This window comes from Streptomyces sp. NPDC060031 (assembly GCF_042736805.1).
Taxonomy (GTDB): Bacteria; Actinomycetota; Actinomycetes; order Streptomycetales; family Streptomycetaceae; genus Streptomyces.
Genome location: NZ_JBHWVM010000065.1, coordinates 1 through 44,820 on the forward strand (window position 1 = coordinate 1; position 44,820 = coordinate 44,820).

At 70.4% G+C, this 44,820-nt stretch carries 46 protein-coding genes, 2 tRNA genes and 1 pseudogene; 19 read left to right on the forward strand and 30 right to left on the reverse strand.

Annotated features, from left to right (window positions below; genetic code table 11):
* Positions 1-84: 84 nt before the first annotated feature.
* The gene (locus ACFWB8_RS25480; protein ID WP_385231583.1) at positions 85-825 is read left to right on the forward strand and encodes a Tellurium resistance; all 741 of its coding nucleotides are present in this window, start codon (positions 85-87) and stop codon (positions 823-825) included.
* Between the two features lie 51 nt (positions 826-876).
* Here the strand turns inward: ACFWB8_RS25480 and ACFWB8_RS25485 are convergent, their stop codons facing one another.
* On the reverse strand, positions 877-1,629 hold the full coding sequence (locus ACFWB8_RS25485) for a TerD family protein (RefSeq protein WP_385231586.1): 753 nt from the start codon (positions 1,627-1,629) through the stop codon (positions 877-879).
* A 194-nt stretch (positions 1,630-1,823) separates the two neighbouring features.
* Between ACFWB8_RS25485 and ACFWB8_RS25490 the strand changes: the two genes are divergently transcribed.
* The 4 genes from ACFWB8_RS25490 to ACFWB8_RS25505 are packed head-to-tail and all read left to right on the forward strand — an operon-like array spanning position 1,824 to position 6,983.
* Positions 1,824-2,990: an HpcH/HpaI aldolase/citrate lyase family protein gene (locus tag ACFWB8_RS25490; protein WP_385231456.1), complete on the forward strand. Its 1,167-nt coding sequence runs from the start codon at positions 1,824-1,826 to the stop codon at positions 2,988-2,990.
* An 8-nt stretch (positions 2,991-2,998) separates the two neighbouring features.
* Positions 2,999-5,506, forward strand: coding sequence for a phosphoribosyltransferase (locus tag ACFWB8_RS25495; protein ID WP_385231459.1), 2,508 nt, complete (start codon positions 2,999-3,001; stop codon positions 5,504-5,506).
* A complete protein-coding gene (locus ACFWB8_RS25500; RefSeq protein WP_385231462.1) occupies positions 5,503-6,324 on the forward strand; it encodes an HAD family hydrolase in 822 nt (273 codons plus the stop codon). Before ACFWB8_RS25495 ends, ACFWB8_RS25500 begins: the two co-directional genes overlap by 4 nt.
* Positions 6,321-6,983 carry an O-methyltransferase gene (locus ACFWB8_RS25505; RefSeq protein WP_385231465.1) on the forward strand — a complete coding sequence of 221 codons (663 nt, stop codon included), beginning with the start codon at positions 6,321-6,323 and terminating at the stop codon, positions 6,981-6,983. Before ACFWB8_RS25500 ends, ACFWB8_RS25505 begins: the two co-directional genes overlap by 4 nt.
* An 86-nt stretch (positions 6,984-7,069) precedes the next feature.
* Here ACFWB8_RS25505 and ACFWB8_RS25510 read toward each other — a convergent pair whose 3' ends face one another.
* The 3 genes from ACFWB8_RS25510 to ACFWB8_RS25520 form a co-directional block, all read right to left on the reverse strand.
* On the reverse strand, positions 7,070-7,291 hold the full coding sequence (locus tag ACFWB8_RS25510) for a zinc ribbon domain-containing protein (RefSeq protein WP_385231468.1): 222 nt from the start codon (positions 7,289-7,291) through the stop codon (positions 7,070-7,072).
* A gap of 33 nt (positions 7,292-7,324) precedes the next feature.
* A complete protein-coding gene (locus ACFWB8_RS25515; RefSeq protein WP_385231471.1) occupies positions 7,325-7,870 on the reverse strand; it encodes a DUF4383 domain-containing protein in 546 nt (181 codons plus the stop codon).
* Positions 7,871-8,192: 322 nt separating this feature from the next.
* Positions 8,193-9,437: a hypothetical protein gene (locus ACFWB8_RS25520; RefSeq protein WP_385231474.1), complete on the reverse strand. Its 1,245-nt coding sequence runs from the start codon at positions 9,435-9,437 to the stop codon at positions 8,193-8,195.
* Positions 9,438-9,542: 105 nt separating this feature from the next.
* Between ACFWB8_RS25520 and ACFWB8_RS25525 the strand changes: the two genes are divergently transcribed.
* Positions 9,543-9,617: transfer RNA gene (locus tag ACFWB8_RS25525), tRNA-Val, on the forward strand.
* A 59-nt stretch (positions 9,618-9,676) separates the two neighbouring features.
* Here the strand turns inward: ACFWB8_RS25525 and ACFWB8_RS25530 are convergent.
* The 6 genes from ACFWB8_RS25530 to ACFWB8_RS25555 all read right to left on the reverse strand — a co-directional run bounded on the left by ACFWB8_RS25530 (position 9,677) and on the right by ACFWB8_RS25555 (position 15,142).
* A complete protein-coding gene (locus ACFWB8_RS25530) occupies positions 9,677-10,822 on the reverse strand; it encodes a tyrosine-type recombinase/integrase (protein WP_385231477.1) in 1,146 nt (381 codons plus the stop codon).
* Complete coding sequence (locus tag ACFWB8_RS25535; protein WP_033225951.1) at positions 10,822-11,019, reverse strand: helix-turn-helix domain-containing protein; 198 nt, start codon at positions 11,017-11,019, stop codon at positions 10,822-10,824. The genes ACFWB8_RS25530 and ACFWB8_RS25535 overlap by 1 nt, the downstream gene beginning before the upstream one ends.
* A 466-nt stretch (positions 11,020-11,485) precedes the next feature.
* A complete protein-coding gene (locus tag ACFWB8_RS25540; RefSeq protein WP_385231481.1) occupies positions 11,486-12,961 on the reverse strand; it encodes an ATP-binding protein in 1,476 nt (491 codons plus the stop codon).
* Positions 12,962-12,963: 2 nt separating this feature from the next.
* Positions 12,964-13,806, reverse strand: a complete 843-nt coding sequence (locus ACFWB8_RS25545; protein WP_385231484.1) for a bifunctional DNA primase/polymerase — start codon at positions 13,804-13,806, stop codon at positions 12,964-12,966.
* Positions 13,803-14,468 (reverse strand): DNA cytosine methyltransferase, encoded by a 666-nt coding sequence (locus ACFWB8_RS25550; RefSeq protein WP_385231487.1) that lies wholly within the window; start codon positions 14,466-14,468, stop codon positions 13,803-13,805. The genes ACFWB8_RS25545 and ACFWB8_RS25550 overlap by 4 nt, the downstream gene beginning before the upstream one ends.
* Positions 14,465-15,142, reverse strand: a complete 678-nt coding sequence (locus ACFWB8_RS25555; RefSeq protein WP_385231489.1) for an SAM-dependent methyltransferase — start codon at positions 15,140-15,142, stop codon at positions 14,465-14,467. The genes ACFWB8_RS25550 and ACFWB8_RS25555 overlap by 4 nt, the downstream gene beginning before the upstream one ends.
* A gap of 101 nt (positions 15,143-15,243) precedes the next feature.
* Here ACFWB8_RS25555 and ACFWB8_RS25560 point away from each other — a divergent pair, with 101 nt between their 5' ends.
* A complete protein-coding gene (locus ACFWB8_RS25560; RefSeq protein WP_385231492.1) occupies positions 15,244-16,200 on the forward strand; it encodes an HNH endonuclease in 957 nt (318 codons plus the stop codon).
* A 17-nt stretch (positions 16,201-16,217) separates the two neighbouring features.
* On the opposite strand, the gene ACFWB8_RS25565 is transcribed toward ACFWB8_RS25560, so the two are convergent.
* The 8 genes from ACFWB8_RS25565 to ACFWB8_RS25600 all read right to left on the reverse strand — a co-directional run bounded on the left by ACFWB8_RS25565 (position 16,218) and on the right by ACFWB8_RS25600 (position 21,264).
* Entirely contained in the window at positions 16,218-16,406 is a 189-nt protein-coding gene (locus ACFWB8_RS25565) for a hypothetical protein (RefSeq protein ID WP_385231495.1), read from the reverse strand.
* Between the two features lie 159 nt (positions 16,407-16,565).
* Complete coding sequence (locus ACFWB8_RS25570; RefSeq protein ID WP_385231498.1) at positions 16,566-16,808, reverse strand: hypothetical protein; 243 nt, start codon at positions 16,806-16,808, stop codon at positions 16,566-16,568.
* Between the two features lie 150 nt (positions 16,809-16,958).
* Positions 16,959-19,025, reverse strand: coding sequence for a cell division protein FtsK (locus tag ACFWB8_RS25575; RefSeq protein ID WP_385231501.1), 2,067 nt, complete (start codon positions 19,023-19,025; stop codon positions 16,959-16,961).
* 91 nt (positions 19,026-19,116) lie between these two features.
* Positions 19,117-19,317, reverse strand: coding sequence for a DUF6257 family protein (locus tag ACFWB8_RS25580; RefSeq protein WP_385231504.1), 201 nt, complete (start codon positions 19,315-19,317; stop codon positions 19,117-19,119).
* 75 nt (positions 19,318-19,392) lie between these two features.
* Positions 19,393-19,791: a DUF6251 family protein gene (locus tag ACFWB8_RS25585; RefSeq protein ID WP_385231507.1), complete on the reverse strand. Its 399-nt coding sequence runs from the start codon at positions 19,789-19,791 to the stop codon at positions 19,393-19,395.
* Positions 19,792-19,793: 2 nt separating this feature from the next.
* A complete protein-coding gene (locus ACFWB8_RS25590) occupies positions 19,794-20,165 on the reverse strand; it encodes an RRQRL motif-containing zinc-binding protein (protein WP_385231510.1) in 372 nt (123 codons plus the stop codon).
* Complete coding sequence (locus ACFWB8_RS25595; protein WP_385231513.1) at positions 20,162-20,998, reverse strand: DUF2637 domain-containing protein; 837 nt, start codon at positions 20,996-20,998, stop codon at positions 20,162-20,164. The genes ACFWB8_RS25590 and ACFWB8_RS25595 overlap by 4 nt, the downstream gene beginning before the upstream one ends.
* Positions 20,995-21,264 (reverse strand): DUF6284 family protein, encoded by a 270-nt coding sequence (locus ACFWB8_RS25600; RefSeq protein WP_385231516.1) that lies wholly within the window; start codon positions 21,262-21,264, stop codon positions 20,995-20,997. The genes ACFWB8_RS25595 and ACFWB8_RS25600 overlap by 4 nt, the downstream gene beginning before the upstream one ends.
* Positions 21,265-21,715: 451 nt before the next feature.
* Here ACFWB8_RS25600 and ACFWB8_RS25605 point away from each other — a divergent pair, with 451 nt between their 5' ends.
* The 3 genes from ACFWB8_RS25605 to ACFWB8_RS25615 all read left to right on the forward strand — a co-directional run bounded on the left by ACFWB8_RS25605 (position 21,716) and on the right by ACFWB8_RS25615 (position 24,233).
* Positions 21,716-22,504: a GntR family transcriptional regulator gene (locus ACFWB8_RS25605; RefSeq protein ID WP_385231519.1), complete on the forward strand. Its 789-nt coding sequence runs from the start codon at positions 21,716-21,718 to the stop codon at positions 22,502-22,504.
* Positions 22,501-23,154, forward strand: a complete 654-nt coding sequence (locus ACFWB8_RS25610; RefSeq protein WP_385231522.1) for a YdcF family protein — start codon at positions 22,501-22,503, stop codon at positions 23,152-23,154. Before ACFWB8_RS25605 ends, ACFWB8_RS25610 begins: the two co-directional genes overlap by 4 nt.
* 299 nt (positions 23,155-23,453) lie before the next feature.
* On the forward strand, positions 23,454-24,233 hold the full coding sequence (locus ACFWB8_RS25615) for a hypothetical protein (protein ID WP_385231525.1): 780 nt from the start codon (positions 23,454-23,456) through the stop codon (positions 24,231-24,233).
* A 333-nt stretch (positions 24,234-24,566) separates the two neighbouring features.
* On the opposite strand, the gene ACFWB8_RS25620 is transcribed toward ACFWB8_RS25615, so the two are convergent.
* Positions 24,567-25,124 (reverse strand): HIRAN domain-containing protein, encoded by a 558-nt coding sequence (locus tag ACFWB8_RS25620; RefSeq protein WP_385231528.1) that lies wholly within the window; start codon positions 25,122-25,124, stop codon positions 24,567-24,569.
* Between the two features lie 279 nt (positions 25,125-25,403).
* Positions 25,404-25,574 (reverse strand): annotated as a pseudogene (locus ACFWB8_RS25625) (tyrosine-type recombinase/integrase); the annotation flags it as partial.
* A gap of 350 nt (positions 25,575-25,924) precedes the next feature.
* Here ACFWB8_RS25625 and ACFWB8_RS25630 point away from each other — a divergent pair.
* On the forward strand, positions 25,925-26,215 hold the full coding sequence (locus tag ACFWB8_RS25630; RefSeq protein ID WP_385231531.1) for a hypothetical protein: 291 nt from the start codon (positions 25,925-25,927) through the stop codon (positions 26,213-26,215).
* Between the two features lie 111 nt (positions 26,216-26,326).
* A tRNA-Cys gene (locus tag ACFWB8_RS25635) sits at positions 26,327-26,404 on the forward strand.
* Between the two features lie 289 nt (positions 26,405-26,693).
* Here the strand turns inward: ACFWB8_RS25635 and ACFWB8_RS25640 are convergent.
* The gene (locus tag ACFWB8_RS25640; RefSeq protein WP_385231534.1) at positions 26,694-27,407 is read right to left on the reverse strand and encodes a neutral zinc metallopeptidase; all 714 of its coding nucleotides are present in this window, start codon (positions 27,405-27,407) and stop codon (positions 26,694-26,696) included.
* Between the two features lie 1,093 nt (positions 27,408-28,500).
* Here ACFWB8_RS25640 and ACFWB8_RS25645 point away from each other — a divergent pair.
* Both ACFWB8_RS25645 and ACFWB8_RS25650 read left to right on the forward strand, forming a co-directional pair.
* Entirely contained in the window at positions 28,501-29,136 is a 636-nt protein-coding gene (locus ACFWB8_RS25645; protein WP_385231537.1) for a hypothetical protein, read from the forward strand.
* A 15-nt stretch (positions 29,137-29,151) separates the two neighbouring features.
* Positions 29,152-29,382 (forward strand): DUF2277 domain-containing protein, encoded by a 231-nt coding sequence (locus ACFWB8_RS25650; RefSeq protein ID WP_385231540.1) that lies wholly within the window; start codon positions 29,152-29,154, stop codon positions 29,380-29,382.
* Between the two features lie 40 nt (positions 29,383-29,422).
* Here ACFWB8_RS25650 and ACFWB8_RS25655 read toward each other — a convergent pair whose 3' ends face one another.
* The 4 genes from ACFWB8_RS25655 to ACFWB8_RS25670 all read right to left on the reverse strand — a co-directional run bounded on the left by ACFWB8_RS25655 (position 29,423) and on the right by ACFWB8_RS25670 (position 33,324).
* Entirely contained in the window at positions 29,423-29,938 is a 516-nt protein-coding gene (locus tag ACFWB8_RS25655; RefSeq protein WP_385231543.1) for a hypothetical protein, read from the reverse strand.
* Positions 29,939-30,098: 160 nt separating this feature from the next.
* A complete protein-coding gene (locus ACFWB8_RS25660; protein WP_385231546.1) occupies positions 30,099-30,737 on the reverse strand; it encodes a DedA family protein in 639 nt (212 codons plus the stop codon).
* A gap of 152 nt (positions 30,738-30,889) precedes the next feature.
* Positions 30,890-32,551 (reverse strand): alkaline phosphatase D family protein, encoded by a 1,662-nt coding sequence (locus tag ACFWB8_RS25665; protein WP_385231549.1) that lies wholly within the window; start codon positions 32,549-32,551, stop codon positions 30,890-30,892.
* A gap of 110 nt (positions 32,552-32,661) precedes the next feature.
* Positions 32,662-33,324: an HNH endonuclease family protein gene (locus tag ACFWB8_RS25670; RefSeq protein WP_385231552.1), complete on the reverse strand. Its 663-nt coding sequence runs from the start codon at positions 33,322-33,324 to the stop codon at positions 32,662-32,664.
* 212 nt (positions 33,325-33,536) lie between these two features.
* On the opposite strand from ACFWB8_RS25670, the gene ACFWB8_RS25675 reads away from it, so the two are divergent.
* Positions 33,537-33,932 carry a hypothetical protein gene (locus tag ACFWB8_RS25675; protein ID WP_385231555.1) on the forward strand — a complete coding sequence of 132 codons (396 nt, stop codon included), beginning with the start codon at positions 33,537-33,539 and terminating at the stop codon, positions 33,930-33,932.
* Here ACFWB8_RS25675 and ACFWB8_RS25680 read toward each other — a convergent pair.
* Positions 33,913-34,590, reverse strand: a complete 678-nt coding sequence (locus tag ACFWB8_RS25680; protein WP_385231558.1) for an HAD-IA family hydrolase — start codon at positions 34,588-34,590, stop codon at positions 33,913-33,915. The two genes, ACFWB8_RS25675 and ACFWB8_RS25680, sit on opposite strands and share 20 nt — an antisense overlap.
* Positions 34,591-34,722: 132 nt before the next feature.
* Positions 34,723-35,613 carry a peptidoglycan-binding protein gene (locus tag ACFWB8_RS25685; RefSeq protein ID WP_385231561.1) on the reverse strand — a complete coding sequence of 297 codons (891 nt, stop codon included), beginning with the start codon at positions 35,611-35,613 and terminating at the stop codon, positions 34,723-34,725.
* Between the two features lie 229 nt (positions 35,614-35,842).
* On the opposite strand from ACFWB8_RS25685, the gene ACFWB8_RS25690 reads away from it, so the two are divergent.
* A complete protein-coding gene (locus tag ACFWB8_RS25690) occupies positions 35,843-37,897 on the forward strand; it encodes a DHA2 family efflux MFS transporter permease subunit (RefSeq protein WP_385231564.1) in 2,055 nt (684 codons plus the stop codon).
* Between the two features lie 53 nt (positions 37,898-37,950).
* Here ACFWB8_RS25690 and ACFWB8_RS25695 read toward each other — a convergent pair whose 3' ends face one another.
* Entirely contained in the window at positions 37,951-38,427 is a 477-nt protein-coding gene (locus ACFWB8_RS25695) for a GNAT family N-acetyltransferase (RefSeq protein WP_385231589.1), read from the reverse strand.
* Between the two features lie 203 nt (positions 38,428-38,630).
* Between ACFWB8_RS25695 and ACFWB8_RS25700 the strand changes: the two genes are divergently transcribed.
* Complete coding sequence (locus ACFWB8_RS25700) at positions 38,631-39,026, forward strand: nuclear transport factor 2 family protein (protein WP_385231567.1); 396 nt, start codon at positions 38,631-38,633, stop codon at positions 39,024-39,026.
* A 60-nt stretch (positions 39,027-39,086) separates the two neighbouring features.
* Here the strand turns inward: ACFWB8_RS25700 and ACFWB8_RS25705 are convergent, their stop codons facing one another.
* Positions 39,087-39,446 carry an antibiotic biosynthesis monooxygenase family protein gene (locus ACFWB8_RS25705; protein ID WP_385231570.1) on the reverse strand — a complete coding sequence of 120 codons (360 nt, stop codon included), beginning with the start codon at positions 39,444-39,446 and terminating at the stop codon, positions 39,087-39,089.
* A 121-nt stretch (positions 39,447-39,567) separates the two neighbouring features.
* Here ACFWB8_RS25705 and ACFWB8_RS25710 point away from each other — a divergent pair, with 121 nt between their 5' ends.
* Positions 39,568-41,628: a bifunctional glycosyltransferase 87/phosphatase PAP2 family protein gene (locus ACFWB8_RS25710; protein ID WP_385231573.1), complete on the forward strand. Its 2,061-nt coding sequence runs from the start codon at positions 39,568-39,570 to the stop codon at positions 41,626-41,628.
* Between the two features lie 409 nt (positions 41,629-42,037).
* Here ACFWB8_RS25710 and ACFWB8_RS25715 read toward each other — a convergent pair whose 3' ends face one another.
* On the reverse strand, positions 42,038-43,282 hold the full coding sequence (locus ACFWB8_RS25715; RefSeq protein ID WP_385231576.1) for a cytochrome P450: 1,245 nt from the start codon (positions 43,280-43,282) through the stop codon (positions 42,038-42,040).
* A 265-nt stretch (positions 43,283-43,547) separates the two neighbouring features.
* On the opposite strand from ACFWB8_RS25715, the gene ACFWB8_RS25720 reads away from it, so the two are divergent.
* Entirely contained in the window at positions 43,548-44,717 is a 1,170-nt protein-coding gene (locus ACFWB8_RS25720; RefSeq protein WP_385231579.1) for a steroid 3-ketoacyl-CoA thiolase, read from the forward strand.
* Positions 44,718-44,820 lie beyond the last annotated feature (103 nt).

The following is a 44,820-nucleotide window of genomic DNA, read 5'->3' on the forward strand; positions in this document are numbered from 1 at the left end:
GCGCGGATCCACAGGACCGCGCGGCCGCCCCGCCGCACGTCCGCGGCACATCCGGTGCACGGGACCGACCTGGGGGGTTGGGGCATGGGTTTCTTCGACGGGCTCAGGGGCGCGCGCGCCACGCAGTTCCAGTCGGGCAGCGCCTCGTCGAACGCGATCGAGCTGACCAAACGCCATCCGACGGTGTCGCTCACCAAACAGGGGGCGGTGCACGGCAACCTGCGCGTCAACCTCTCCTGGCGCATGCGCACCTCGGACATCGGAGGCCGCAGCGTCGGCCAGAGCGGCCAGCTCTTCCGACATCCGTTCAAGCTGTTCAAGCCCGACATGGTGCAGGCGCACACCCAGGGCATGGTCAATGTCGACCTCGACATCGGCTGCCTCTACGAGCTGACCGACGGCACCCGCGGCGTCGTCCAGCCGCTGGGCAACCTCCACGGGGACATCAACAGCCCGCCGTACGTGAAGCTCAGCGGCGACGACCGGTTCGGGGCGCCCTCCGGCGAGACGGTCTTCGTCAACCTCGACCACGCCGACGAGATCAAGCGGCTGCTGGTCTTCGTCTACATCTACGACCAGACCCCGGCCTTCGACCGGACGCACGCCCTGGTGACCCTCTACCCGATCACCGGGCCGCGGATCGAGATCCCGCTGGAAGAGCGGCACCCGCAGGCCCGCTCCTGCGCGGTGGTCTCCCTGGAGCGCGTCAAAGGCGAGCTGATCGTGCGGCGCGAGGTGAAGTTCGTGTACGGGTTCCAGGCCGAGCTGGACCGGCTGTACGGGTGGGGCCTGCAGTGGGGACGGGGCTACAAGACCAAGGCCTGACGCCGGGGCGTGACACCGGGGCCGGGGGCCCGGCCCCCGCGGCGGCCGCGGTCAGCGGCGGATGAACTGCGGGCCCTGCGCCGGCAGCCGGAAGGCCTGCTCGCCGCCGGGACCCGGAAGCGGAATCGGCGACACCGGCTGCGGGTACCCGTACGCGGGCTGCGCGGCCGGCGGGGCCTGCGTGTGCGGGGCGGGCGGGCGCATCGCGGCGGTCTGCTCGGCGGTGGGCCCGGGGGCCGACGCCGAGGCCTCGGGGACGCTCTCGTCCACGGAGATCCCGTGGTCGGTCGCCAGCCCCACCAGCCCGTTCGAGTAGCCCTCGCCCAGCGCGCGGAACTTCCACCCGTCGCCCCGGCGGTACAGCTCTCCACAGATCAGCGCCGTCTCGGCGCCGGTCTCGGGCCGTACGTCGAAGTAGGCCAGCGGCTCGGAGCCGCCGGTGGCGGTGGCGTCGTAGAGCAGGATCCGCAGGTCGTGGACGCGCTGGAAGGGCACGTCCTCGGCGGAGGCGACGACGAGGATCCGGTCGACGGCCGGCGTGACGGCGCGCAGGTCCGCCTGGACGGCGTCGGTGATCGAGTCGCCGAGCTGTTTCTTGCCGAGTCGCCAGACGGCCCCGGAGGGGTGCCGGGGCTGGTTGTAGAAGACGAAGTCCTCGTCCGACCGCACCCGCCCGTCGGGGCCCACGAGCAGCGCGGACGCGTCCACGTCGGGAACCTCGCCGCCGCCGGTCCAGCGCAGCACCGCCCGGACGGCCACGGGGGCCACCGGGATGTTCGAGCCCTTCTGCATCGCGTGCGTCATGCCGGTCATCCTGCCCTCCCGGGCACGACCGGGACAATGCGGCCCCCCGTAGGGCCTTGTTCAGAACGGAAGACCTGGGCATGGTGCAAGAGGGTTACCTGGATGTCATGTGCTTGGGCAACTCTTGAATCTCATTCGTACGTACTATTACCGGCCACGCCAGTTGGGCCGCCGAGGCAGTACGGGGGAAGTACATGCGTCACTTCGGGCACATATCGCCCACCGTCCGCAAGGATCTCTTCCACCAGGAGCCGGCCGAGTTCACCGCCGCCTCGCCCGCCCGCACCCTCGCGGCAGCGCTGGGAGCCACGCTCTACAGCCCCGCCACCCGGCCCAACCTCGCCGGTGACATCCGCAAGCAGGCCTCCCGCGGAGTCGTCTCCATGGTCCTCTGCCTGGAGGATTCCATCAGCGACGCCGAGGTGGCGGGCGGCGAGGACAATCTCGTGCGCCAGTTCTCCGCCCTCGACGAGGACCCCGCGGAGCTGCCGCTCCTCTTCATCCGCGTCCGCACGCCCGAGCAGATACCCGACCTCGTGCGCCGCCTCGGCGGCTCCGCATCGCGGTTGGCCGGATTCGTACTCCCAAAATTCACCGAAAGCCGCGGAATCGCCTTCCTCGACGCCGTCGCCCAGGCCGAAGCGGAGAACGGCCGGCCCCGCCTGTACGCGATGCCCGTCCTGGAGACCCCGGAGCTCCTGCACCTGGAGACCCGCGTCGAAGCCCTCGCCGGCATCTCCCGCACGGTCAACAAGTACCGCGAGCGGGTCCTGGCCCTGCGGCTCGGCGTGACCGACTTCTGCTCGGCGTACGGACTGCGCCGCACCCCCGACATGACCGCGTACGACGTCCAGATCGTCGCGGGGGTGATCGCCGACGTGGTCAACGTGCTCAGCCGCGCCGACGGCACCGGCTTCACCGTCACCGGACCGGTGTGGGAGTACTTCCGCAGCCAGCAGCGCCTCTTCAAGCCCCAACTGCGCCGCAGCCCCTTCCTGGAGGAGGGCGTGGAGGAGCTGCGCACCGCGCTGATCGAGCACGACCTGGACGGGCTGCTGCGCGAGATCGAACTCGACCGGGCCAACGGACTGCTGGGCAAGACCTGCATCCACCCCGCCCACGTCACCCCCGTCCACGCGCTGTCGGTGGTCTCCCACGAGGAGTTCAGCGACGCCCAGGACATCCTGCGCCCCGAGCGCGGCGGCGGCGGAGTGATGCGTTCCGCCTACACGAACAAGATGAACGAGGTGAAGCCCCACCGGGCCTGGGCCGAGCGCACCATGCTCCGCGCCGAGGTCTTCGGAGTGGCGAAGGAGGAGGTCGGCTTCGTCGACCTCCTCACGGCCGGGCTCCAGGTGTGAGCGGGCCGGTGACGAGGGTTACGACGAGGAAGGGCAAGACGATCGACGAGGTGTGGTCGGGAACCTGGGTCGCGGACCGACTGGGCGTGAGCCTGGAGGAGGGCTCCGAGCCGGGCGGGCCGCGGCTCGACGAGCTGCTCGGGCTGGCGCTGCGGCGCAACCCCAAGCGGGCGCACCTGCTGGTCTCGCAGGTGCTCGGCAAGCACGTCCCGCAGTCCCCGGCGGTCGTGTACGCCGCCGGGTACGGGCTCGGGGAGCGGGTCCGGGCCCTGCTCGGCGAGGCCGCGGCCGCCTCGGCGGTGGTCCTCGGGTACGCCGAGACCGCGACCGGGCTCGGCCACTGCGTCGCCGACGGCCTCGGGGTCGCCCCGTACCTGCACTCCACCCGCCGCCCCGTCCCGGGCGTGGCGTCCGCGGGCGGCTTCGAGGAGGCCCACTCGCACGCCACCTCGCACCTGCTGCTGCCCGAGGACCCGAAGCTGCTGGCCGGCAGCGGTCCGCTGGTCCTGGTGGACGACGAGTTCTCCACCGGCAACACGGTCCTGAACACCATCCGCGACCTGCACGCCCGCCACCCGCGAGGGCACTACGTGGTCGTCGCGCTCGTCGACGTGCGCTCCCCGTCGGACCGCGCCCGCCTCACCTCCTTCGCCGCCGAACTGGGCGCGCGGGTGGACCTCGTCGCCCTCGCCTCCGGCACGGTCTCCCTCCCGGAGGGCGTCCTGGCCAAGGGCCGGGCCCTGGTCGCGGAGCACGAGGACCAGGGCGGAGCCCCGGCAGACGGCCCGGGCGGAGCCCCGGCAGACGGCCCGCAGCCGGTCGTGCTCGACTGGCCCGCCGGGGTCCCCGACGGGGGCCGGCACGGGTTCACCCCCGCGCACCGGACCCGGCTGGAGGCGGCGCTGCCCGCCCTGACCCGGCAGCTCGCGGCCGCGCTCGGCGACCGCCCCGGGCGCGTCCTCGTACTCGGCAACGAGGAGCTGATGTACGCACCGCTGCGCCTCGCCAAGGCCCTGGAGGAGTCCGGCGCGGCCGCCGAGGTCCGCTTCTCCACCACCACCCGCTCGCCGGTGCTGGCGGTCGACGACCCCGGCTACGCCATCCGCACCCGCCTCGTCTTCCCCGCCCACGACGCCCCGGCCGACGGACCCGGCGACCGGTACGCCTACAACGTCCACAGCACGGCGGGGGCCGGCTTCGACACCGTGGTCGCCGTGGTCGACTCGGCCGGGGACACCCCCGAGCTGCGTACGGGCCTGCTCGCCGCCCTCGCCCCGTACACCGGCCGGGTGCTGCCGGTCGTCATACCCGCCTACGCGCCCGACGTACACGACGTACACGACGTTCCCGACGTCCCCGACCGGCTGGAGCCGATCATGACCGAGCCCCTGCGCGGCCCCGCCTTCTCCTCGTACGCCCCCGAGGACGTCGGCTGGCTGCTCCAGGACTTCTCCGACGTCGAGCTGGAGGCCCCCACCGAGGAGCGCGAGGAGGCGATACAGGCCGGCGGCGCGCACTACGCCGAGTCGCTGCCCGTCGAGTACCAGCCGTCCCCCCGGTACCAGGAGCTCTACCAGAGCGCCCTGACCGCCTCCGCCGCCCGGATCGCCCGCGCCGTCGGCACCGTCACCGAGACCGTCCTGGCCGAGCGGTCGCCGTCCCCCGTACTGGTTTCCCTGGCCCGCGCCGGGACCCCGGTGGGCGTGCTGATGCGCCGCTGGGCCCGCGCCCGGCACGGCCTGGACCTGCCGCACTACGCCGTCTCCATCGTGCGCGGCCGGGGCATCGACGCCAACGCGCTGCGCTGGCTGGCCGACCACCACGATCCGGCCGACATCGTCTTCGTGGACGGCTGGACGGGCAAGGGCGCCATCACGCGGGAACTGCGCGAGGCACTGGCGGAGTTCGAGGGCTTCAACCCGGAGATCGTGGTCCTCGCCGACCCCGGCTCGTGCGTGGAGACCTACGGCACCCGCGAGGACTTCCTGATCCCCTCCGCCTGTCTCAATTCCACCGTCTCCGGGCTCGTCTCGCGTACGGTACTGAGGTCGGACCTGGTCGGCCCCGCCGACTTCCACGGCGCGAAGTTCTACCGCGAGCTCGCCGGCGCCGATGTCTCCGTCGACTTCGTCGACACCGTCGCCGCCCGCTTCGACGAGGTGGCCGACGCCGTCGACGACGAGGTCAAGGAGCTGCTGGCGGCGGACCGCACCCCGACCTGGGTGGGCTGGGCGGCGGTCGAGCGCATCAGCGAGGAGTACGGCATCCACGACGTGAACCTGGTCAAGCCGGGAGTCGGCGAGACCACCCGGGTGCTGCTGCGCCGCGTCCCGTGGAAGATCCTCGCCCAGCGCGGCGCCGGAGCCGACCTGGACCTCGTACGACTCCTCGCGGAGCAGCGGGGAGTACCGGTGGAGGAAGTGGACGGGCTGCCCTACACCTGCGTGGGACTCATCCACCCCCACTACACGCGCGGCGCCACCGGTGCCGACGGAAAGGCTGTGGCCTCCAAGTGACTGTCCTGGTAGCCAGTGATCTCGACCGCACGCTCATCTACTCGGCGGCCGCGCTCGGCCTGACCATGCCCGACCCGCAGGCCCCGCGGCTGCTGTGCGTCGAGGTCCACGAGAGCAAGCCGCTCTCGTACATGACGGAGACGGCGGCCGGGCTGCTGGCCGAGCTGACCGCCGATCCCCGGGTGGTCTTCGTCCCGACCACCACCCGTACGCGCAAGCAGTACCAGCGGATCCGCTTCCCCGGGCGCCCGGCTCCGTACGCGATCTGCGCCAACGGCGGCCAATTGCTGGTGGACGGGGTGGCGGACAAGGACTGGCGGCGCGAGGTCGCGGTGCGGCTGGCGCGGGAGTGCGCGCCGCTGGAGGAGGTGCACGGGCACCTGCTGGCGACGGCGGACCCGGTGTGGCTGCGCAAGGCGCGGCTGGCGGAGGACCTGTTCACGTACCTGGTCGTCGAGCGGGCGCTGGTGCCCGACGAATGGCTCAAGGGCCTGGCGGAGTGGGCGGGCGCGCGCGGCTGGTCTGTGTCGCTCCAGGGCCGGAAGATCTACGCGGTCCCGCAGCCGCTGACCAAGAGCGCGGCGATGCGCGAGGTGGCCCGCCGGACCGGGGCCACGGCCACGCTGGCCGCCGGCGACTCGCTGCTGGACGCGGACCTGCTGCTGGCGGCGGACGCCGGGTGGCGGCCGGGCCACGGCGAACTGGCCGACGCGGGCTGGACGGCGCCGACGGTGACGGCGCTCGCCGCGGCCGGCGTGCTGGCGGGCGAGGAGATAGTGCGCGAATTCGGACAGGCGGTTGCGAGACTGAGCGCATGACCAAGGGCAACAGCACAAAGATCACGGACGAGCTCTACGCCTACATGCTCGCGCACAATCCCCCGCTGGACGCGGTCCAGCGGGGGCTGGTGGCGACGACGTACGAGAAGTTCCCGGACGCCGCCGGAATGCAGTCGGCGCAGGAGCAGGGGCCGCTGCTGGCCTTCCTGGTCCGGCTGACGGGCGCCCGCCACATCGTGGAGGTGGGCACCTTCACCGGCTTCTCCACGTTGTCCATGGCCCAGGCCCTGCCGCCCGGCGGCACGCTGATCGCGTGCGACGTCTCCGAGGAGTGGACGGCCTTCGGCCGCGAAGCCTGGGAGGCGGCGGGCGTCGCGGACCGCATCGACCTGCGGATCGCCCCGGCACGGGACACGCTGCGCGCCCTGCCGGTCGAGCCGCACATCGACATGGCCTATGTGGACGCGGACAAGGAGAGCCAGATCGCGTACTGGGAGGAGCTCGTGCCGCGGATGCGTCCGGGCGGCCTGATCGTCACGGACAACACCCTCTTCCACGGCACGGTCCTTGACGAGTCGGGCACGGGCGCGGGGGCGGTCGTCCGCGCGTTCAACGACCACGTCGTGGCGGACACCCGCATGGAATCCGTGCTGCTGGCGATCTCGGACGGCCTGACGCTCTCGCGCAAGCGCGCGTAGGGCCCCGGGGCGTAGGGCCGGAGCGTAGGGCTGGCGCGGCTGCGGCCGACTGAGCCGCAGCCGTAGCCGCCCACGCCGTAGCCGACTCAGCCGCAGCCGCCTCCGCCGCAGCAGCCCCCGCCGCCTCCGGCCGCGCGCATGGCGGGCGCGGGGGCGCCGCTGGTGCCGCCCACGGCGACGGCGGAGAGCAGCTTGACGGTGTCGGCGTGTCCGGCCGGGCAGTCGGCGGGCGCGGAGGACTCGGCCATCGGACGACTGACCTCGAAGGTGTCGTCGCAGGTCCGGCAGCGGTATTCGTAGCGAGGCATGCGGCCAGGCTACGCAGTCCGGGACCGGGAACGTCAATCCCCCGCGGCAGGGTGCCGGTGGAGGGGTGGCCGCTGCTCGCGGGCCGCCTGATCGGGGTGGCGGGCGCGCCAGTACGGGTTGTCGTGCGGCAGGGCGCTGCCCACCCGCCCGTACATCCCGAACCACATCAGCATCACGCCCACCACGAAGCTGAACAGCACGTTCGGAATGTGGAACGCCAGGAAGTTCATGCCCGTGTCGAGCAGCGCGAGGTTCACGAACCCGCTCGCGATGAACAGCAGGCCCAGCACGATGTTGACGGTCGAGGCGAAGCTGCCCCCGATCACCATCCCGATGAACAGCAGCCCTCCGAAACAGATCGACAGGACACTCAGCGCGCCGTTGGTGTTGAGGGCGAGCACGGTGTCTCCACCGGTGTCGAAGAAACCGATCCGGTTGATGAGCCCGAGGATCCCGAAGACGACCAGCAGCAGCCCGGTCAGGCCGGCGCCGACCCGGTAGACCTTGCTGAGCTTGTGATCGGCGGGCAGGTGCTCGTCGAGCCGGGCATTGACGGGACGCAGCATGCGTCGCAGCATCCCGGGGGAGTCCTGTGGTGCCTGGGAGGACGCATAGGGCTCATGGGGTATGTACGGCGCGTAAGACTCATGGGGCTGGTGACACCCGTAGAGCGCGTGAGCTCCGTAAGGCTCATGCGGCACAGGGGGTGCCTCGGGTACGCGGGACGCACGAGGCCTGTGGGAAGTGTGGGCAGCCATACCGCCCTCCTCTGCTCCGTTCCTGGCACCGCTTCCGGCACCTCTCCTGGAACTCTCCTGGAACCTCCAGCATCCGCCGATGCCCACCCCCGGACAACCCCGGCCTCACCCTCACCCTCACCCCGCACCCGCACCCCTACGCTCACCCGGCCGCGCGTCGACCCCGCATGTCCGCCACGACCCGGCCCACCGCCGCCCGCACCTCCTCCATCTCCTGGAGGAACGCCCAGTAGTCGGGGTGCCGCCCCTCCAGCGCGGCCAGCGCACGCTCCACCCGCGCCACCGCCTCGTCCAGCGGCCGCGCGTACCGCGGCTCCGGCACCGTGCGGCCCTCCATCGCCAGCCGCTGCGCGTCCCGGATCGCGAACCGCGTCCGCTGCACCTCCGCCTGCGGATCCCGCGCCACCGCCTCCAGCCGCGTCAGCCGGTCCTGCGCCGCCGACACCGCGTCGTCGGTGGCGTCCAGCGCCGTCCGGACCGCCTCGACCAGCGCCGCCACATCGGCCCAGCGCTGCTCGTCCCGCGCCCGGGAGGCCTCCTTCAGCCGCTCCTCGGCCCGCGCCACATCCCGTACCGCCTGGTCAGGCACCTGCTGGAGGTCCTGCCAGCACGCCGCACTGAACCGCCGGCGCAGCTCGCTCAGCACCGGATCCACCCGGTCCGCCCGGTTGCGCAGGGCCTGCGCCCGGGTCCGCAGGCTCACCAGCCGCCTGTCGATCTCCGCGGCCCGCTCCGGCAGCCGCGCGGCCTCGGCCCGTATGGCCTCCGCGTCCCGCAGGATCCGGTCGGCCCGCTGCACGGTCTCCTGTACGCCGTGCTGCGCGGCCCCCTGGTTCAGCTTGGTCAGCTCCGGCCCGAGCGCCGCCAGCCGCGCGGCCAGGTCGTCGGCCCGCATCCCCTTGCCGCGTACGTCCTCCAGCGCCGTGCTCGCCGCCAGCAGCGCGGCCCTGGCCCGCTCCCGGGCCGGCGCCACCCGGGCCAACTGCGTCTCGGCCTTGTCCAGCAGCGGCTGCAACCCCTGCGCGAACCGGTCCAGCTCCGCCTTGACCCGTACGAGCTCCTCGCGCGCCCGGGTCAGCTCCTCCCGCGCCCGCGCCGCGACGGCGCCGTCCAGCTCGGGCCGGTCCAGGTCGTGCGCGTCCACGGCCTCGATGTACACCTGGCTGACCTGGTCGATGCGCTGCCCGAGCGCGGTGAACCCGGCACCCGCCTGCCGCGCGGCGGGCGACCCGTCCGCCGCGGCGATGGTCTCCACCGAGATCCGCAGCTCCCGCTGCGCGCTGTCCAGCTCGTAGAACGCGGCCGCGGCAGCATCCTTCGCCGCCTGCGCATCCGCCCGCCGACTCTCGTCCCGCCCGCCGAACCACCGCCGGGATGCCGTCGTCACAATCCCTCTCCCGTACCGCGTCCGCCATGCCCCGCTCCATTCTCCCCTACGGGAACGGGTTTGCGTGGGGGGTGTGCCCGCCATGTAGGCTGTCCACTCATCCACGGGTGCGTAGCTCAGGGGTAGAGCGCTGCTCTTACAAAGCAGATGTCGGCGGTTCGAAACCGTCCGCGCCCACCAGCACAAAGGCCCCCAACCGATCATGGTTGGGGGCCTTTGACGGTAGTTCTTGACGGCAGTTACCCCTGCGGGACCCGCCTCCGCAGCATCCGGTCCATGTGCCCGATCGCCTCCCGCCGCGTCTCCTCCGACACGTGCGTGTAGATGTTCATCGTGACGGCGATCTGCGAGTGCCCCAGGATCTCCATGACCACCCGCGCTGGCACCCCCGCCGCGAAGAGCAGGGTGGCGCACCCGTGCCGGGCATCGTGGAGCCGGATCCGGGGGAGACCCGCCCCGTCCCCGATCCGCTCGAAGGACCGACTGATGTTCCGCGGCTCGACCGGCCGGCCGGACCGCGTCGTGAACACGTAGTCGTTCTCCTGCCAGGCCTCGCCCGCTGCGTCCCGCTGGGCAGCCTGGCGCAGACGCTGCCACCGGAGCGGAGCCACGGTCATGAGCGGGATCGGAATGACCCGGGTCCGGCGGTTCTTCGTGGAGTCCGCGTACAGCTCCTTCTGTACCCGCTGGATCTGGTTCCGCACGGTCAGGGTCCGGCGATCCAAGTCGATGTCCTGCCAGCGCAGCCCCAGGACCTCCCCGCGCCGCAGCCCCATCGTCACGGCCACCACGAAGGCCGCGTAGAGCGGGTCGCGCCGGGCGGCTTCGAGGAAGGTCACCGTCTGGTCGAGGTTCCACGGCTGGAGCTCCCGCGGCTGCACCCGGGGCGCTGGCACGAGCTGGACGACGTTCCTGCTGATGAGTTCCTCCCGGCAGGCGGCGGAGATGGCGCTGCGCAGCACGCGGTGCGACTCCTTCGCGGTGGCGGCCGACGCCTGAGTGGTAACCGCGGCGAGCATGCGCCGGACGTCTGCCACCCCGAGGGTTTCGAGCCGCTTGGATCCGAGGTTCGGAACGAGGTACCGCCGGACGTGCGTCTCGTACTTCGCGTACGTGGTCTTCTTCCGCTCGCCCCTCACGAACTCCTCCAGCCAGTGCGGCAACCACTCGGAGAGGCGGGCGGACTTGGTGGGCGTCGGTACGCCCTGCCGGTCCCGCAGGACCAGCTCCTGCCGCTTGGTGTCGCACTCCTCCCAGGTCTTGCCGTAGACGGTCTTCCGCGCACGGGTCCCGTCGGGCTGCGGCACGTAGACCCGGGCCTCGTAACGACCGTCCGAGCGCTGCCAGATGCTGCCGGCGCCGTTCGGGTTCCTCTTGCGTGCCATCAGGCTGCTTCCTCCAACTTGGCTTCCAGATAGGCGCGAACGCTGTCCGCGGGGATCCTGCGCGAGCGGCCCTCGGTGAAGCTCGGGAGGGCGCGGGAGCGGATCAGGTTGTAGACGGTGAAGCGGCTGAGCCGCAGGGCGGCCATGACCTCGGGCACGGTCAGGGCTTGATGCGTGGTGGGCAGGGCAGAACTCACTGCGGCCTCCATGTGGATGGTCAGTGCGCGTGTGTTCGACGTGGGGATTCCTGCGTCATCGCGTCGTCTGTGTCATTTGCTGGTCTGACCTGCGGTTTTCGGTGACGTAGCAGCTCGGTCGCGTGTCACCGGCCTGCGTCATCGTCAACGGGATGACGCAGGCCGGTGACGTGGGTGACGCGTGATGACGTAGCCGTTGGCCGTCTGCGTCACCGATGTAGCCCCAGGTCACGGGCCGTTTGGAGCCTGGCGGTGACACGGGTGACGCAGCGTCTCTTCTCTTAGGAAAAAGAAGAGGGGGGGTTTCTGTTGTGGTGGGCCGAGTCTTCGAGCGTGAAGAGGGAGCCGCTGCGCGGCACGTCCCTCACAGCGGCGGCAAGCCGCCGGAACAGCAAGAGGAGCACGCGCCACCGGGGCGGGCGGGTGCTCTTCTTGCTTGTGCGGGGACCGGCGGTGGCGGCGCCCGTTAGAACGCTGCCTGCTGCTGGTCGGGCGGCGAGGGCGAGGGGCGGGTCATTTCGATGTAACGGGCCGTTTTGGTGCGGCCCCAGTCGACGAGGACGCCACGCGCGGCGAGGGTCGGCTGAAGCCGCTTGAGACGGTCGGAGAAGACCTTGCCGGTTGTGGGCCACCCCTTGGGCAGGGCACGGAACTCGTCTCCCGTGTAGAGCTGGGTGAGGGCGTGCAGCCACTCGGTCGAGGTCATCCGGACTTCCTCGCCCGGTTCGAGGCTGGCGGCGTGCTTAAGGACGGTCTGGGCGAGGAGGTCCCCCTCGATCACGTCGTCGTTGAGGTCGTCGAGGCTGGCCCGGTAGGCGTTCAGCGCTCCGAGCCCGTTGGCTGCGTCGAGCTGAGCGCAGAGGTGGGCGAAGTCGGCCATCCGCAGGTCGGTGGGGATGTCGGCCTCCGTGGCCCGCACCTTCACGGTGAGGTCCAGCAGCGAGCCAAGGATGACGGGCAGAACCTGCGCGTACTCCGCCCACAGCTCCGCCTCGGTCCGCCGTACCCGGGGCCGTTCGAGGCGCAGGGGGAGGAGGCGTTCGGCGAGGTCGGGGCGGATCACGCCCACGTCGATGCCGGTCAGCAGCAGTGGGCGGCGGTAGCGGGAGCGGACAACGTCGCCGTCGGTGAACAGGGCGCGTTTGATGCTCTCTGCGCCGGTGACGATGCAGCACATCAGGTCGGACAGGTCCGGGGGAAGGTGGGAGAGGTTGTCGAGGGCGGTGACCCATCCGGCGGCGACGGCCGTGATCAGGTTCTCCTCGTCCTTCGGGGCGCGGCGCAGGTCGCCGCTCATGCCCTCGATGATCCGCACCAACATGCGACCGCCGGTGGACTTGCCGGCGCCTTGGGGGCCGGTGAGGAACGGGGCAGGGACGGGTACGGACGGCTCCAGGCAGCCGATCAGCCATGCGACAGCGAGGCACTCACTCTCGGCGTTCGCGAAGTTGCACAGCCTCAGCAGCAGGTCGATGCCTTTGCCGTTGGTGTCCTGGGCGGGGAGGGGGAGTTCGCCGGTGAGCTGGGTGCGCCGCCAGCAGACCTCGCGCGGGTCGGGGGCGAGGATGCTCCAGCCGGTGGGGTGGATGCGGACGGACTGGCCGTCGTCGCGGCCCAGGTCGAGCCAGGTCGCGCCGTCGAATCCCGGGGCCACGCGGATGTGTGTGGCCTGTACGTCCTTGCTGAGCGCGAGTGCTTCGATCAAGTCCAACGCCTCCTTGAGGGCCGTTCCGTTGAACACGCCGAGCCCGTCGTTGAACAGACCGACCATGAGTTCCTGCCGGTGGCTGCCGGTCGTGCCCTGGGAGCGGATGGGCCGGGCAACCGGGTGGCCGTTCTTCTGTGCGTACACGGTGCCTTCGGTGGTGCGGAAGTACCGGAAGTGCGCCTGCGCGTAGTCGGTGATGATCTCGCGGGCCGGAGTCTTCTCGTCCTCTGGCATGGCTACATCCCTAGCTTCGTGAGGGCGTTGGCCCAGGCGACCTCGCAGTGCCGGACGGTTTCGCCCTTGGCCTGCGCGGCGGTGAAGAGGCGCGTGGTGTGGGCCTCGGTCAGGCAGCCGCACCGCCCGTGGGCGGACAGCACGGCGAGGAACGTGCGGTACACGGTCTTGTGGATGGCCTTGGCCGCCGCGGTAATGCGCTGCTCGGCCATGACGATCCCCCGTTCCAGGTAGGCGGGCGAGCGATGCGGGCACTGCCCGCCCCCGGCCGACACCGCCACGATGGCGGAGCGGGTCTGGCTTGCGGTGGGTTCCTTCACCACGAGCGCGCGCACGACGTCCGGCAGCATGGCCATCGTTCCGGCGCCGGGGCCGCGCCAGCGGACGTAGGACATCGTGGACTTCACGTCGACCCCGGGGCGGACGCCGTTCTTCGACTGCATGGCGCCCCGGTAGATCCAGTGCTCGCCCCGCGTCGTCGGCACGACGGTGGTGGCGGGAAGGGTCTGGCGGGCCCAGGTGACGGCTTCGGCGTCGTCCAGGTCCACGACGGTCAGACCAGCACCGCCCGGGTGGTAGGCAACCGCTCCGGCCTGACGCCAGACGCGAAGCCATGCCGGGCCGGTAAGGACGTCCGGGTCGGTGGTGGCGGCTCCCCAGGCGTGGCAGGGGGCCGGGCACCGGCAGGGCCCGGCGGCCAGCATGTGGGGCCGGTCTCCGCAGGCCGAGCTGGTGCAGGCCGGGCAGTTCCCGAAGGGGAGCTTGCCCTCCCGCAGGGGCAGGACGGGGATGCCGAGTTCGGCGAGCCAGAGGGCGGTCCGCAGGTGCCCGGTGGTGTTCCTCATGCGGCGGCCTCCGTCTCGTGGGCGAGGAACTGGGTGGCGATCCATTCGGTGTAGGCGGGCGGCACGGCCTGGCGGGCTTCGGTCTTGTTCATCCAGGTGCAGCCCATGGCGTCCGCGTACGCCCGCTCGCCCTTGTGCTCGAACGCCAGCAGGCCCTTGCGGTGCCAGCACGGCGGTAGGAGGTCACCGCCGCCGTGCCAGGAGGTCTCGAAGGCCCGGTGGCGGCGGACGTTCAGGCCGAACTGCGTCCCGCACAGCAGGTAGTCAGCACGCAGGGTGCCGTCCCAGGCGGCTTCGGGGACGTTCTCGATGACCCACGGCCGCCCCGCGGTCTTCATCAGGGCCTTGCCGGGGGTGATCAGGTCGGGGTGGTCGTCGCGGCTGCCGCGCCAGGCGGTCACGCGGGCCTTGTTCTGGCACGGCCACGACGCGTGGATCAGGTCGTACTCCGCGACCTCACCCGTGGCGGTGATCCGGGCCAGGTATTCGAGGGCGTCGGCCTGGTGGAAAGTGAAGGGGTAGTTCGGCATCGCGTGGATGTCAACGCCGGTCACGTCGAACCCGGCGAGGTGGTAGCCCATGGCGAGGCCGCCGGCCCCGCAGCACAGGTCCAGGACCTTAAGCCCGTTCGGCCGCCGCAGCGGCAGGACACCCGTGCTCATGCGGCCACCGCCAGCACGTTGAGCTGGGCTAGGGCCTGCTCGCCGATCCACTGGGCGTAGGCCGGGGGGATGGCCTCGCGGATCCCGTCGCGGTTCATCCACGGCACGCCCATCACCCGGCGGGCGAGGTCCACACCGGAGAAGTTCCCGACGAACTGCCCGTACCAGCCCTTGGGGACGGGGCGCCCCATTTTGGCCTGCGGGACTAGGTGGGCGGGGTGCTCGGGTGCGGTGAAGGTGAAGCCGCCGCCGGTCTCGAAGTACCGGTGCCGGTACGTCTCCACTCCGAACATCGCCCCGCACAGCATTACCGGCCGGCGCAGCTTCCGGGCGGCGCCTCGGACGTTCTCCATCACCCATGGGCGGCCCGTCGACTCCAGCGCGGCCCGGGTGGGCCCGATGAGGTCGGGGTGGGTGCGGCCCTGGATGCGCTGGCACTCCGAGTCGTGCTGGCACGGCGGCGAGGCGTGGATGAAGTCGAAGCCCGCGCCGAACTTCTGGATGAAGTCGATGGCGTCGCCTTGGTGGAAGCCAAGGGGGTAGCGGGTCTGGGCGTCCTTGTCGACGCCGGTCACGTCGAATCCGGCGCGGTGGTAGCCCATGCCGGCGCCGCCCTGGCAGCAGTACGCGTCCAGGAGACGGGGCCTTGGCCCGTTGTCGGTGGGATGGGTCATGCTGGATGCCTCCAGTTCGAGGAATGGGCTGGGCGGGGGCAGCCGCGGTCTTTGCGAGAGAGGGCGGCTGCCCCCGCGTTGTTCTGGCGTGAGGGGGCGTTGTGACGACGGCGTGGCTGGTCCTGGCAGTGGGAGACGAACGGCAGCACGGGGGGAATGACGGGTATGACGACGACCCGTCGGAGCACTACAGCTGGGACGACACCGTCCCCAACCACGCGAATCTGAAGGTGGGCGACGTGATCGCCCTTTGGGACAAGAAGCAGCTGCTCGGCCTGGGAGTGATCTCTGAGATCGAGACGGGCAGCGAGGTCAAGAACCTGTACTTCTGCCCGGTGTGCAAGAAGGCGGACATCAAGCCGCGCAAGCGGCTGAAGCCTGCCTACCTGTGCAATAAGTGCGGGGCCCAGTTTGATGAACCGGGCAGCAAGGCCAAGCGCGTGGTCACCTACCGGTCGAAGCACGGGGAAACGTGGATGGACGGTCGCGGGTTGCTGACCGGAGCGCAACTGCGAGCCCTGTGTGATTCACCGCGCTCACAGCTGAGCATGCGAGCGGCCCGCTGGGAGAAGCTCCGCGATGCCCTCCTGGCCATCGAAGGAGTCGACTTCGACGACCTGGACACGGGCGGCGAAGAGCAGCCCGGCGAGGACTCGGTGCGCAAGCCGATTCCGGGCGGGCACCGGATGTCGAACGTCCGGACCCGCCAGGGCCAGCCTGCATTCCGCAAGCAGCTGCTGAAGGACCACGGCGAGGTCTGTGCCTTCACCGGCCCGACGCCAGCAGCAGCTCTTCAGGCCGCGCATCTCTACAGCTTCGCGGACGCCGGCGAGCACCGTGACTGGGGCGGGCTCCTCATGCGGGCCGACGTCCACAGCCTGTTCGACCGCGGCCAGATCACCGTCAACCCCGACACCGGCTGCATCGAGATCGCCGAAGACCTGCACCGGTACCCGGTCTACTTCTCCCTCCACGGCGCGACCCCTGCCATAACTCTCCGGCCGGAGCACGAAGCATGGCTTGCCGCTCACTGGCGCAGCCACGCGCCTGCCCAGTAGCACTTGGCGGTCGCGTTTTAGAGGTTGGGGATGGCGGCGACGATGGCGTTGGCCATCTCGTTGATGGGGCCCGCGGCGCCGGTCGAGGCGAGGAAGAACCCGAATCCGGCGGCGATGAACGCCCCTCCGGCGCTGAGGCTGTGGGAGCGCAGGAGGAAGTAGAGGACGAGTCCGAAGAGCGCGACGAGCGAGACGGTGATGGCCATGCCGGAATCTCCTTTGACGTGCACGGGGAAGGTTGCGAGGCTGCGCGTACTCCGGGTGCTGACAAGCTCGGGGTTCTGCCGGTGGCCGTGTCCGCCTAGCTCCACCATCGGAGCGGGGTCCGCCTTATGGCGTGCGGCCACCGGCCTTGCTGTCCGGGGTCAGCGGCTGCCGGCTCGGTGGATTTCCCGGCTCTGGTTGTGCAGGCGACGGCCGACGCGCAGGCGCTTGCCTTGGCCCTTGCAGCGGCGGCAGGGCTTGACCCGCTTGACCTTCCCGGACCGCTTGAGGGTGAGCTTGGCGCCGATACCGTCGCACTTGCGGCAGGTCCCGAACGGGCTGGCCATGCACAACAGGGTGTAACCGGCGAGGGCGGCGAGGATGAGGGCGCTAGCGATGAGCATGCGGGTCTACTCCCAGCGTTGGGGCGGTTTCCGGGTGTTCTCGCAGGTGGGCCGCTAGACACTAGATCCTTGATCAGAGGCCTGATGGGGCGCTAGCGGGGGTGCTAGACCTAGCAGCGCCGGGTGCTAGGTCTAGCAGTGGTTCTAGGGTCAGGCGGCGGCCCGATCGGCGTCACGGCGAGTGATGGCGGTGGTGATGTCGGCGCGCTTGATGCCGCGCCGGTTCTTGCCCTCGCCCTCGTCGGTCTGGCCCCAGACCTGTCCGGGCTTGATGCCCCAGGGCTTGAGCGCGGCGGTGACGTTCTCGCCCTTCCACCCCGCGTACGCGTCCGGCCGGAGCCCGGTGAGGCGGGCGGCGATGCGCTCGCACCACACCGCGTCCTCGTCGGCCGGGATGACCGCGAGGGTGTCGGTCAGGATGTCGAGTCCGGCAGTCGCTTCGGGCCCCTTGCCGATGGCGTGGCCGGTGACGTTGCCGTAGTCGTCGCGCATCTTCCGGGCGCGGGCCACGACCTGCTCGGCAGCGAGCGCGTCGACGAAAGCGGAAGCGACGATGCGCGGGTCGTCGCCCTCGCCGGCCATCCAGCAGATGCCCCGGTCCGAGCGGGAGAACATCGTCGCCCGGTACCCGGCCTTGTACATGGACGTGCCGAGGATCATGTCATTGGCGGGCTGGCCCATGACCTTCAATGCGAACCGCAGCACGGCGTTCGCGGAGATGCCGGTTGGGAGGGACTTGGCGTCGGGGCGCTGGGTGCCGAACATGCCGACGATGCCGAGGGCGGGGCCGCGCTTGGTGATGTCGGTGCAGATGTCCTCGATCTCCGCGCCGTATTTCTCGTGCTCAAAGGGGACCTGGCACTCGTCCAGGCCGACGACGATCGGGTGCAGGCCCAGGGTCTTGTCGCTGGCCAGCTCCGGGGTCACCTTCGACTCCGGGCACCGGCTGCGGGGCAGGGACTTGATGACCTTCGCCCGGCGGCGCAGTTCGTCCTTCAGCTCGCGAAGGGCCTGGACGACGTACTCGATGTCCTCGTCTTCCTCACCGGCCCGGTAGCGGTGGCAGACCGGCTCCAGCGCGGAGAAGTCGCCGGTTCCCTTGAAGTCGAACGCGTAAATGGCGGCGCGCGGGTCGAGGGCGGCGATGAGGAGGAGCAGTCGCATGAGGAAGGTCTTGCCCATGCGGGGGATGGAGCCGACGACGACCGCGGCGAACATGAGGGTCACCGTCACGTCGCGCATGCGCTGGTCGTTGCCGAACACGACCGGCTTGAACAGGTCCACCTGCCCCGACTTCAGCAGTGGCCAGGCGGGCTTGGTGGTCTCGTTCATCGGCTTGTCCCCCACCCACAGCACGAGTCGCCCTTCGTGCTCGGCCGGGTCGGGGGCCGGCCAGACGCAGCCGACCTTGCGGCGCAGTCCGGAGGCCAGGGGCTTGCGGGCCTCCATGATGTCCTCCGGCGTCACGCCGTAAGGGAGGTCGAGGTCGGCGCGGTAGCCGGGCCCGTCGCGGACGATCTCCGACGTGAACCGGAGTCCGTTCATGTCGCCGCCCTTCTTGATGGCGGCGGAGATCTTCGCGTTGCCGATGCTGTCCAGCCCGCGCAGGACGATGGATCCGGTCATCTTCTGCAGCTCGGTCTTCAGCACCGCGGGGCCGATGACGGGGGCGTCGGGCTGCTGCCCGGCGAAGCCCAGGAGAAGGACCCCGCCGGCGGCGAACGCGTAGAGGAAGGCGGGGGCCAGGACGTAGAGCCAGAGGGCGAAGCCGTGTCCGAACACGGCGGCGACGAGGGTGACCAGGCCGCGCAGCCGGATGCGGCCCTGCCGGAGCCGGGCCAGGCGCATGTACTCCTCGACGTCCTCGGTGCGGACCGCAAAGTCCCGTAGCGGGGCCGCCTCGCGGTCCCACACCCACCGGTTGGTGGTGGCGATGAACCGGCAGGCGCCGAGCGGGGAGCGGGCGGTGAGGCGGGCGGCGTAGACGGGCATCCGGACGCCGTGGAAGAGGGTGGCGTAGCCGAGGTTCGCGACGGCGTGGCGGGCGGTGGCGGCGAAGTCGCGGCGGTTGGTGAGCCAGCCGGCGAGGACGGGCTTGCGCTTCTCGTCACGGACCTTGGGGTCGGGCAAGTTCGGGTTGTCGACCATCTTCGGTATCACCGGCTCGACGTCCTCGTCCGGGACGGCCCACAGGTGCGTGCTCGGGGAATCGGTCATGCTGAGAACTCCTGCTCTCGCTGGCAAGCGGGGGTGGGTAGGGCCCGGGGCGGCCTGATTCCTTGGCCGGGGCGGCCGCCCCGGGGCACAGCTACTTGCGCTTCCTGCTGCTCGTGCTGGTCCTGGCGTTGTGCTCTTCGCGTTCGCGGGCGGCGTCGACGATCCGCTCGAACTTCCGCTCCAAGTCGCCCTGGTAGACGGTCTGGCTCGCGATACCGCGCTTGGCCATCCGAGCGGTCAGCCACATGAGCTTGGCGACCTCGCCGGCGGTGTACTTCGGGTCCTTCGCCATCGGGAGAACTCCTTCCGGAGCCGGTCTGTCCGGCTCCCCTCACCACCCGCACGGGTCGGGTGGATCGGGCAGCCGTCAGCCGCGTCGGCGGCGGGAGGCCTTGGCGGCCTTGCTCACGTTCTTCACGGCCTGCGCTCCGCTCGGGCCGCCTATCGACTTCACGACCGTGTGGACACCCCAGCCGAGGACCAGCGCGAGGAAGGCCAGGAACGCGATGTTCGCGGCGATCGCGGTCAAGGCGGTGATCAGGAGCGGGCCGAAATACACGCCGGCCGCGACCGCCCCGGCACCAACGCCGGAGCCGAGCGCGATGCGCTGGACGGTCCGGTCCGGGGCAGCCTGGTGGATGTGCTGGTGGGTGACCTGCGGCCCGGTGTACGCGGGAGGCAGCGTGGTGGGGTCGGCGTAGACATGGGTGCCATCCGGGAGCCGGACGACGCTGGCGTGCGCGGGGAGTTCGGGCAGGTGGTTCACGGTCAGCCCCCTTCGGGGTAGGCGCAGGGAACGCACATGCCGAGCGAGGCCGGTACGACGTATCCGGCATCGCGGCGGCACTGCGTGCAGGTGCGGCGGGCGGTGTTGGCCTTCGCCAGCGCAGCCGTCTTGGCTGGAGTCATCGGCCGGACCGGCTTAGCCCGGTCGACGCGGTACAGGAACGCGATCAGCGGGCTGCGTCGGAAGCGCGGGCGCAGGACCTGTCCGGCGATGTCCTGACCACCGGGCCGCAGCCCCAGAGCGCGGAGCTGCCGACGGGTGGCGAGTCCGTCGGGGGCCAGGCGCCAAGGGAAGGTGGGTATCCCGTGGAGGACCCCGGTCGGCTCGAAGCAGCGAGCGAACGTCAGGCTCATCCGGCCACCGCCGCCGAGTCCCGTTCACGCTCGGCCTTCAAGGTTTCCCGCACAACCCGCGCCTTGGCCGGGGAAGTCCGCAGGGCCTTGCGGATCCCTTCGCCGGTCAGCTTCTCGATCGGCCAGGACTCCGTCAGGCTCCGTGCCTCGCCGAGCAGTTCGGCATCCGTGCGGGTCGGTCGGGTCGATCGAGCAGCTTGCGGGACTCGACCGGTCGCCCGACGGGGCCGCATCGACTCGGCCGCCACGGAGAGTTGCGGCAGGGCCTCGATCGGCTCGACCACCGGGACGGGGGAAGAATCCACCTCCACCCCTGGGGCTGTCTCCTCGACTACCGGTTCGCCCTGGTCAGACATCGACCGGTTTAGATCGATCTGCACCCATCCGTCCGCGAGCAGGTCGACCGTTGTTTTGTGGTGGAGGACTTTGGCGACGAGGTCGGAGCCGAAGTAGATCGACCCGACCGGAAGCGACGTCGCCAGCAGCACGAGCGCCCAGTTCGCGGGATCCCAGTCGGCCAGTCGAGTCCAGTCGATCGACTCGGAGTGCAGCTCGGGCAGCAGTCCGTGGACGTAGTTCAGGACCAGCGAGGCGAGCGTGTAGGCGGCCAGGACCCGCAGGGCGAACCGGCGGGCCTCGTCGGTCAGGACGAGGGCGGCGACCAGGGCCAGGGCCATCAGGCCATCGACGACGAACGGGTAGAGCGTCGCCGCTGTGCCGTCCGCGCCGATCGCCCTGGCAACGTCCCGCAGGGCGTTCCAGGAGACGCGGAAGGCCATGGCGACCACGACGACCAGCGCGAGGACGAGTGCGGCTTTCGCCTTGCGATTCATGCCGCGTCACCGGATGACGGAAGGTGGGCGGCCCGGTTCTCCAGCGCGGTCCGGGCGGCCAGCACACGCCGGCGGGCCCGGCGCAGCCGCTGCCGGTCCACTTCGGTGGGCGTCCGGTCCAGCGTCATGATCTCCGCGTCGAGCAGGTCGCGCTCCGCCAGGATTAGCGGCATCTCCGGCTCGATCGCGTTCAGCTCCGCGTCCGTCGGCTCCAAGCCGTCGGACCACGGGGTAACAACAGCGTGAAGTGCGGCGATGGACTTCATGGGTCTTGCTCCTTCGGTGGAGGAACGGGGCCCGAACAGCAGCCCCCGGCGTTCGCGCGCCGGGGGCTGCACTGCGTTGGGGTGGAAGCAGGAAGAACTCCGGCTCCCCTCGACCCCGCCCGTACGAGACGGGCGGAGGAGGCAACCGGCCGCATCTCGATCGAGCTGCGGAAGGGTTGGGTGGCGCTGTTCCGTATGCGGGGGCAGAACCCGCTTACGCCGCCCTCTCCGAGGGGGGCGGGTACCTCAGTCCACTGTTCAGTTCTCAAGGAACGGCCGCTTTCTTCGAGCCGTCTCACAGGCTCTCCGGGCGCCGGGGGCACCCCAAAGAAGGCCGCCCCCTCGCCGCTGTCCTAGGACTGCGGCGTCTGAGATCACAATGACGCACAGTCCCAGGACTGTCAACAGTCCTGGGACTGTGTTTGACTTGGCTCATCGAGAGGAGTTCGGCATGGCACCGAAATGGCGAGAACTGGCGGACCGTTTGGCAGAGCGCATCAGGAGCGGTGAGTACGCCCCTGGTCAGCAGCTGCCGCACATCCGGGACCTGGTCGAAGCTGGCGAAGGATCGAAGTCCACGGTTCACGCGGCATACAAGGCGCTCGAGGCCGAGGGCCTGGTGACCTCATCCAGAGGCCACGGCACTGTCGTGCGGCAGCAGTCGCCGCTCAAGCGGCTCGGGATCGCCCGGTACGACAAGACGAAGTGGCGTGACGGGGATGAAGTCGCGTTCATCGCCGACCGAGTCGCCTCCGGCCGCTCGTACAAGCGGGGCGAGCAGACGCAGAGCGTCAGCAGGATGCCTGCCTCCTCGCTGGTCGCGGCGGCCCACGGCCTTCCCGAGGGGGCGGAGGTGTACGCACGCGCTCGACTCGTGAAGGAGGGTGACCAACCGACGCACACTCTGACCAGCTACTACCGGCCCGAGCACGTGGAAGGCACGCGCATCGTGGATCCGTCGCCTGGCCCCGCCGGCCGTGGTGGTGGCTTCCGTGTGCTCTATGACGCGGGTTACGAAATCGACCACATGCGGGAGGAGCTCTTCGCCAGGGTCGCCAAGCCCGAGGAGGCCACGCTGCTCCAGCTGTCGCCCGGCGAGTGGGTGGTCGAGCTGCACCGCACCACCTTCACCGCAGACGGAACCGTGGTGGAGTTCGCCATCGGCCTTCACGCGGCAAGCCGCTTCGCGTGGGCCTATGACTTCAAGGTCCCCGACTCGGCCCAAGGTGTGGCCCCGTGATTTCGGCGCAGGCCTGGTCCGATGCCCAATGCCTCTGGGATTTCCAGCAGATGCACCACAAGCCGCGACCCTGCTCGGTAGCTATCGGGCTCGGCAGTCACGACTTGGGCGTAGCCGATGTGACGGTGGACCTGTACCGGCGTGGGCTGGTGCCGCTCATCGTCTTTACGGGCGCCACGAGCAGAACCACGCGTGACCAGATGCCGCGGGGCGAGGCTGAGCACTATCGGGAGCGGGCCTTGGACCTCGGCGTGCCGGCGGACGTCATTCTCGTCGAGCCACACGCCCGGAACACCGGCGAGAACATCCGGTTCTCCCGGGATCTCCTGGCGGAGTGCGGGGTGAGCGTCTCGTCTGTGCTGCTCGTCAGCAAGCCGTACGAGGAGCGGCGGGCCTACGCCACTGCGCGGAAGCTCTGGCCGGAGGCCGAGTTCATCAGCGCGTCAGCACCGGTGACGCTGGCGGAGTACGTGGACTCGATCCATGATCCCCGGCTCGTCCTAGACATGCTCGTGGGAGCTCAACAGCGTCTGCTCATCTACCCACAGCAAGGCTTCATGGTCAGCTTGCAGGTCCCCCGCCCCGTCACAGAGGCCTACGAGCGTCTTTGCGATGCGGGGTTCACTAGCCGCCTGGTTCCTGGGTCGTGACGGGATCAGACGCAGGCGGTGTACGTTTCGCTACCCCGGCAAGGGCGCTTCCGCCGCCAAGGCGGCGGCGTCGCGCGCCCGGCGCCCCGCTCCAGCCCGGGGCGTTCCGGCTCCGGTATGGAAGGGCGCCGTACGGGGGTGCCGGTGCGTTGTGGTGAACGTCGGGGCTCGGTGGGTCGAGGAGAACTGGTCGGCGCTCAGATGGCAGCCCGTCAAAAATGCACCGCTCCAGGCCTGCAACCTTTAGCGGCCTCCACGAGTCTCCCTCAACAACGTGCCATCTCTCGCAAGGAGTGCGGATGCTTCTCAGGCGTTTCCTCTACCTCGACGAACAATTGGTGCGAGAGTCCCTAGCGCAAGCAGACTCGGGGATCTTCGAAGAGCAGACGATCACCCGTAGCAACAACAGCGACAGGAAGCTGGGCGGCGAAGCTAAGGTCGGCCCTCTGGGAGGAAAGGTCGAGAGGGGAAAAGTTTCAAGCGAAGAGATCGCTCACGTATTGAAGCAGACTCCAGAGAGCCAATTCAATCGCCTATATAGCTGGCTAGAGGAATCGAGTCAGACGGTAGACATCTTCGCCAACGACGCTGACGTTTGGCGAGGGCTGCGTCCTGGCGAGGTGGTTGCTGCCCAGTGTGAGGTGGAGGTACCGGCCGCCTCACGGTTCATGACGTCCCCCGACGAGATGGAAGCCGTCACCCAGATGATGGGCTTGTTCGGGCAGACGCTGGACCAAGGGCAGCGGACGGCTTTCGAAGGCTTTGCCGCATTGTCCCGCTCGTCCGAACAGCGAGTTGTAATCGTTGGTGATGTCGATGACGAAGCCCCGAAGATTATCTCGGCACTCAAGAAGTCTGCTTTGCGTGTTGGCTATGAAGAGCTTGAGACCGAGGCGACTGTGGTCGGCATCCTCCACAAGAAGATTCCAGCAGGAGAGCGGCATCTTCTATTCAACCTTCCCGGAATGAACCTGCTGCCCAGAGCGGAACGCCGGAGGATGGCACAAGCGGCGGACGCGGATCCGACTATGTTCATTGAAGGGCCCTTGGGCATCGTTACCCCCCTGGCCATCTTCTGACTCAGCATGACCAGCTGAAGCTACGGCTCCGAAAGCTCAGCGAAGCCCCAGGTGAGCGACCTGGGGCTTCGTCGTTGTCTAGATCTCTCAGTCCTTGCCGCGCCCTCCGTGTGCCCCAACTCGCAGGAATACCCTGCTTGGGCGTCTGGCGCACGGCTTTGCACCACCCAGGCAGGACCAAGACGCTCGCCAGGGCGACGGGATCACCCAGATGCCCATGCAGGCTGCGACCTGTCGCGCCGCGCCGGTCCTGATGGCATGACGTCCAGCCGCCGCAGGTGATCGCCGCGCCCGAGGATGCACGCGCAGTGGAGGAGCGGCCGCGCTGTCGTGCTATTGAAGGAAGACCGGTTGAGGGAGGCCGGATGGCCGTGGAGACATGAGGTGGGCGACCACCTCAGGAGCGGCCGCCAGGACGGCAACTGCCTCACAGGCAACCCCCGGACCTGTTCCGCGCAAGCTCACCGCGGTAAGGCTCGACCCGCCCGCAATCACCTTGGACCAATGGCGGGCCTTCTGCCTATTCACGTAGCCGATCGGTTCCTTGCCGTAGTTCGGATGCACGGCCACGGCGAAGGGATCATGAAGATTGTCCGGCTCGGGCACCAACCGCAAGGGGCGCCCTGGGCTCAAGTCGGCCCGGCGAGCCGCCTCCGGGTAGTAGTTGACTCCTCGCACGTTGGTCACGTAGAGCCCAGCGCGTTGAAGCCGCCGATCAGTCGGGCCGACCAGCAGCCCTGTCTCGTCTTCGCAGAGGCGTAGGCCGCCTTGGTATTCAACAAGGTGCAGCCGATGAAGTCCGCCAGGTGGTGGCAGGAATCGATCCGCAGGTCCTTCCGACGGAACGTACACAGCTCCCCCTTCGGTACGGAGTCGCTCGAAGCCTTCCACGGCGGGGCAGCCCTTGTGGTCTGTTCGGTCTGGTGTGACGGCAATATCTGACGGCAACGCGGCCAGACGCTTACTGCCGCCGACCCACAAGGGGCACGGTCATGGCTCGGCGCCGCGGGCAGCCCTCCACCTCGCAGCTTGCCCTTGGAGGAACTTACAAAGCAGATGTCGGCGGTTCGAAACCGTCCGCGCCCACCAGCAGAAAGACCCCCCGCCGATCATGGCGGGGGGTCTTTTGCATCCGGATCTGACATCAACGGAGCGGATTGGGAGCGCCTCCCGCCTCCTGAGCAGCCGGTCCATGTGCCCGATGGCCTCGCGCTGCGTGTCCTGCACGACGTGTGCGTAGACGTTCATGGTGACGGCGATCTGCGAGTGCCCGAGGATCTCCATGACGACCCGGGGCGGAACGCCGGCGGCGGTCAGCAGCGTCGCGGTCCCATGGCCAGCGGGTCCTTGCGAGCTGCACCGCTCGTTCCAGGCCCAGGGTCTCGATGCCCCTTCGCCGCAACGACCTACGCCGGTTCTCATAGCTCCGGGCATAGGCCTCGGAGGGCAACGCCTCGTCGTCCCATCGACGTATTCGGCGCCGTCGACGAGGGCGGCCAGGGCAGCTTTCGATGCTTCGTCGTCGCCGGCCAGCAGCGGCATCAACTGATCCCGTTCCATAGCCCCCCTTGGCATCCTGCGTTGCGGCAGTCGTGCTCCGCAACCCGCGTATATGTCTCTCGCCGCAGGTATGTCCTCAGGGGGCCAAGCCGCCTTAGGGGTCGTGTGCTCTGAGCGGCATGATGGTCTCCATGACCTCCGAAGCCAGCAGTGCCCCCGTCGAGAGCACCCAACTTACGGCCGTGACCGATGGTGTCGCGCAGGTTTACACGTGGGAGGCGGACGCGCGGATCGAGGTGCGGGACCTCGGGGGAGAAGTCGTGATCGAGGCGAATGCCGCGGGTCTCAGGACGCTCGCAGGGCATCTGCTCGTGCTTGCCGGCGACGGTGTTCCCGATGGGAGTCACCTGCACCTCGAAGACAGCAACGGTCTGGAGGACGGGTCCGTTGGCTTGGTCCTGGAGCGGTGCGACGACGAGTGAGGGCGGCTGGCGGGCGTGGTGGAGCTGGGCGAGGAGCTGACATCCACGGCTGACATCAACGACGGCGGATAGCAGCAGCCGTCTGCGTCTCCTCACGGGGCAGCCAGTCGTGGGAGCTCTGGGCAGTACGAGTGTCTGGGCGAGCTTGCAAAGCAGATGGCGGCGGTTCGAAACCGTCCGCGCCCACCAGTGAAAAGGCCCCCAACCGATCATGGTTGGGGGCTTTCGCATGCCGCGTCGATGCCACATGGCAACTGTGCCTGACATCGGCGGCGACGATCAGAGACGGGCGGGGCGCTGCCGCGGCAGGCGGTGCATGTGCCCGATCGCCTCGCGCGGCGTCTCCCGCGGGTCCTGGCGTCCAGGTCGTTCGTACGGGCTACAGGGTGCGCCAATGACGGTTGCTCGGATGCCGGTTGGGGTCGGAGGCTGGGGTGGCCTGTTCGCCGACTTGGGCTCGCAAACGGTAGAGGCTGGTTTAGTTGGCCTCTTGCTGCGGAAGGCAGGCGTTGACTCCACCACTCACGCCGTGAGTGAAATATTTCGTCCGCTGAGATATGTCACCGTGGTCCTTGGGATTGGCCCATGCGGTAGTATCGCCCAGTTTCTGAAGGCCATTGATAATTTCGTCGGTGTCCCCTTTCTCCCAGCGGAGAGTGCCGTCCCGGGTGGCACCCTGCAACGTCGCGCCGGCAAGGCAGTCGGCCTGCAACTCCTTCGAAACAAACTGCAGGTCAGAGTTCAGCCTGGCCTGGATGGCGTGGCCCCATTCGTGAGCCACCACGAGGTAGACCCACGAATCGCCGACCATATTGAACCCCATGTCCATGAGGTGGACGCTCCATGCCAGATAATCTCCATCGAGGCAGTAGAGTGCATTGTATTTATCTGGCGTCTCTCCACTACATCTGGGAAAGTTTACGCTTTCCGTGTCATAAAAACCTAGGGTGCCGTAAATGCTTGGGGGTCGATAGGATTCCGTGAAGAAATCAGACCAATTCTTATCCCAGAATCCATTGACGACCTGGACGGCGTCGCTGGTTTCCTCGGTCAGTTTGGGGTCGATGCGCATCGACCAGCCCGGCTTCGAGACCGGCCTGGAGGGCGCGTTGGTGGCGCCCAGTGATACGCCACCAAGAGACACGCAGACAAGGAGGGTTGTCGAGAACAGGGTGCGTACATAGCGGCGCATAGCATCGCCCCTAATCTATGCAGGAGATCCAACTGCCATTGAGCGACGTGAATGCTCAGGCGCAAGCCGTCGTGCTGGACGTCTTGAAGTGATCGAAACTCTGCCCCTGGCGTGCTGATCAGCCGGTCGGCCTGGTCGGTGCCTTCCCGAGGGTGGGATGAGATGCACCTATACGTTCTTCCAGGCTGTCGATTCCACCCCCGGCGCGATCATTCCAGCCCTCAAGCCAGAATGGATGCGAGTTACAACTCCCTCCTTTATCGCATCACCCTGGACAACTGATCGCAACTCAGAGAATCTGTGGGCAGCTGCGGGGTGCACTACCTCATCTGACAGGGCTTCACGGTGGCCTGCGTGACGCAGGCGCCCGCATCGGCGAGGGCTACGGAAGCCGACAGCAAAGGCGGCGGGCAGCGGCGAAGTTGGACCGTCAAGACCCCCGGCGTTCACGGTGGGACTTTTGCATCGGCGACTGACATTAATGAGAGCAGCCAGGCGCAGTCGAGTGCCTGCCTGAGCAGCCGATCCCGCACGCGTGCGGTGTGCTCCACTGCGCTCCTGTTCGCGCCTTCCAGGGGGGAGCGCCCGGCAGCACGATGCGTACGTTCGCGAAGTTGCTCGGGAGCGAAGGGGAGAGGTGCGATGACCCAGCCGAAGTGCGGAGCTGCAAAGCAGGGTGGGGGCCGGTGCACGAGATCGGCCAGCGTAGGCAGCGGCCAGTGCTTCCAGCATCAGGGAGCTTGGACGGCCGGCGCACGGGAGCGGCGTAAGAAGAGGGACGCCGAGGGCAAGATGAAGGAGCTGCGGAAGAGGAAGTGGGCCTGGTGGTGACCGGTTTCTGACATCCGTGGCCGCTATCGACGCGGGTGGTTGACGACGCTCCCCATCAGTTGAGCCGGGGCCATGGGTCCTGGGCTCGGTCGGTCGGGGAGGGGCACCGCGCGGCCCAGCGGAGTAGGTGTTGGCGGATTGGACTCGCCCGGGTTCGCCAGTGAGGAGACCGCCCGCCGTTCGCGGTGGGGGGTCTCCTGGGTTTCTGGCTGGGTGGGGGCGGGGGGTTTTGTGTGGGAGTGGGGCGTGGGATGGTCTGGGGATGGGTGAGGGGCTCGCTTGGGGTGGGGCGGCTGCGGTGGTGGTCGCGGTGTTGGTGGTGCTGGAGAGGGGCGCGCGGGAGCGGTTCGACCGGCGGCGGGATGCGGAGCGGGAGCGGTTGCTCGCGGGGGTCGGGCGGGGGGCGCGGGGCGCTGAGGGGCCGGGGGATCCGAAGTTCTCGGACGTCGGGGGGATTCGGCCGTCGTCGGCGGAGCTCGGTGACCGGCGGGACGACTTCACGCCGATCCTCGTCGAGTACTACGCGTACGGGCTGACGCAGGCGCGGAGCAGTTTCGCGACCAGCCAGCGGTTCGCCGGGGCCGGGGCGGCGATCCTGCTGGTCGGGATCGGGATCGCGGTGTGGAAGGCCGAGAGCAGCGGAGACCTGTACCTGGGGGTCGTGACCAGTTCCGTGGGGCTCGTGGTGACCATGATCGGGCAGTTGTTTCACCGGCGGGCGGACCTCGCGCTGAGGCACATGGCCGACCAGACCGCCTCGCTGCGGGAGGACCGGCGGGCCGCCGAGACGATGCAGCAGGCGATCCTGCTGCTGGACGAGGTTGCCGATCAGGGGATGCGGGCGCGGCTGCAAGCCGGTTTGATCATGAAATTGTCCGGGGCCGAGCTGCCGCAGTAGCGGGATAGTAGGGGTATGTGCCGTTCCATTAAGACCCTGCGCCCGCCCGCCATCCCCGAGAAGGCCACCGAGGAGGAGATCCGGGCGGCCGCGCTCCAGTACGTACGCAAGGTGTCCGGGTTCCGGGCGCCCGCCGCCCACAACCGGGAAGTGTTCGAGGCCGCGGTCGACGCCATTGCCGAGGCGACGGCCGCGCTGCTGGACGGCGTGCACGTGCGGGGGCAGCAGGCCGTGCCGGCCGGCTGACCTCCCGCGCCGGCCGGGTGGGGTGGTGTCGTGCCGCCCGTCAGGTGGTGCGTCCCGAGCGGCGGCGCAGGAACCACACGCCGGCGCCGAGTCCGCCCGCGACGAGGGCTCCGCCCATGGCGATCTGACCCGGGCTCATGGAGCCGACGCTGCCGCCGAGGCCGCCGCGGGCGGCGCCGGCGCTGATGTTCAGGGACACGGTGACGCGCTGGCCGCCGGTGCCGCCGCACTCGAAGGTGACGGGGTATGAGCCCGCGCCGATGTCGCGGAGGGTCGTGGCGGAGCCGAAGAGGTTGGTCGCCTCCAGGTTCCCCGGGCTCAGCCATACGTCGCCGAAGGCGCGCGAGGAGGCCTTGCCGGTCTTGGTGCCGCAGCCGGTGATGTTGAGGCTGACCCGCTCGCCGGGGGCGACGGTGCTCGGGGAGACGCTGGCGGACGGGGCCGCGTGGGCCAGCGTGGCGGGAGCGGTGGCGGCGACGGCGAGGGTCGCGGCGGCGACCGCCAGCAGCCGGGGCAGGTGGGTCAGGCGGTGCGTGCGGTTCGGTGTGGCGGGCATGGAGAGAACTCCTCGGGCTCCTCGACGCGGCGCGGATTCGGATGCGCACCGTGCTCTGGACGCTAGGAGCCCGGCCCCGCCGCGGCGATCGCTGCCGGGTGAACGGGTGACCCACTGCTCCGCCCGGGGTATTCAGAACCCCTGGCCGCCCCCACGCGCGTTACGTCGCCGGGGTGGGGCCAGGGGCGGGGCGGCGGACGAGGAAGGCTGCCAGGGAGCCCGCAGCGAAGAGGGCGATCAGGGAGACCGCGGTGCCGAGCCAGGTGGTGCCGAGCCACTGGGTGCCGAAGTAGCCGAGGGACACGCTGTAGCCCGCCCAGGCCGAGCCCGCCAGGACCGACCAGGGCAGGAACTCCTTGACCTTGCGCTGCATCCGTCCCGCGCCCAGGGAGACCACCGAGCGGCCGGCCGGGGCGAAGCGGGCGATCACCACCAGGGCGCCGCCACCGCGGGACAGGGCGGTGCCGAGGCGTTCGTGCGCGCGGGTCAGCCGGCGGGAGCGGGCGATGGCGCGGTCGAGGCGGGCCCCGCCCCGCCGGGCCAGCCGGTACGCGGCCATGTCGCCCAGCACCGAGGCGGTAACAGCCGTCACGAGCAGCGCCAGGATGTCAGGCACCTGTGCCGGCACCACCTGGCTCGCCGCCGGTCCGGCCGCCCCCGCGGCGGCCGCCGCGGCCGCCGCGGTGATCACCAAAACGCCGCTCGGCAGCACCGGCAGGAAGACGTCGAGCACGACGGACAGCGCCACCAAGGCGTAGATCCATGGGCTCGAGGTCAGAGACCCCAGAGTCTCAAGCAAAACGGGACTCCCCAGTCCGGTTGACGTGCTTCGGCAGTGAAGCGCCGCGACGTCGCGGGGAGCGGCAGGGGCGGCTTGACAGCCATACAGAGTACGCCCGCTGTTTGCGCACCGGACGCCCGGGGCCACTCAGGGGCCCGCGGTGTGTCCACTCACTCCGCACCGGTGAGCTCCCGGTCGAGTACCTGCACCAGACGGGCGCCCTGGCGCTGCCGGTGTGCCTGGTCGAGCCGGAGCCGGGCCGTCCGCCCGGACAGCGCCAGCGTCATCAACTGGTTGCCGAACCACGGCCCGCCCGTACGCCGCCAGCTCAGCGGCGGGCGTCCCGTCCGCCCGTGCCCGGAGAACCCGCGCCCCAGCCACCGGCCCAGGCGTGACCAGCCCAGCCGGAAGCCCCACTTCACCGCGATGTGGATGGAGTTGTGCACCGGCGAGCACGTCAGCTGGAACACCCGGGCCGTACTGGGTATTCGGGGCTCGGCCACATACGCATGGTGGACGTCCCCCGACAGCACGCACACCGTCGCCGGCGCCCGCGGGCCCGTGCTCACCTCCTCGATCAGATCGCTGAGCGCCGCGAACGAGGCCGGGAACGCCGCCCAGTGCTCCAGATCGCTGCGCCGCCGAAGGTCCTCCCCGATCCGCGCCCACCGAGGTCCCCGCTCGCCGCGGCAGAGCGCGGCATTCCACACCTCCGCGTCGTGTATCAGCGGCGGCATCAGCCACGGCAGCGAGGCCCCGATCAGCAGGTGGTCATAACCGCCGTGCCCCTCCAGCGCGTTGTCCCGGAGCCACTGGTGCTCCGCCGGGTCGAGCATCGCCCGCCCGTCCTCGGCCAGGACCCGGGCGGCCCGGGTGTCCACCATGAGCAGCCGGTACCGGCCGAAGTCGCGGCGGTAGCTCCAGCGGGCCGTGGCCGGATCGGCGTCCGCCGCGGCGGCGAAGGCCCGTAGCGTGTCGGTGCCGTCGGGGGCTTCCCGTATCGCTCCGTACAGCGCGTCGGCCGCCAGCTCGGCGGGGGAGAGGTTGCCCAGGTGCTGGTACACCCAGTACGACATCAGTCCGCTGAGCACCCGCTCCTGCCACCAGGCGGTGGCGCGCATCTGCGCCACCCAGGCCGCGCTGGTGTTCCAGTCGTCCACGAGATCGTGGTCGTCGAATATCTGCAGGCTCGGGACGGTCGACAGCAGCCAGCGGATCTCGGGGTCGAGCCAGGATTCGTAGTAGAGCCGGGTGTACTCCTCGTAGTCCGCGACTTGGGCGCCGGGGGCCTCGCGCAGGTCCCGCCGGGCCGCGAGCCATTGCCGGGTCTCCCGGGACAGGTGGTCGGCATACACCTGGTCGCCGAGCAGCAGCAGGACGTCGGGCCGGACCGCCTGCGGGTCGCCCGCCAGCCGCGCAGCCAGGGTGTCGAGCGCGTCCGGGCCGTGCGGACCACGCCCGTCGGCGGGCGGGGCGGCCTGGCGGCAGGAGCCGAAGGTGACGCGGAGGCCGGGGACGGGGCCGGCGGTGCGGCCGGTGACGGCGGGGGTGGTGATCGTGCTCGGCGGGAAAGGGTCGTCGGGCAGCGGCCAGACCCGGAGGCCGTCGAGCAGCACCTCATAGGCCGTGGTGCCGCCCGGGGTCAGGCCCGTCACCGGCACCAGGGCGTAGTGGTGCCCGGCGATCTGGAACGTGCGCACGCTGCCGCCGGCGCCGTCGGCGCAGCGCACCTCGGCGGTGCACGGGCGGTCCGCCTCGACCCAGATGGTGGCGGAGCCGCCCGTGTCCCAGTCGATGTAGCGCAGCAGTGGTCCCAAGCGCAGTCCGGCCATGCAACTCCCCCTCCTCCGTTGTCCCTTCGATCACGTTACGACGGGGAGGGGGAGCTCGGCCTCCCCCTGGCGGGGGAAAGATCTCTGGCCAGGGGTGTGCTTCTTGGCTGTCAGCAGGCGTTGAGGATGTTGACCAGGGCCGTCTTCTCGCCGGAGTCCATGCTCAGGCCCCAGTACTGCTTCACGTTGACCCACATGCGGGCGTAGGTGCAGCGGTAGGCGGTGCGCGACGGCAGCCACTTGCCGGGGTCGAGGTCGCCCTTGGCCTGGTTGACGTTGTCCGTGACCGCGATGAGCTGGGGGCGCGTGAGGTCGTTGGCGAACTGCTGGCGCTTGGCCGTGGTCCAGGAGTTGGCCCCGGAGCGCCAGGCCTCGGCGAGCGGGACGACGTGGTCGATGTCGAGGTCGGAGGCGGCGGTCCACGTGGCGCCGTCGTACTCGGAGTACCAGCTCCCGCCGACGGCGGCGCAGGCGGAGTCCTGGACGACGTTCACGCCGTCGCGCTTGAGGACGGTCTCGCGGGTGTTGCAGGCGCCGGAGACGGTGCTCCAGTGCGGGAACAGGTCGCGGCTGTAGCCGCTGGTGGAGCCCTCCGTCTTGGGCGTGACGGTGGCGAGGTACGAACGGGCGGCCGCGGCGCTGATGGGGGTGGGAGGGGCGGCGGCGGCGCTGGGCGCGCCGACGAGGGTGGTGAGGGAGGCGAGCGCGACTGCTGTCGCGAGCATGCCAAGTCGACGCGCGTAGACGCCGGGCGTGCGGAAGGTGGGGGACATCGGGGCTCCCTGGGAGTGGGGGGTGGGTCCGTGCGGCCCCGCCGGTGGGGGCGTGGCCATGCTGGCGGCGCCGGGTTTCGCGGGGATGGGCGCCAGGTGACAGTGTGGCGACATGAGCATGTCATGACGAGGTCTGCAACGCCCCGAAATTAAGCGGAACTTGCGACTCCGGGTGAGGTGCGGGCCCGTGGGGGGCGTGGGAGCCGCGCGAGGTGATCCGGGGCGGGATCCGCGCTCTCGCACCCAGGGGCGCCGCCGAGCCGAAGCGCCGCCTGGCACGGCCCACGTCTCTCGGTACCGATGGCGTCCTGCCCGGCCGAACGGGCGTCGCCGCCGCCTTCGTCGTGCACGCGGCACCCGTCAGCGCGGCCGCCAACGTCCTGACGCTGCTTCCGCACCGGCTCGTCCGGGCCGTCGTCGCCATCGGGATCCTGGGCGGGCGGACGCTGGTGAAGTACGTACCGCTGAAGCTGATCGGCAAGATCGGGGCGGCGCGGTGGCCGGTGGCGCGGTACGCGAAGGCTCCCCGCCCTCACCGGGGGCGGGGAGCCTTCGCGCATCCGTGGTGCGAGCGTGGCCCGGTCGGGGTCAGGCCGTGCGGAGCGTGAGGTGGATCGAGCCGTCCGCGGCGGCGGTGACGTCGACGGACGTCAGGTCGGACACGTGGGCCGTGGGGGCGTGGGCGGCGGCGCGGGGGCCGACGCCGATGACGCGCATGCCCGCGGCGCGGCCGGCCTCTATGCCGGCGGCGGAGTCCTCGAAGACGATGCAATCGGCCGGATCCACGCCCAGGGCGGCGGCGCCCTTCAAGAAGCCCTCGGGATGGGGCTTGCTGTCCTGGACGGATTCCGCGGTGACGCGGACCTCGGGCATCGGCAGGGCCGCGGCGGTCATCCGGGCCGTCGCCAGGGCCGTGTCGGCGGAGGTGACCAGGGCGTGCGGCAGGGCGGCGAGGGAGGCCATGAACTCGGGGGCGCCGCCGACCGGCACCACGCCTTCGGTGTCGGCGGTCTCGCGGGCGAGCAGCACCGCGTTCTCGGCGCGGTTCTGCTCCATCGGGCGGTCCGGGAGCAAGATGGCCATGGTGGCGTAGCCCTGGCGGCCGTGGACCACCTTGAGGGCCTCTTCCGGGTCCAGGCCGTGGGAGACGGCCCAGTCGCGCCAGCAGCGTTCGACCACCGCGTCGGAGTTGACGATCGTGCCGTCCATGTCCAGGAGCAGGGCCTTGGCGGTCAGGACGACAGGGGCGGTGGTGCTGGCCGGCATCGGCGGGCTCCAGACGGGGCGGGAGAAGAGAACAAGTGGTTCCGTCCACCGGTCAGGGAGTGAGGACGGAACCACTTTGTTCCTGCACGATACAAAACGAGGGGCCCTCCGCGCCATCCCTGGACGTGTGACTCATCCCTCCAGTGCCGCCCGGGTGGCGGGTCCGTAGACGCCCCAAGGGTCCTCGTCGATGTCGTTGCCCCATTGGAAGGTGGAGACGGCCTCTTCCACGCGGTCGCCGTACTTGCCGTCGATCCTGCCGCGGTACAGGCGCTTGGCAGCCAGCAGGCGCTGGAGCTTCTCCACCTCCGGTCCCGAGTCCCCGTACTTCAGGGTCTGGGCCTGCGCCGGCGGGGGCGGCGTGGTCGCGGAGCGGCTGGGAGTGGGCGACGGGCTCGGCGAGGGGGCCGCCGACGTACGGGACGCGCTCGGGGACGGCGACGGGGAAGGGGAGCGGGACGCGGACGCGGACGCGCTGGGGGAGGCGGACCGAGACGGCGACGGGCTCGGCGGCGCCGACGTGGACGGGCCCGGCGCACTCGCCACCGGGACCGAGGGCTTCGCGTCGGGGAGGGCGGTGGCGGGCTCCTCGGAACCGGGCAGCAGCGCCAACGCCACGCCCGTACCCAGGGCGGCCACCGCGAGAGCGCCGACCAGGATCGGCGCGATGCGCCGCCGGGGGCCCCGCGGCGCATCGGCCCCGGACGGGACGGCGCGGAGCTGCATCGTTTCGCCGGGCCGCGCCGGCCGCGCCTGCGGCGCCGCGGGTCCCGGGTCCTGTGCCTGTGCCGAGGCTCCCGGATACGCCGTGGCCCGCGGATACGCCGGCGCCTCCTCCGGGTACCCAGGCTGCGGGACCACGGGCATCCCGTACGCCGGGGTGTCGTGCTCCGGCGGGCCCTGCGCCGGGACCTGCGCCGGTCGGACCTGCTCCGGCGGGACCTGCGGCTGGGACACCACGCCGCGCACCCGCTGCGGGGAGGGTGGCGGGGCGTCCGCCTGGCCGGGGTCGGGCAGTGTCACATACGGCCGGACGCGCAAGGGCTCGAACCCCGCGCCCGGCGCACACCGGCACGCGGCACCCACGGCATTGCATTCCGGACAGCGTTCAGCGCTCACTGGAACCCCTCCCTCCCTGGCCACTGCCAGGCATTATGCAGACCCCCGCAGGGCTGCCCAACCCGCCCGAGAGGCCATAACCGGACACACCGCTCAGGATGGAGATTGTTGATGCGGCCCGGAGGAGGAGCCGATGGCGCAGGACGTGACCACGGAGCCCGGCCCACAGCGGTCCGGCCCCACCACAGAGCACGCGAGCCGCGAGGTGCTCGTCTCCATCGGCGCCCTGTTGCTGGGGCTGCTGATCGCCGCGCTCGACCAGACGATCGTCTCGACCGCGCTGCCGACGATCGTCAGCGACCTGGGAGGGATGGCGCACCTCTCCTGGGTCGTCACCGCCTACATGCTCGCCTCGACCGCCGCGACCCCGCTGTGGGGCAAGCTCGGCGACCAGTACGGGCGCAAGAAGCTGTACCAGTACGCCATCGTGCTCTTCCTGATCGGCTCCGCACTGTGCGGGCTGGCGCAGAACATGCCGCAACTCATCGGATACCGCGCCCTGCAGGGCCTCGGCGGCGGCGGTCTGATCGTGCTGTCGATGGCGATCGTCGGTGACATCGTCCCGCCGCGCGAGCGCGGCAAGTACCAGGGCCTCTTCGGCGCCGTCTTCGGAGCGACCAGCGTGCTGGGTCCGCTGCTGGGCGGGCTGTTCGTGGACCAGCTGTCATGGCGCTGGGTCTTCTACATCAACCTCCCCATCGGCCTGGTCGCGCTCGTCGTCATCGCGTCCTCGCTGCACATCCCGGTGCGCTCCGAGAAGCACACCATCGACTACCTCGGCACCCTCCTCATCGCCTCCGTCGCCACCTGTCTCGTGCTGGTCGCCTCCCTCGGCGGCACCTGGGGCTGGAGTTCGCCCGAGATCATCGGGCTGGCCGTGCTCGGCGCGGTGCTGCTGGTCGCCTTCCTGTTCGTCGAGCGGCGGGCCGCGGAACCGGTGCTGCCGCTCAAGCTGTTCCGCATCCGCACCTTCACCCTCTGCTCCCTGATCAGCTTCGTCGTCGGCTTCGCGATGTTCGGGGCGATGGTCTACCTCCCGACCTTCCTCCAAGTGGTCCAGGGCGTCTCACCGACCATGTCCGGCGTCCACATGCTGCCGATGGTGTTCGGCATGCTCATCACCTCCACCGGCTCCGGCCAGATCGTCAGCCGCACAGGGCGGTGGAAGGTCTTCCCGATCGTGGGCACGGCAGTGACCGCGCTCGGGCTGCTGCTCCTGCACCAGCTCCACCGCACCAGCTCCACCTTCGAGATGAGCGTCTACTTCTTCGTCTTCGGCGCCGGCCTCGGCCTGGTCATGCAGGTACTCGTCCTGGTCGTGCAGAACGCGGTCAGCTACGCGGACCTCGGCGTCGCCACCTCGGGTGCCACCTTCTTCCGCTCCATCGGCGCCTCCTTCGGCGTCGCCATCTTCGGCACGGTCTTCACCAACCGGCTCGACGGCAAACTGGTCGCCTCCCTCGTCGGCGTTCCCCTGCCGCCCGGCGTGGACGCCGCGCGGCTGGAAGCCGACCCGCGGGCCATCGCCGCACTCCCCGCCGACCTGCGCCCCCGCGTGCTCGACGCCTACTCCACCTCCATCACCGACGTCTTCCTCTACGCCGTCCCCATCGTCCTCGTGGCCTTCGTGTTGGCCTGGTTCCTCAAGGAGGACAAGCTCCGCGGCTCGGTCACCGCACCCGACGTGACCGAGACCCTGGCCTCCAATCCCGTCCACCGCTCCTCCCACGACGAGGTGGCCCGCGCCCTGTCGGTACTCGGCACCCTCCAGGGCCGCCGCCACGTCTACGAGAAGATCACCGAGAGGGCCGGCTTCGACCTGCTGCCCGCCGCCAGCTGGCTGCTGCTGCGGATCTACAAGTACGGCTCCGCCGAACCCGCCGTCCTCGCCGACCGCACCATCGTGCCGCTGAGGGCCATCACGGACGCCGCCCGCCAGATCGAGGAGCGCGGGCTCGCCGAACGCGACGGGCTCGCGCTGGTCCTGACCGACAAGGGCCGCCAGAGCGCCGTGAAGCTGTCCGCCGCCCGGGAGGAGTCGCTGGCCGAGCTGCTCGGCGACTGGTGGGGCCCGGACCGGCCGACCGACCTGACCAAACTGGTCGCGGAGATCAACCGGGAGCTGTGCGGATCCGATTCCGAGGAGCCCTACGACGCCATGGCGCGCCGGGACCACGCGGCGCCCTGACCAGGCCCGGCCCGGTCCGCCGGCTCAGCCCTGCCCGCCGGGGCAGACTGGCGTCAGACCAGGGGCTTCTCGAACCAGTGCTCGGCATACGGGCCGGAGTTGTACGCGGGTATCTCGAGGTACCCGTGGCGCGCGTACAACGCCCGTGCCTCCACCAGGTCGGACCTCGTGTCCAGCCGGACCCGCTCGGCGCCCAGCGAGCGGGCCGCCTCCTCCAGGGCCTCCAGCAGCACCGCCCCGCCGCCGGTACCGCGGGCGCGCGGGTCGACGTACACCTTGGTGAGCTCGGCGGTGACGGGGTCGAGCAGGCGCATCCCGCCGCACGCCATGGGCGCGCCCCCCAGGCGCCCGACCACGAACCGGCCCGTTGGCGGCAGGAGCCCGTCGTCCGGGAAGTCGACGAGTCCCTCGTCGATTTCGGCCTCGGTGACGGACCGCTTCCAGTACCGGCCGGCGACCTCGGCGTAGTACGCGCGGCGCAGGAGCGTGGCGTCCGGGGTCGTGACGAGCTCCGGGGTGACCTGCCACATGTGCGCCGCGGGCGCGGTCTGGTTCTTGTTGATCGAGTTCGAGTTCGAGTTCGAGTGCGGGTTCGGGTTCGGGTTCTTGATCGAGTTCGCGTTCATGGCGCCATTGTGGAGTCCGGCAGGCAACCGCCGCGTTGGAACATCCACAGGCACGGGCCGATGATAGGAAAAAGGACAATCCGCCCACTGGGAGGGTGTGAACCGCCATGTCGGAGCATCCCGACTGTGCCCTGATCCGCCGCGGCTACGAGGCCTTCGGCAAGGGAGACATGGAGACGCTGGGCTCGCTGTTCACGGCCGACGTCATCCACCACGTACCGGGCAACAGCCCGATGTCCGGGCACCACAAGGGGCGGGAGGCCGTCCTCGACTTCTACCGCCGGCTCGGGGAGGAGACGAAGGGCACATTCCAGGTCCACCTGGAATCCGTCATGGTCGACGGACGCGGCCACGCCATGAGCGTCCACACGGCGCGCGGCGACCGCGGAGACCGCGGTATCGAAATCCGCGAAGGCCTTTTCTTCACCATCATCGGCCACAAGATCACCGACATCGACCAGTGCACCGCGGACATCGACGAGAGCGACGCCTTCTGGAGCTGAGCCCCCCGGCTCAGGGGCCGAGAGGGTCCGAGGTCGGCCACGGCCCCGGACCCTCCCGCGTCACGCCTGCTTCGGCGCGGCCTGCTGCACGACCTCGAACGACCACAGCGACGATCCGGACGCCGCGGGCTTCGGACGCTCCCCGGCAGCCCCGCCGGCCTCCCCGCCACCACCCTGGCCACCCTGGCCACCCTGGTGAGCGGCCTTCATCGGGCCCTCCATCCACGCCTGGAAGTCCTCCTCGGAACGCCACCGCGTGTAGACCAGGTACTGATCGGTGCCCTCGACCGGGCGCAGCAGCTCGAACCACTCGAACCCGTCGGAACCCTCCACGGCACCCGCCCGCGAGGCGAAGCGCCGCTCCAGCACCTCCCGCTGCTCGGCAGGGACGGTCAGTGCGTTGATCTTCACGATGCTCATGCGGGCCATCCTAGGTATCCCGTGGAGGATATCGTCGTCCCCAGGTAATGAAGTGGTGCATGAAGCGCGGCAGCCAGGCGAAGTCAGGGTTGCGGTCAACACGGCGGGAGGCCGGCGAGGCGTGGCTAACGCGGCGGAGCACAGTGGTGCGAACGGACATGCCGGGGTCATAGGCGGTACCAGCAGGCTCGGGGCGGCACGCCTCCTGCTGTGGGCGCTGGCGGGAGTGCTCGCCGTGAGGCAGGCGGCCGTCGTGCTGCGCGTGCCACCGGGGGAGTGGCTCAGCGACTTCCACGTGCCCGGCTCCCCCGGCGGGCTGCCGGCGGCGCTCTACGACACCGGCCAGTTCAACGGGACCCCCTTCGCGGGGCTGGTTCTGAAGCCGCTGGTCGGCTTCGCCGCGCCCCCGTTGGAGGTGGGCTGGACCTGCGTGACCCTGCTGTTCGTCGCCGCCATAGGGCTCGTGGCCGCGCGCAGCCTGCCCGACCCCGTGCCGCGACGCACCGCGCTGCTGGCCGCGCCCGTGCTCGTGGCGCTGATGATGGTCTCGCTGCCGGTGCGCGAAGCGTCCTCGCCCGGCCAGACCGCCGTCCTGCCGGTACTTCTGGTGCTGCTGGCGGTGTTCCGGGTGCCCGGCGAGCGGCCGTCCGGCTTCCTGATCGGCCTCGCCGCCGCCCTCCAGCCCGCCCTGCTGCTCTTCGCCCCGATGCTGTGGCTGACCGGGCGCCGCCCCACCGCGCGCGCCGCCGCGGTGACCTTCGCCGGTGCCACCGCGCTGTCCTTCGCGGCGCTGCCGCGCGACTCGTGGACGTACTGGGTCGAACACCTGGCGGGCACCGGTCTCGGCGGCGCCCCCGACAGCCTCTCCAACCAGTCCGTGCACGGCGCGCTGCTGCGGCTCGGCCTCACCGGTCCCGGCGAGATCCTGCTCTACGTCGCCCTCGCGGCCGGGGTCGCCTGGTTCGCCCTGAGCCGGGCCGCCCGCTACGCCCGCGACGGCCAGCTGCTGCTCGCCGTCGCGATCACCGGCTGCGCGGCCGTCGCAGTGTCCCCGACCGGCTGGCGCCACCAGCTGCTGTGGGTGCTGCTCGCCGTCGCCGGCAAGGTGGGCAAGCGCGCTGCCGACCGGCCCGTGTGGCCGGTCGCCGTGGTGCTCGCCATGACCCTGCCCAGCGACGTGCTGCTGCCCAACCTGGCCGCGCTGGCCCCCGTACGGGACAACGTGCCGCTGCTCGCCGCGCTGGCCGCCGCCTGCGTGGTGCCGTTCCTGAAGCGCTCCTCGCCGTACTGGCGCGAGCCGGTCCCCACCGCCTACGGGCGGCCCGCCGCCGCGCGGTGGTCGCGGGTGCCGCTGCTGCCGTTCTGGCGGCGCGTGCTCTCGCGCCCCAACCTGCTCCTGGAACTGCTCCTGATACGGGTCGGCTACTCGCTGTACTCTCACATCCGGGCCGCCGCGCCGACCAGCCGCAGCGTCGCCGAGGCGAACGGGAGCCAGATCCACGGCATCGAGCAGGCGCTCGGCATCGACATCGAGCGCGCCGTGAACCACGCCGTGGTGAAAATGCCCTGGCTGGAGGGGTTCTTCAACTTCTACTACACCTCCTTCCACTTCGTGGTCCCGCTGACGATCCTGGCGGCCCTGTACTGGCGCCGGCCGGGCGACTACCGCTGGGCGCGCGCCTCGCTGGGCCTGGCCACCGTGCTGGCGCTCATAGGCTTCTGGCTCTACCCGCTCGCGCCGCCGCGCCTGATGCCCGATCTCGGGTTCATCGACACCGTGCACGGGGTGCAGGACCTCGCCAATCCCCAGTACGGGGCCATGACCGCGATCTCCAACCAGTACGCGGCGATGCCCTCGCTGCACTTCGGCTGGTCGCTGTGGTGCGGGGTCGTGATCGTGACGCTCGCGCCGAAGGGGTGGCAGAAGCTCCTCGGGGCGCTGCACCCGCTGATCACTGTGTGCGCGATCGTCGCCACCGCCAACCACTGGGTGCTCGACGCGGTCGGCGGGGCGGTTGTCGTCTCCGCCGGCTTCGGGCTCGTGTACGTGCTGTCGGGGCCGCGGCGGCTGAGTGTGACGCTGCCGGGGCAGCGGAGGGGCGGGGCCGCGGGGGAGGCGGAGCCGGTGCCGGTGCCGGTGCCGGTGCCGGTGCTCGTGCGGGTCGCTGGGCGCGGGCGGTAGGCGTACGGGGGCTTGCGCGGGCCCGTGGGCGCCGCCGGGCTCCGCCCCGGGCCCCCGGCCCCGGCCCCGCCCCGGGCCCGCGCCTCAAACGCCGGCGGGGCTGGGATGGGCTCGGCGGGAGCTGGTAGGCGCGGCCGCGGGGAGAGATCGGGGCTCCGCCCCGGACCCCGCGCCTCAAACGCCGGCGGGGCTGGATTGGGCTCGGCCGGGTGGAATGGCTTCGGCGGGGCTGGATTGGGCTCGGCCGGGTGGAATGGCTTCGGCGGGGCTGGATTGGGCTCGGCCGGGTGGAATGGCTTCGGCGGGGCTGGATGGGCTCGGCCGGGGTGGAAGGTGGGGCCGGTGGGGCCCAGGGGACGGCAGGGGCCGGGGCGTGGGTGGGGTGGTCCCTGCCGTCCTGGAGCCGGGGTCAGCCGTGGCTGACCCGGAGTTCCTTGATGCCGTTGAGCCAGGCCGCGCGCAGGCGGCGGGGGTCCTCGCCGGTCAGGCGCAGGTCGGGCAGGGTGTCGGCCAGGGCGTTGAAGATCAGGTCGATCTCCATGACGGCCAGGGACTTGCCCAGGCAGAAGTGCGGGCCTCCGCCGCCGAAGCCCAGGTGGGGGTTCGGGTCGCGGGTGATGTCGAAGACGTCCGGGTTCTCGAAGACCTCGGGGTCGTGGTTGGCGGAGGAGTAGAACATCCCCACGCGGTCGCCCGCCTTGATCTTCTGGCCGCCCAGTTCCGTGTCCTGGGTGGCCGTGCGCTGGAAGGACACCACCGGCGTGGCCCAGCGCACGATCTCCTCCGCGGCCGTGGAGGGCCGGGTCGCCTTGTACAGCTCCCACTGCTCGGGGTGGGTCAGGAAGGCGTGCATGCCGTGGCTGATGGCGTTGCGCGTGGTCTCGTTGCCCGCGACCGCCAGGAGGAGGACGAACATGCCGAATTCGTCCGAGCCGAGGTTGCCTTGGCCCTCCGCCGCAACGAGTTGGGTCACGATGTCCTTGGCCGGGCACTCCTTGCGTTCGGCGGAGAGGTTCATCGCGTAGCCGATGAGCTCCAGCGCCGCGTTGGCGCCGACCTCCTCGGTGATCGCGTACTCCGGGTCGTCGTACGCGATCATCTTGTTCGACCAGTCGAAGATCTTGGTGCGGTCCTTCTGCGGTACGCCGATCAGTTCGGCGATCGCCTGGAGCGGGAGCTCGCAGGCCACCTGCGTGACGAAGTCGAAGCTGCCGTCCGCCGCGGCCGCCGCGGCCTCCGCGACGATCTTGCCGGCCCGGTCGCGCAGGGCGTCCTCCAGCCCGCGGATGGCCCGCGGGGTGAAGCCCCGCTGCACGATCTGGCGTACGCGGGTGTGTTCCGGCGGATCCATGTTCAGCATGATCAGGCGCTGGGCATCTATCTGCTCGCGCTGGATGTGCTCGTTGAAGCGGATGATCGCCGTGTTGGTCGTGGAGGAGAACAACTCCGGGTGCGTGGAGACGTATTTGACGTCCGCGTGCCGGGTGACGGCCCAGTAGCCCTCGTCGTCGAAACCGGTGACGCCCCGCCGCTGCGGGCACCACCACACGGGGGACGTCTGCCGAAGCTGCGCGAACTCCGGGAAGGGGACCCGGTCTTGGAGCAGGTCGGGGTCGGTTGCGTCGAAGCCTTCGGGCAGCACGGGGCAGGGCATCGGGCGACTCCAAAGTCTGACGGCCCATCAGATGATGGCTCGAAGGTAGTAACGAGTTCTAGAAGTGACAAGGGCCCCCGCGCCAACTGTTGCGTGTGGAATCCGTGTAAGCCACGTGCAAGACCCTTGCGTGCCGGGCCTTCTGGTCATAAGACTGCGGGGAGAACTAGAACGCGTACTAGTTCGGGCGGGGCGCCGGGACGGCCCGCCAGCCGAGGCGCGCCAAGCGCGCTGTGCGCTGCGCTACGCAGGAGAGGACGAGCTCATGGCCGCGGAACCCGTCATCGTCGAAGCCGTACGCACCCCCATCGGCAAGCGCGGGGGCGCCCTCGCCAACCTTCACCCCGCCTACCTGCTCGGCGAGACCTACCGCGAGCTCCTCGCCCGTACGGGCATCCAGCCCGACTGCGTCGAACAGATCGTCGGCGGCACCGTCACCCACGCCGGCGAGCAGTCGATGAACCCCGCTCGCAACGCCTGGCTCGCCATGGGACTCCCGTACGAGACCGCGGCGACGACCGTGGACTGCCAGTGCGGCAGCTCCCAGCAGGCCAACCACATGGTCGCCAACATGATCTCCGGCGGCGTCATGGACATCGGCATCGCCTGCGGTGTCGAAGCCATGAGCCGGGTGCCGCTGGGCTCCGGTTCCAAGCACGGCCCCGGCAAGCCCTTCCCGGACGAGTGGAACGTCGACCTCCCGAACCAGTTCGAGGCCGCCGAGCGGATCGCCCGCCACCGGGGCCTGACCCGCGAGGACGTCGACACGCTGGGCGTGCTTTCGCAGCAGCGGGCCGCCGCCGCGTGGGCGGAGGAGCGGTTCAAGCGCGAGACCTTCGCCGTGCAGGTGCCGACGACGGAGGAGGAGCAGGCCGCCGGGCAGGGCATGTGGCGGCTCGTCGACCGCGACGAGGGCCTGCGCGACACCAGCATGGAGGCGCTGGCTCGGCTCAAGCCGGTCATGCCGACCGCCGTGCACACGGCCGGGAACTCCTCGCAGATATCCGACGGCGCCGCCGCCGTGATGTGGGCCTCGCGCAAGATGGCCCGCGCGCTGAAGCTGAAGCCGCGCGCCCGGATCGTCGCCCAGACGCTGGTCGGCTCCGACCCGCACTACCACCTGGACGGGCCGATCGACGCGACGCGGGCGGTGCTCGGCAAGGCCGGGATGTCCCTCAAGGACATCGACCTCGTCGAGATCAACGAGGCCTTCGCCTCCGTCGTCCTCAGCTGGGCCCAGGTCTTCGACCAGGACCTGGAGAAGGTCAATGTCAACGGCGGCGGCATCGCGCTCGGTCACCCCGTCGGCGCCACCGGCGCCCGGCTGATCACCACCGCGCTGCACGAGCTGGAGCGCCGCGACAAGGAATTCGCGCTGATCACCATGTGCGCGGGCGGCGCGCTGGCGACCGGCACGATCATTCAGCGCCTGTAGCGGCAGCGGCAGCGACAGCGGGAGCGACAGCGGGATACGGGCGCTGCTCCGAAGACCCTGTGGGATGGGAAACAGAAGGCCCCGGTGGCCGACCTGGGGAGGT

Bases quoted from the DNA above. Each gene is read 5' to 3' on its own strand.
- ACFWB8_RS25480 (WP_385231583.1), top strand. From the start codon at position 85: ATGGGTTTCTTCGACGGGCTCAGGGGCGCGCGCGCCACGCAGTTCCAG.
- ACFWB8_RS25485 (WP_385231586.1), bottom strand. From the start codon at position 1,629: ATGACGCACGCGATGCAGAAGGGCTCGAACATCCCGGTGGCCCCCGTG.
- ACFWB8_RS25490 (WP_385231456.1), top strand. From the start codon at position 1,824: ATGCGTCACTTCGGGCACATATCGCCCACCGTCCGCAAGGATCTCTTC.
- ACFWB8_RS25505 (WP_385231465.1), top strand. From the start codon at position 6,321: ATGACCAAGGGCAACAGCACAAAGATCACGGACGAGCTCTACGCCTAC.
- ACFWB8_RS25510 (WP_385231468.1), bottom strand. From the start codon at position 7,291: ATGCCTCGCTACGAATACCGCTGCCGGACCTGCGACGACACCTTCGAG.
- ACFWB8_RS25515 (WP_385231471.1), bottom strand. From the start codon at position 7,870: ATGCTGCGACGCATGCTGCGTCCCGTCAATGCCCGGCTCGACGAGCAC.
- ACFWB8_RS25530 (WP_385231477.1), bottom strand. From the start codon at position 10,822: ATGGCACGCAAGAGGAACCCGAACGGCGCCGGCAGCATCTGGCAGCGC.
- ACFWB8_RS25540 (WP_385231481.1), bottom strand. From the start codon at position 12,961: ATGCCAGAGGACGAGAAGACTCCGGCCCGCGAGATCATCACCGACTAC.
- ACFWB8_RS25545 (WP_385231484.1), bottom strand. From the start codon at position 13,806: ATGAGGAACACCACCGGGCACCTGCGGACCGCCCTCTGGCTCGCCGAA.
- ACFWB8_RS25550 (WP_385231487.1), bottom strand. From the start codon at position 14,468: ATGAGCACGGGTGTCCTGCCGCTGCGGCGGCCGAACGGGCTTAAGGTC.
- ACFWB8_RS25555 (WP_385231489.1), bottom strand. From the start codon at position 15,142: ATGACCCATCCCACCGACAACGGGCCAAGGCCCCGTCTCCTGGACGCG.
- ACFWB8_RS25565 (WP_385231495.1), bottom strand. From the start codon at position 16,406: ATGGCCATCACCGTCTCGCTCGTCGCGCTCTTCGGACTCGTCCTCTAC.
- ACFWB8_RS25570 (WP_385231498.1), bottom strand. From the start codon at position 16,808: ATGCTCATCGCTAGCGCCCTCATCCTCGCCGCCCTCGCCGGTTACACC.
- ACFWB8_RS25575 (WP_385231501.1), bottom strand. From the start codon at position 19,025: ATGACCGATTCCCCGAGCACGCACCTGTGGGCCGTCCCGGACGAGGAC.
- ACFWB8_RS25580 (WP_385231504.1), bottom strand. From the start codon at position 19,317: ATGGCGAAGGACCCGAAGTACACCGCCGGCGAGGTCGCCAAGCTCATG.
- ACFWB8_RS25590 (WP_385231510.1), bottom strand. From the start codon at position 20,165: ATGAGCCTGACGTTCGCTCGCTGCTTCGAGCCGACCGGGGTCCTCCAC.
- ACFWB8_RS25595 (WP_385231513.1), bottom strand. From the start codon at position 20,998: ATGAATCGCAAGGCGAAAGCCGCACTCGTCCTCGCGCTGGTCGTCGTG.
- ACFWB8_RS25600 (WP_385231516.1), bottom strand. From the start codon at position 21,264: ATGAAGTCCATCGCCGCACTTCACGCTGTTGTTACCCCGTGGTCCGAC.
- ACFWB8_RS25605 (WP_385231519.1), top strand. From the start codon at position 21,716: ATGGCACCGAAATGGCGAGAACTGGCGGACCGTTTGGCAGAGCGCATC.
- ACFWB8_RS25615 (WP_385231525.1), top strand. From the start codon at position 23,454: ATGCTTCTCAGGCGTTTCCTCTACCTCGACGAACAATTGGTGCGAGAG.
- ACFWB8_RS25630 (WP_385231531.1), top strand. From the start codon at position 25,925: ATGACCTCCGAAGCCAGCAGTGCCCCCGTCGAGAGCACCCAACTTACG.
- ACFWB8_RS25640 (WP_385231534.1), bottom strand. From the start codon at position 27,407: ATGCGCCGCTATGTACGCACCCTGTTCTCGACAACCCTCCTTGTCTGC.
- ACFWB8_RS25645 (WP_385231537.1), top strand. From the start codon at position 28,501: ATGGGTGAGGGGCTCGCTTGGGGTGGGGCGGCTGCGGTGGTGGTCGCG.
- ACFWB8_RS25650 (WP_385231540.1), top strand. From the start codon at position 29,152: ATGTGCCGTTCCATTAAGACCCTGCGCCCGCCCGCCATCCCCGAGAAG.
- ACFWB8_RS25655 (WP_385231543.1), bottom strand. From the start codon at position 29,938: ATGCCCGCCACACCGAACCGCACGCACCGCCTGACCCACCTGCCCCGG.
- ACFWB8_RS25665 (WP_385231549.1), bottom strand. From the start codon at position 32,551: ATGGCCGGACTGCGCTTGGGACCACTGCTGCGCTACATCGACTGGGAC.
- ACFWB8_RS25670 (WP_385231552.1), bottom strand. From the start codon at position 33,324: ATGTCCCCCACCTTCCGCACGCCCGGCGTCTACGCGCGTCGACTTGGC.
- ACFWB8_RS25680 (WP_385231558.1), bottom strand. From the start codon at position 34,590: ATGCCGGCCAGCACCACCGCCCCTGTCGTCCTGACCGCCAAGGCCCTG.
- ACFWB8_RS25690 (WP_385231564.1), top strand. From the start codon at position 35,843: ATGGCGCAGGACGTGACCACGGAGCCCGGCCCACAGCGGTCCGGCCCC.
- ACFWB8_RS25695 (WP_385231589.1), bottom strand. From the start codon at position 38,427: ATGTGGCAGGTCACCCCGGAGCTCGTCACGACCCCGGACGCCACGCTC.
- ACFWB8_RS25700 (WP_385231567.1), top strand. From the start codon at position 38,631: ATGTCGGAGCATCCCGACTGTGCCCTGATCCGCCGCGGCTACGAGGCC.
- ACFWB8_RS25705 (WP_385231570.1), bottom strand. From the start codon at position 39,446: ATGAGCATCGTGAAGATCAACGCACTGACCGTCCCTGCCGAGCAGCGG.
- ACFWB8_RS25715 (WP_385231576.1), bottom strand. From the start codon at position 43,282: ATGCCCTGCCCCGTGCTGCCCGAAGGCTTCGACGCAACCGACCCCGAC.
- ACFWB8_RS25720 (WP_385231579.1), top strand. From the start codon at position 43,548: ATGGCCGCGGAACCCGTCATCGTCGAAGCCGTACGCACCCCCATCGGC.